Genomic DNA, 56,882 nt, shown 5'->3' with positions numbered 1-56,882 from the left:
AGATGGCGGTGCTGGGCCAGTAAGGTCCGGGCCACGCAACGAACAACGACGAGGTCGAGAGAGATGACGACAGCAGCTTCCGTGGACGGCACCGTTCAGGATTACCTGGACACCGGCCTGCGCTCCCTCTGGTACCCGGTGGTGGCCAGCTGGGAGGTGGGCAGCAACCCCCTGGGCATCACCCGGCTGGGCGAGAACCTGGCCCTGTGGCGCGACCATGACGGCGTGGTACACGCCATCGAGGACCGCTGCCCCCACCGTGGCGCGCGCCTCTCCAAGGGCTGGAACCTGGGCAACCGCCTGGCCTGCTGGTACCACGGTGTCGAGGTCGACGGCCAGGGCACGGTGTGCGACGTGCCGGCGATCGGCAACAGCCCGCTGGTGGGTACCGCCTGCGTGCGCCACTACCCGGTGCAGGAGGCCCACGGCGCCATCTTCGTCTTCTTCGGCACCACCGCCGACGAGGAGCCGCCGGCCCTGGAGCTGCCCGAGCAGCTCACCGACGAGGCCAGCTACGGCCACTTCCTGTGCACCGCCAGCTGGAAGTGCAACTACCAGTATGCGGTGGACAACGTCATGGACCCCATGCACGGCACCTACCTGCATGCCGACTCCCACTCCATGGCCGAGGGCGACCGCCAGGCCGAGATGGTGCTGGAGCCCACCGAGACCGGTTTCATCTTCAAGAAGACCGGCCAGGCCGGGGTCAACTTCGACTGGGTGGAGTACGGGAACAGCGGCGCCCTCTGGCTGCGCCTGTCGATCCCTTACCAGCAGCGCTTCGGCCCCGGCGGCCCTTTCTGGATCGTCGGCATGGCGGTGCCCGAGGACAAGGACCACTGCCGGGTGTTCTTCTGGCGGGTGCGCAAGGTGGACGGCTGGCAGCGCCAGGTGTGGCGCTTCTTCTACCGCACCAAGCTCGAGGGGCTGCACTGGGACGTGCTGGAACAGGACCGGATCATCCTCGAAAACCTGGCCCCGGACGCCCGTCACCATGAGAACCTCTACCAGCACGACGTGGGCCTGTCGCGGCTGCGCCGGGTGATGCTGAAGATGGCCAAGGCGCAGCTCGCCAAACGCCAGGAGGCGGCCTGAGATGGCCGCTCATGGCCTGGCCGGCAAGCGGCTGATGATCACCGGGGCGGCCCGCGGCCTGGGCCGCAGCATCGCCGAGGCCGCCGCCGCCGAGGGGGCGCGGCTGGTGATCAGCGACATCCTCGAGGCGGAGCTGGAACAGACCGCCGAGGCGCTGCGCGATGCCGGTGCCGAGGTGGAGGCGCTGGTCATCGACCAGGCCGATGCCGCCTCCATCGAGGCGGGCCTGGCCCGGGTCGCCGAGGGCGGCCCCCTGGATGGCCTGGTCAACAATGCCGCCATCGCCACCAATGTCGGCGGCAAGCCCCTCGAGGAGTACGACCCCGCGCTCTGGGACCGGGTGATGGCGGTCAATGTGCGCGGAGTCTGGCAGATGACCCGTGCCGCCCTGCCGCTACTCGCCCGCGCCGAGCGTGGCAAGGTGGTCAACGTGGCCTCCGACACCGCCCTGTGGGGCGCCCCCCGGCTGATGGCCTATGTGGCCAGCAAGGGCGCGGTGATCGCCATGACCCGCGCCATGGCCCGGGAGCTCGGCGAGCGGGGCATCTGCATCAATGCCATCGCCCCGGGGCTGACCCACTGCGAGGCCACCGAGTACGTGCCCGAGGAGCGCTACGCCCACTATGCGGCGGGGCGCGCCCTCAAGGAGGAGCAGCATCCCGAGGACATCGACGGTACCGTGCTCTACCTGCTCTCGGACTGGTCGAACTTCGTCACCGGCCAGCTGATCCCGATCAACGGCGGCTTCGTCTTCAACTAGGGGGAAGGACCATGTCGAGCGAGGAGATTTCCCGGATCGTGGTGATCGGCGGCGGCCAGGCCGGGGGCTACGCCTGCAAGGCGTTGCGCAGCGAAGGCTATACCGGCCGTCTCACCGTGGTGGCCGACGAGCCCCACGACTTCTACGAACGACCGCCGCTCTCCAAGGGGGTGGTCACCGAGGGCGACCCGCTGCCGCGGCTCTTCCCCGAGGCCAGCCTCGCCGCCCTGGAGATCGACTGGCAACGCCCCAAGCGGGCCACGGCCATCGATCGCCAGGCCCGGGAGGTGGTGCTGGACGATGGCGAGCGGTTGCCCTACGACCGCCTGCTGATCGCCACCGGCAGCCGGCCGCGGCTGCCGGTGGCCGAATGGGCGGCGATCGACAACGTCATGACCCTGCGCTCCTGGGAGGATGCCCAGCGACTCAAGGCGCGACTCGGCGAGAGTCGCCGGCTGGGGGTGATCGGTGGCGGCTGGATCGGCCTTGAGGTGGCCTCCAGCGCCCGCAAGCTGGGCCTCGAGGTGGCGGTCTTCGAGCGTCAGCCGCGGCTCTGCGAGCGCAGCGTGGGCGCCGAGGTCTCCGCGGCCCTGGCCGAACTGCACGTCACCCATGGCGTGGCCTTGCATCTGGGCTGCCAGCAGCTGGCACTCGCCGAGCAGGCCGATGGCCGGGTGGTGATCGAGGCCGACGGCAGCGCCACCGAGCCCTTCGACCTGGTGGTGGTGGGCACCGGGGTCGAGTTCAACCTGGAGCTGGCCCGGGCGGTGGGGCTGGACATCGAGCAGGGCATCGTGGTGGACAGTGGCGGGCGCACCTCCGACCCGCACATCTTCGCCGCCGGCGACGTGGCCCAGCACCCCCAGCTGGGGCTCTGCCTGCAGTCCTGGGCCTATGCCCAGAACCAGGCGCGGGTGGTGGCCGAGGCGATGCTGGGACAGGACGCCCACTACGACGAGCCGGCCTGGCTGTGGTCCGATCAGCACGGGGTGAACATCCAGATCCTCGGCGTGCCGCATCCCGGGATGCGCTGCGTGGTGCGTCAGGAACCCCAGGGGCCGGTGTTCTGTTACCTGGACGACGCCAGCCGCCTGGTACAGATGGTGGCCTTCGACCAGCCCCGCGCCATCAAGCTGGGCAAGCGCTGGATCGCCGCCGCCCGGGTGCTCGACGCCGGACAGCTGGCCGATCCCGACGTCAACCTGATGTCGCTGCGCTAGCTTGAAGGGCGACGCCCAAGGGGCGTCGCCACGCCGTTTCGGAGACGACGATGCTCTTCCCGCCCCGCTATGCGCCGCTGGTCGTGTCGGTGCTGATGACCACCTACATGGCCGGCCTGATGACGCTGGCCATCATCCTGGTGAATACCGGCCCGGGAGAGGGCTTCCTGACGCGCTGGGGGCAGGCGTTCCTTGTCTCCTGGCCGATCGCCTTCGTTCTGATCACGGTGGGCCGTCCGCTGATCCTTCGCTTGGCCGCCAAGCTGATTCGCCACCCCTGAATCGCCCCCCGCGCCATCGCCATGACACGGATACCGTTCGACGACCGGCGGGCCAAGCCAGTGGGTGGCCGCACCCTCGGCATATGGCTTGCCTGTCACGGCTGCCTCTAGCCGACTGCTTCACCGGCGTGAGCCTTTTTCTGCCGGTCTACCGCGTGACGCGTTTGACAAACATCGAGCGCCGGCCTACAGTCGGACTATCAAATAATAAACTCTGTTTCATATGTTAAAAAGCCATCCGGTTTCGGAGCCGTATCAGGACCCGATGTGCACTCGACACTCTTCCCGGTAGACCGTAGGACAGGTGGGATATGACAAAACTAAGAGTTGGTATCTGTGGTGGTGGCGTGGGCGGGCTGTGCGCGGCCATCGCCCTTCGTGAGGCCGGCCATGAGGCGATCGTCTTCGAGCAGGCCCGGCAGTTCCTGCGCATCGGGGCGGACGTGAACCTGACCCCCAATGCGGTGCGTGCCCTGGACCGCCTCGGCGTCGGCGCGGAGCTGCGCGAAACCGCGGCACGCCCGACCCATCGTCTCAGCCGTACCTGGGACACCGGCGAGATCACCTCGAGGCTGCCCATGAGTGATGCCGCCGAGGAGAAGTACGGCGCGCCCCAGCTGACCATCCACCGCGGCGACCTGCTCAAGGCCCTGGAGGCACGGTTGCCCGACGAGGCGATCCGCCTGGGCAGCAGGGTGGTGGACATCGACGTGGGTGACCACCCGACCATCCGCTTCGAGGACGGCTCCAGCGAGACCGTCGACGTGGTGGTCGGTGGCGACGGCATCCACTCCGCGGTGCGCCGTTCGCTGTTCGGTGACGATCACCCCGAGTTCACCGGCCTGGTCTCGTATCGGGCGGTGGTGCCGCGGGCCGCGGTGCCGGAGGTGGAGAACCTGGATGCCTTCACCAAGTGGTGGGGCGCCACCGCCGACAGCCAGGTGGTGGTCTTCCCGCTGACCCGCGGCGAGGAGGTGTTCGTCTTCGCCACCACCCCCCAGGAGGGCTGGCGAGAGGAGTCCTGGACCCTGCCCGGCGACGTCGACGAACTGCGCGAGGTCTACCGCGATTTCCATGCCGACGTGCGCGCCCTGCTGGCGGCCTGCGAGAGCGTGACCAAGTCGGCCCTCTATGTGCGCGAACCCATGCCGCGGTGGTCCAAGGGGCATGTCACCATCCTCGGCGACGCGGCCCACCCCATGGTGCCCTTCATGGCCCAGGGGGCCTGCATGGCCATCGAGGATGCGGTGGTGCTGTCGCGCTGCCTGGCCGAGGCCGGCCGGGAGGACGTGCCGGCAGCGTTGGCCCGCTACGAGACTGCCCGCAGGGAGCGTACCGCCAGGGTGCAGCGCGGTTCCCGTGCCAATGACTGGCTGAAGGGCGAAGGCAATGCCGACTGGGTCTACGGCTACGATGCCTGGGGCATCCCCCTGGCTTGACAGGCCCCTCGCTTCATCACACCACCACCCCATAACCACAAGAGCGAAGCTGCCATGAACCCCACCATCCTGACGAAACTCGCCATAGGGCTGTCGCTGGCCGGCCTGTCGTTCACCGCCAGCGCCGACGAGGTGCGCCTCAATGCGGTGAGCTTCACCCCCAAGAGCGCCGCGGTCTCCGCCGGCTTCGAGAAATTCATCGAGGCCGTCAACGAGGAGTTCGAAGGGGAATTGTCCTTGAACTGGCGTGGCGGGCCCGAGGTGATGCCGCCGTTCCGCCTGGCCGATGCGGTGCGCAACAACGCCATCGACATGGCACTGATCAGCCCCAGTTACTACTCTGGCCTGGTGCCCTCGTCGACCACCTCCAACCTGTCGTTCAAGACCTACGAGGAGATCCTCGAGACCGGCTACTACGATCGCATCACCGAGATCCATGCCGAGCGGGGCCTCAATTACCTGGGCGAGATCCCGGCGACCGACGTCAAGTTCTACCTCTTCTTCAAGGACCGCATCGACAGTCTCGATGACCTGAAGGGCAAGCGGATCCGCGTCTTTCCCACCGGCCTCCCGTTCATCGAGGCCTTGGGGGCCAACGGCCTGGTGCTGCCCATCGGCGAGATCTACACCGCCATGGAGCGCGGCGCCATCGACGGCTTCATGCAGGGTAACCTGGGCTGGGCCGAGCAGTATGAGGACGTGGTCAACTACTACCTCACCCCGCCCTTCTACCGCGCCGGCTTCAGCATCCTGGTCAGCCAGCGCGCCATGGACCGCCTGTCGCCGGAACTGCGTGAGGAGCTGCAGGAGTTCGTGCGCCATACCCTGGGGCCGCAGCTCGACCAGAGCTGGGGCGAGGTGATCGCCGCCGGCAATGCCGAGGTGGAAGCCGCCGGCTTCGAGGAGATCGCGCTCAATGGCGAGGATGCCGATCGCTATCTGCAGACGGCCATCGATGCCGCCTGGGACTACATGGCCGATCAACTGGACGACCCTGAGCTGACCGCCGAACTGCGGGCCATGCTGGTCGACTGATTGCCCCTCGAGCACCAGCCCTATCCAGGGCCTGGTGCTCGGTCACTCTCCCTACTTTTCAGGTGGCTCGATATGCAACTGTCACTCTCCCGCGGCAGGTCGCTGCTGACAATCGTCATGCGGGGCGTGAGCCGTTTGAACCTGCTGCTGGCGGGAATCAGCGCAGCCACGCTGGTGGCCGCCACCGCAGCCGTCTTCTGCGAGATCCTCTCCCGGCTGTTCTTCGGCAAGTCGCTGATCTGGGTCGTCGAGGTCAGCGGCTACGCGCTGCTCTACATGACCTTCCTCGGCGCGCCCTACCTGCTGGAGAAGAACCGCCATGTGGCCATCGATATCGCCATCGAGCACCTGCCGCCACGCCTGCAGACGCCGCTGGCCGTGGTGATGGCGCTGTTCGGAGCGGCGGTCTGTCTCTATGCGGCCTGGTATGGCCTGGTGGTGACCCTGGACCAGTACCAGTTCGGCATCCGCGAGACCACCGTGCTGGCGCCACGCAGCTATCTGCTGACGGCGGTATTTCCCTTGGGCATGTTCCTGCTCGCCATCCAGTTCGTGGCGCAGGCCGGGGCCTGTCTGAAGCGCTGACCCGGTGTCGGTCCACTCAACTCAGGCTCCCTGTGGAGGTATGTTATGGATTGGTGGCTAACGCTATCGCTCATTCTCGGCGCCCTGCTGGTCTTGATGATGCTGGGGCTGCCGGTGGCCTTTTCGTTCCTGGCGGTCAACCTGGTCGGTGCCTATGTCTTCCTCGGTGGCACCTCCGGCATCGAGCAACTGGTGATCAATACCACCGATGCCCTGACCAGCTTCACCCTGGTACCCATCGCGATGTTCATGATCATGGGCGAGGTGATGTTTCGCTCCGGGATCGCCAATGACCTGATGGACACCCTGGACAAGTGGTTCGGCAAGCTGCGTGGACGGCTGGCCTTCATGGCGGTGGGGGGCGGCGTGCTGTTCTCGACCCTGACCGGCAACAGCATGGGCGCCATCGCCTTGCTGGGTTCCAGCCTGACCCCCGAGATGGAGCGCCGCGGTTACAAGAAGCCGATGTCGCTCGGGCCCATCATCGGCTCGGCGGGGCTGGCGATCATGATCCCGCCCAGCGCCCTGGCGGTGGTGCTCGGGGTGGTGGCCGAGCTCTCCATCGGCCGGCTGCTGATCGCCATCATCCTGCCCGGCCTGCTGATGGCGGTGCTCTATGCCCTCTATATCTGGGGCCGCTGCACCCTGCAGCCGGACCTGGCGCCCTCCTTCGAGGTGGCGCCCACGCCGCTCAAGGTGAAGGTCGAGGCGGGGATCCGCAATATCCTGCCGATCGGCTTCATCGTCTTCGCCGTGGTGGGGGTGATCTTCCTCGGCCTGGCGACCCCCACCGAGGCGGCGGCCTCCGGGGCGGTGGCGACCATCCTGCTGGCGCTGATCAAGCGCCGCCTGACGGTGGATAACTTCAAGTTGTCGATGTTCGAGAGCGCCAACATCTCGGTGATGGTGCTGCTGATCGTCGCCGGCGCGGTGGCCTTCAGCCAACTGCTGGCCTTCACCGGCACCACCTTCGGCATGATGGACGCGGTGCTCGCTCTCCCGGTCAACGACCACATGATCGTGCTGGCCATGGTGTTCACCGTGGTGCTGCTGGGCATGTTCATGGGGCCGCTGCCGATCATGCTGATCACCCTGCCGATCTTCGTGCCGGTGGTGGATCAACTGGGCTTCGATACCATCTGGTTCGCGGTGCTGTTCCTGCTCGCCATCGAGACCGGCTCCACCTCGCCGCCGCTGGGTGCGGCGCTGTTCGTGATGAAGGCGGTCGCCCCCCAGGGCACCAGCATGGCCAGCATCTACAAGGCCGCCATTCCCTTCCTGATCTGTGATTTCCTGGCCATCGCCATCATCTTTGCCTTCCCGCAGATCGTCACCGTGCCGGTCGGCTGGATGTTTGGCTGAGCGCCGGCCTGAGGAGACCCAGATCATGCGACGTCCCAATTTCGTGCTCTTCATCACCGACCAGCAGCGCGCCGACCACCTCGGCTGCTACGGCAATCCGACAGTGAAGACGCCGCATCTCGATGGCCTGGCCGAACGCGGGGTGCGCTTCGAGCGCTTCCATGTGGCCACGCCGATCTGCCAGCCCAACCGGGCGGCCCTGGTCACCGGCCAGATGCCCTCGGTCAACGGGGTACGCCAGAACGGCATCCCCCTGGGGCTCGACAGCCTCACCTTCGCCGAGGTGCTGCGCGAGAGCGGCTACCGCAGCGGCTATATCGGCAAGGCGCACTTCCAGAATGTCACCGATATCCCGGCGCCGCCCCGCGCCTTTGGCGGGGAGGGCGAGGTGCCGCCGGCGGACGCGAGCCTGTCCCGCCGCAGCCAGCGCGACGGCCCCGACTATGGCTGGGAGGTGCGCCGCCGCTGGGCCGAGCAGCCAGGACTCGAGTTGCCCGGCACCTACTACGGCTTCGAGCATGCCCGGCTGTGCATCGGCCACGGTGACCTGGTGGATGGCCACTACACCGCCTGGCTGCGCGAGCGCCATCCTGACCCCGAGTCGCTGCGCGGCCCGGCCAACGCCCTGCCCCAGGCGGGGATCACGGCGCCCCAGTGTTGGCGTACCGCGGTGCCCGAGGCGCTCTATCCCACCGGTTACGTCAAGCAACAGGCCTGCGACTTCCTGGCCGACCAGGACGCCGACACCCCCTTCGTGCTGGTGGTCTCCTTTCCCGACCCGCACCACCCCTTCACCCCGCCGGGACGCTACTGGTCGCTCTACGACCCCGACGACGTGGAGCTACCGGCCTCCTTCCACCATCCGGTGGAGGCGATCGCGGGCATTCCCCCGGAGGCCCTGGAAGCCTACCGCTGGGGAGCCGAGGACCCCGGGAGTCACTGGCCCTTCGCGGTCGGCGAGCGCCACGCCCGGGAGATCATCGCCCTGAACTACGGCAGCATCGCCATGGTGGACGACGCCGTGGGCGAGGTGCTGGCCTGCCTGAAGGCGCAAGGCCTGGCGGACGACACCGTGGTGGCCTTCACCTCGGATCACGGCGACTACATGGGCGATCACGGCAGCGTGCTCAAGATGGGGCTGCACTTCCAGAGCGTGCTGCGGGTGCCGCTGATCTGGTATGACCCGCGTCGGCCAGGCGAGGGTGAGGTCTCCGGGCGGCTGGGCAGCGCCATCGACCTGGCGCCGACCCTGCTGCAGCGCGCCGGCTTCAAGGTGCCGGTGGGTATGCAGGGCCAGGACCTGTTCGACGACGCGCCGGCGGCGGACGTGCTGGTGGAGGACCCGGGCATCCGGGTGTTCCGCGACAGCGATGCCCGTTGCAGCGTCATCAGCCTGGTCACCGAGCGCTGGCGGCTGAGTCTGTTCGAGGGCCTCGCCTGGGGCGAGCTCTACGACCTCGCCGACGATCCCCATGAACTCGACAACCGCTGGGACGACCCGGCCAGCCGCGAGGTGCGCCTCGAGCTTCAGCATCGTCTCAATCAGCGGCTGGTGGCGCTGCGCGACAAGAGCCTGGTGGCCACGGCCAGGGCCTGAGCGGGCGAGTCGCCCGAGCGTCGATCCCGGTTCGGCGGGGTGCCTTGTTTTTTCCATATATAACATCGAGTTAAATCACTCGCCCGAGAAGGAATCTGCCCTTGACAAGGGGGGAGTCAAGGCCTATCTTGGGTGTATCAAATAATAAATCAGTTTTCATATTTGATACGGCCGAGAGCGGCACAGCAAGAGCGGCACAGCAAGAGCGGCACAGGAAACGACGAGATCGCCTCTCCGCCATGGCCAGGCAGATCCGGGTTAGGCCCCGAGGGGCATGCGGCCCCCCCGCGGCGATGAGCGAGAACATGCCGAGGGCGCAGGGCACGGGTATGCTGGTCGCCAGGAATGGCCATCCATGGAGAGAACGCCTCATGAGTGACAAAGACGCGCGCAAGTATCTGATCCCCGGCCTGGAGCGGGGCCTGACGATCCTGATGGAGCTGAGCCGCAACCATCGCGAGATGAGTTTCGCCGAGATCGCCAAGCGGGTGGACATCCCCAAGGCCACCGCCTATCGGGCCATCCAGACCCTGGAGTACATGGGTTTCCTGCGTCGTCACCCGACCACCGGCCTCTACTCCCTGGGGGTCAACGTGCTGCGGCTGGGCTTCGAGTACGTCGCCTCCCTGGACGTGGTGCAGGTGGGGCAGCCGGTGATCGAGTCGCTGCGCGATGCCACCGGCTGCTCGAGCCACATCGCCATCCGCGACGGCCAGGACGTGATCTATGTGGCGCGGGTCAGTGCCGCCAACGCCACCATTCGCCGGGTCAGCGTGGGTACCCGCCTGCCGGTACACCGCACCTCCCTGGGCCGGATGCTGCTCACCGGGTTGAGCCGCGCGGAGTTCGAGGCGCTCTACCCCGACGACGAACTGCCCGACGGCCAGCCGGGCGCGCCGGCCAGTCGCGAGGCACTGTGGGACCTGGTGCAGGAGGATCGCCGGCGCGGCTATGTGATCGGCGAGTCGTTCTTCCAGTTCGGCATCTCCTCGATCGTCTACCCGCTCTACAACAACGACGGGGAGATCGAGGCGGTGGTCAGCATCATGGTGCCGATGCATGAGATCCCCGCCGAGGAGCGCGAGCGGCTGCGCGGCCAGGTAGAAGAAGCCGCGGCCACCATTTCGGGCCTGCTGGGCTATCACGGCGGTGCCGCGAGGCGAGGGAGGCAGGGGGACGCTTGAGTCCGCCCCTGGATGGGCATCAGACGCCCGGCGCCGAGGCGCGGGTTCGATCAATGACAGTCGCGTCGAGCGACGCAGGAGTGTATGAGCATGAGCATCGTTGGCATCGAAGCGCTGGAGTTCGGCGTGGAGGACCTCGAGGTCGGCAAGCGATTCGTGACCGACTTCGGGCTCTCCCCGGTGGAGGAGACGACCTTTGAAACCCTCAATGGTGCGCGCCTGAGCCTGGCGCCGCTGGATGACCCCGCCTTGCCACCGGCCTTCGAATCCGGCCCGACCCTGCGGCGCATGACCTGGGGGGTGGCCGACCAGGCCGCGCTGGATGCCCTCAAGGTGCGCCTGGGCGACCAGCCGGGCTACGTCGACCGGGGCGAGGCCATCGAATGCCGTGACCCCAACGGCATGACGGTGGCCATCCGCGTCAGCCGCCTGCGCGAGGTGGAGCTCGCGGTGACGCCGATCAACCAGTACGGCGACATGCGCCGCGTCGACCAGCCGAGCCCCGTCTACGAGCGCGCTACCCCGGTCGGCATCGGCCACGCGGTGTTCTTCGTCGACGACCTGGAGGCCACCGAGGCCTTCTACCGCGACAGGTTGGGCTTCGCGGTGTCCGATCGCTATACCGACCGTGCCGTCTTCCTGCGCATGCAGGCCCGCGGGGGCCATCACAACCTCTTCCTGCTCAAGCTGCCCCAGCGCGGTGCCGGCCTCAACCACGTGGCCTTCACCGTGCGTGATATCCACGAGGTGATCGGCGGCGGCCTGGCCATGAACCGCAAGCAATGGAGCACCTTCCTCGGCCCGGGACGCCATCCGATCTCCTCGGCCTACTTCTGGTACGTCAACAGCCCGCTGGGCGGTGCCTTCGAGTACTACACCAACGAGGACTACCTCACCGAGGCCTGGGTGCCCCGTGAGATGCAGCACTCCCTGGAGTCCTTTACCGAGTGGGCGGTGGAGGGGGGTATCGACGCCGAGACCCGCCGCCAGAAGAAGGCCGAAGCCTGATCCCGGGTCCGATGATGCCGATATATAACGACGCCTGACGAGCCCAAGAAGTTAATCAAAGGAAGTTGAATCACCCGAGATAAACGCGACCACTCCGATATAACGAGTCCGCACCGAAAGCGGAGTCATCACCGGTCAAAGACCTCAGGACTGGGATGCCGAAAATCGGCATCCAGGGGATCGCCTTGTCTCGATTCACGTAAATCAGGTGTTTTGACACCACTTGGCACCGAATGAGAAGTGACCCAAGAAGAGGAAACGACGATGTCAGAGATGCTGGAAACCTGGAAAAAACCCGCAGACGCCACTTTCGAGTCGTGGATGCAGACGCGTATTGCCCGCTTCAAGGGGCGCAAGTACGACTGGAACGCGCTGAAGTTCCAGGCCGACTACGATCCCAAGTATCGCCGTGCCCAGATGCGCTATATCGGCACCGGTGCCACCGGGGTCAAGGACGATGCCAACACCATCCCGGCCGAGAACTTCACCTTCTCCACCATGGTGTTGCCGGCCAAGTGCGAAGGTCCGCTGCATGTCCATGACGACGTGGAAGAGGTGTTCTTCGTGCTCAAGGGCACCATCACCCTGTTCCTCAAGGATGGGGACGACACCATGGAAACCGTGCTCGAGGAGCGCGACGTCATCTCCATCCCGCCGCGCATCTACCGGGGCCTGTTCAACCACGGCGAGGAAGAGGCGTTGATGTGCGTGATGCTGGGGACCCACAGGCCGCAGATCCCCACCTATCCGGACGACCACCCCCTGTCCAAGGTCAAGCGCAACTGAGCGAAGCGAGGAGGTCAGCCGTGGACGCCAAACGCCTGAGGCTCGAGACGGGAGAGCAGTGCTACCGGGAACGGGGCCCTCACGATCAGAGTGGCGGCCCGACCCTGGTGCTGCTGCACGGCATCAGCTCCAGCGCCGGCTCCTGGGCGCGGCTCGCCGAGCGGCTGCCCGGCTACCGCCTGTTGGCCTGGGATGCCCCGGGCTATGGCGACAGCCACCCCCTGGCGAACGAGGCGCCCACGGCCGCCGACTATGCCGAGCGCCTGGAGGCCTGGCTGGCGGCGCTGGGCGTCGAGCGCTGCGTGCTGGTGGGGCACTCCCTGGGCGCCATGATGGCCGCCGGCTATCTGGCCGCTCACCCGGGCCGGTTGGCCGGGGTGGTGCTGGCCGACCCGGCCCAGGGCTATGGCGAGGCCGAGCCCGCCAGGCGCGACGAGGTCTATCGCAGCCGCTGGACCCAGCTCGAGGCCCAGGGCCACGCCGCCTACGCCCGGGCCCGGGCGCCGCGGTTGCTGCGCGAGGGCGCCGATCCCGCGGACATCGCCCGGGTCGAGGCGGAGATGCATAAGCTCCACGTGGAAGGCTTCGCCCAGGCCGGCTGGATGCTGGCCAACGACAGCCTGGGGCGCTACCTGGCGGCGACGCCTGCGGTGCCGGCCCTGGTGATCTGCGGCGACGAGGACCGCATCACCCCGCCCGAGGACGCCCGGGCCCTGGCCCGCCGCCTGGCGCTGCCCTACCGCGACATCCCGCGGGCAGGTCACGCCAGCTACATCGACGCTCCCGCGGCCTTCGCCCGGGCCATCGACGACTTCGCCCGCCCGCTGCTCGGCGCGGTCGACTCGTCAGCGACACCCTAGGAGATCCCCATGAGCTTTCTGATCGAACAACGCGTCGCCGTGGTCACCGGCGGCTCCTCGGGGATCGGCCTCGAGACCGTGCGCCTGCTGCTGGCCGAGGGGGCCCGGGTGGCCTTCTGCGGTCGCAACGCCGAGCGCCTCGAGGCGGCACGGGCGGCGCTCGCCGACGAGTTTCCCGGCGCCGAGTTGCTGGCGATGTCCTGCGATGTGCTGGACGAGGCCTCCTGTGCGGCCTTCGCCGCGGCGGTGGAGGAGCGCTTCGGCGGCGCCGACATGCTGATCGCCAATGCCGGCCAGGGCTATGTGGCCCACTACGACGACACCCCCAAGGAGGCCTGGCTCGCCGAGGCCAACCTCAAGCTGTTCGGGGTGATCAACCCGCTGAACGCCTTCCGGGGCCAGTTGGCCGCCTCCGAGATCGGCTCGCTGACCTGCGTCAACTCCCTGCTGGCGCTGCAGCCGGAGCCCCACATGATCGCCACCTCGGCGGCCCGGGCGGCGCTGCTCAACCTGACGCATTCGCTGGCCCACGAGCTGGTCGACGAAGGCATCCGGGTCAACTCCATCCTGCTCGGCATGGTGGAGTCGGGGCAGTGGCGGCGCCGCTTCGAGGCCCGCGACGACAAGTCGCTGGGCTGGGAGCAGTGGATCGCCGGCATCGCCGCCAAGCGCGGCATTCCCATGAAGCGCCTGGGGCGTCCCGAGGAGCCGGCCCGCGCGCTGGTATTCCTGGCCTCGCCGTTGGCCTCCTTCACCACCGGTGCCGCCCTGGACGTCTCCGGCGGCTTCAACCACCACCTCTGAGCCCCGAGGAAAGCCCTTTCATGACAACCAAACGCTTGATGATCATCGGCTACGGGGCCATGGCCCGCGAAGTGCACCGGCTGCTGCCGACGGGCCTGACACTTTCCTGGGTGGTGGTGCCCGAGGCTCAGGTGGCCGCCACCCGCGAGCGGCTGGGCGCGGGGGTCGAGGTACTGACCTCGGTCGCCCAGTGCGAGGGGCGTCCCGACCTGGTGGTGGAGTGCGCCGGCCAGCCGGGGCTCGTCGAGCACGGCGAGGCGGTGCTCGGCCGCGGCCTGACCCTGGCCATCGTCGCCACCGGCGCCCTGGCCGACGAGGGACTCTACGGCCGCCTGCGCCAGGCCGCCGAGATGGGTGGCGGGCGCATGCTGGTGCTCTCCGGCGCCGTGGCCGGCATGGACGGCCTGGCGGCGGCACGGGAAGGGGGCCTGGAGAGCGTCACCTATGAGGCCTGCAAGGCGCCGCGCAGCTGGAAGGGTAGCCACGCCGAGCAGCTGGTGGACCTGGATGCCCTGACCGAGGCGACGGTCTTCTACGAGGGCACCGCCGGCGAGGCCGCACGCCTCTTCCCGGCCAACGCCAACGTGGCGGCCACCGTCGCCCTGGCCGGCATCGGCATGCAGGCCACCACCGTGCGCCTCACCGCCGACCCGGCGGCGAGGCGCAACACCCATCGCATCCACGTCCAGGGGCGCTTCGGCGAGTTCCGCATCGAACTCAACGGCCGCCCCCTGGAGCACAACCCCAAGACCTCGATGCTCGCCGCCCTGTCGGTGGTCCGCGCCTGTCGCCAGGCGCTCGACCCGGTGACGGTGTGAGCGAAAGGAGCGCGACCATGACGCAACCGATCTTCATCGCCGGCGAATGGCGCCAGGGCCGCGGCGACCCCCTGGCCTCCACCTTCCCCGCCGACGGCTCCGTGACCGCGCGGCTCAACGCCGCCAGCCTCGCGGATGTCGAGGAGGCCATCGAGGCCGCCGACGCCGCCTGGCGCCGCCCCGAGTGGCGCGGCCTGGTGCCCCACCAGCGGGCCAGCATCCTCTACCGGGTCAGCCAGCTGATCGAGTCGCGTCTCGAGGAGCTGGCGGCCCTGCAGACCCGCGACAACGGCAAGCCGCTGGCCGAGACCCGGGCCCTGGTGGCCAGCGCCGCCGGCACCGCCCGCTACTTCGCCGCCGCCTGCGAGACCCTGGAGGGCGAGCTGCCCACCCAGCGCAGCAGCGACCTGATGACCCTGAGCACCTACGAGCCGCTGGGGGTGATCGCCGCCATCACCCCCTGGAACTCGCCCATCGCCAGCGAGATGCAGAAGATCGCCCCGGCGCTGGCCGCCGGCAACGCGGTGGTGGTCAAGCCCGCCGAGGCCACCCCGCTGCTGGCCCTGAAGCTGGCCGAGCTGTTCGAGGAGGCGGGGCTGCCCAAGGGACTGCTCAGTGTGCTGCCGGGCCGCGGCCGGGTGATCGGCGAGGCCATCGTGCGCCACCCCAGGGTGCGCAAGATCTCCTTCACCGGCGGCACCGGCACCGGGCGCCACCTGGCGCATATCGCCGCCGACAAGCTGATCGGCACCTCCCTGGAGCTGGGCGGCAAGTCGCCCACCATCGTCTGCGAGGATGCCGATCTCGAGGAGGCCACCCGGGGCATCGCCTACGGCATCTTCAGCTCCGCCGGCCAGGCCTGCATCGCCGGTTCGCGGCTGTTCGTGCCGCGCCGCCGCTACGACGAGGTGATGACGCGCCTGCTCGCAATCACCCGCGGCCTGCGCGTCGGTCACCCCGAGACCCCGGGCACCCACCTGGGCCCGCTGATCAGCCAGGCCCATCGCGACGGCGTGGCCGCCTACGTGGACCAGGCCCGCGCCGAGGGTGGCCGGGTGCTATGCGGCGGCAGTGCGCCCCAGGATGCCGAGCTGGCCCAGGGCAGCTACTACCTGCCCACCATCATCGAGGGGCTGCCCCACGACAGCGCGGTCTGCCAGGAGGAGATCTTCGGCCCGGTGCTGGTGGCGCTGCCCTACGACGACGAGGACGAGCTGGTGGGGCTGGCCAACGACAACGTCTTCGGCCTGGCCGCGGGCATCTGGACCGCCGACTACCGCCGCGCCCTGCGCCTGGCCGCCCGCCTCGAGGCCGGTACGGTGTGGATCAACACCTACAAGAAGTTCGCCATCTCCACCCCCTTCGGCGGCTTCAAGGAGAGCGGCCTGGGGCGCGAGAAGGGGCGCCAGGGCATCCAGGCCTACATGCAGCAGAAGAGCCTCTACCTGGGGCTGGGCAGCGAGCCCATGGGCTGGTCGAACTGAGCCGATTCGCACGCCGATCACACAACGACAGGAATTCACCATGAGTACCATCACCGTAGGCGAAGCGATCGCCCGTACCCTCGAAGCCTATGCGGTCTCCGCCGTCTACGGCGTCATCTCCATCCACAACCTGCCGATCGCCGACGCCATCGGCCGCCGCGACCGGATCCGCTTCGTGCCGGCCCGCGGCGAGGCCGGCTCGGTGACCATGGCCGACGCCCATACTCGGGTGGGCAGCCTGGGCGTGGCCCTGACCAGCACCGGCGCCGGCGCCGGCAACGCCATCGGCGCCCTGCTCGAGGCGCTCAACGCCGGCACCCCGCTGCTGCATATCACCGGCCAGGTGGAGAAGGATTACCTGGACCGCGACGCCGGCTTCATCCATGAGACCAAAGACCAGCTGACCTTCCTCAAGGCCAGCTCCAAGGCCGCCTATCGGGTCTGCACCCCGGAGCAGGCGGTACCCCTGCTGCATCGCGCCATCCGCGAGGCCATGACCCTGCCGCGGGGTCCGGTGAGCCTGGAGATCCCCATCGATATCCAGGCCAGCCAGGTCGAGTGGGTGGAGACGGCCCCGGTGGTGCCGGCCGCCCCGGCGCCGGTGAGCGACGCCGAGATCGATGCCCTGGCCGAGCGCCTGGCGGCGGCCAGGCGGCCGCTGCTGTGGATCGGCGGCGGCACCCTGGAGGCCGGCGAGGCGGTCGGTCGCCTGGCGGACGCCGGCATCCCGGTGGTCTCCAGCACCCACGCCCGGGGCGTGCTGCCCGACAGCCACCCGCGCAGCCTGCGTGCCTTCCATAACGCCGCCTCGGTGGAGGCGCTGCTCGCCGAGAGCGACCTGATGGTGGTGGCCGGCTCGCGGCTGCGCAGCAACGAGACCAGGACCTACTCCCTTGCGCTGCCGCGGCCCCTGGTGCAGATCGATATCGATCCCGCCGCCGCCCACCGCAACTACCGGGCCGATGCCTTCCTGTGCGGCGACTGCGGCGACGTGCTGGGCCGGCTGGCCGATCGCCTCGAGGGGCGCAAGCCGGACGCCGCCTATGACGCCGCCGTGGCCGAGGCGGTGGGCCAGGCCGAGCAGGCGCTGCGCAGCCAGGTGGGCGAGTACGCCAAGCTCAGCGACGCGGTACGTGCCGCCCTGCCCGAGGACGGCATCTTCGTGCGCGACATCACCGTCTCCGGCAGCACCTGGGGCAGCCGCCTGCTGCCCATCGAGCGCCCGCTGACCAACATCCACTCCCTAGCCGGCGCCATCGGCCTGGGCCTGGCCCACGGCATCGGCTGTGCCGTGGCCCGGCCCGAGCGCAAGGTGGTCACCCTGGTCGGCGACGGCGGCCTGGCGCTGGGTCTCGGCGAGCTGGCGACGCTGGCCCAGGAGAACCTCGACATGACCCTGGTGGTGATGAACGACGGCGGCTACGGGGTGATGCGCGGCATCCAGGAGAAGTACTTCGAGGGGCGCCAGTACTACAACGAGCTGCACACCCCCGACTTCCAGCGGCTGGCCGAGGCCATGGGCCTCAGGTGCTGGAGGGTCAGCCACGGCGATGACTTCGCCGCGGTGCTGGCCGAGGCGGTGGGCCATCCCGGCCCGACCCTGGTGGAGGTCGACATGCCCAGCGTCGGCGAACTGAAGTTCTCCGGCCCGCCACAGAAGACGCTCTACTGACCGATGCCCGACCTGACGATCCGACCTCCGGTCCGCCGGGGGTAGGGGAAGCCTTGGTCTGAAGACGACACACGGGAGGTGGCAACGACGACAACAACGCAGTGGAACCGACAACAACAGTCCTGACATTCGAGTTCAAGAGGAACGTCTCAAATGAAGTACAACAAGGTTATTGCGCTGGCCATCATGCTGCCGGCGGGGGTGAGTGTTGCCGCAACCTCACAGGCCTACGATGTGGTGCCCGCCGGAGAGCCGGTGGTGACCGGGGAGCCGAGCCGTGTCGGAGCGCCCTGGAATCATCGCAGCACCTTCAATATTCCCGGTACCAACACCGACGTGGCCTTCGGTGGCTATATCAAGCTGGATGCCTTCTACGACTTCGATTACGACCAGGGCGACAGCACCGACCCGCTGGCGCTGCTCAATCCTGCCAACCGGACCGATGGGCGTACCAACTTCACCGCCTATGAGTCGCGGCTCAACTTCCGCACCCAGACGCGTACCGACTACGGCACGGTGAGCACCTACCTGGAGGGTCACTTCCTGCCGGATGGCAAGTTCAACCTGCGTCACGCCTACGGGGAATTCGGTGGCTTCCTGGCGGGCCAGAGCTGGACCAACTTCATGCACTTCCTCGGCACGCCGCGGAGCCTCAAGCTGGGCGGCCCCATCGGCTATGCTACCGGCCGCCCCTCCCAGGTCCGCTATACCCACCGCAGCGGCCCCAACACCTTCGCGGTCTCCCTGGAGGAGCCCTCCTTTGCCCTGTCGCCCATCGGCAGCGCCGGGGTCGATACCGAGAATCGGCTGCCGACCCTGACCGCCCGCTACCAGTTCAGCCAGACCTTCGGTATCTCCGCCCTGGTCAGCGAGTTTTCCACCAACGAGGCCACCAGCGGCGTCGACGAGCGCACCACCGGCTACGGCGTCGCCGCCCAGCTGGCCCTGCCGCTGGGCAGCGCCACCACCTTCAAGGCCAATGCCACCGTCGGCAGCGGCCTGGGCAGCTACCTCAGCTATGTGCCGGACGCCGTGGCGGGAATGCGCACCCCGGACGCCTATGTCGACGCCGATGGCTCGCTCGAGAGCGTCGACTCCCAGGCCTACGGGATCTCCCTGGAACACCGCTGGAGCGCGGACTGGTCCAGCGCCATCGGGGCCTCGCGCTTCAGCCAGGACCTGCCGGACGAGATCGCCGGCTTCCAGGCCGGGCTGGACCGGGTGCAGTACTCCTATGCCAACCTGATCTGGGACATCAACGACCGCCTCGCCACCGGTATCGAGTACCAGCACTCGGACATCGAACGGGTCAACGGCGAGTCGGACGACGCCCACCGTATCCAGGCCAGCGTGCAGTTCCAGTTCTAGGGCGCCGCCAACCGGGGTGCGGGCACCGCTCGCCCAGGCCTCGTGCCCCGGGGTCTTCCTTGACGCTTGCTCTTCGTGCCGATGGCTTCGCCGTTGGCACGTTTTCGTTACGGGAGGGAGCGGGCGACGGCGAAGACGCCCCGTGCCATCGTGACACCCCGGCCCCCAGGCTGGCCCCATACCCGCCTTCGAGGCTAGTCGGCGGCGGACATGGCCCGGGGAGCAGACTTCACCAGCCCCAGATAGGCGACGAGGGCCAACCCACCGCCGAGGCCGATGGCGATGGCCATGGTGTGCGAGGTGCCGTCGTGGAACTGGCCGACCAGGCCACCGACCACCGCGGCGATGGTCATCTGCAGGAAGCCGAACAGCGAGGAGGCGGCCCCGGCACACTGCGGGTTGGGGGCCAGGGCCCCGGCCATGCTTTGGGGCATGACGATGCCGAAGCCGACCATGAACAGCATATGGGGGGCGATCACCGCCCAGGGCGAGAAGACGCCGAGCAGGGCCAGGGCCGCCATGGTGCCGCCGCCCAGGGCACACATCTGGGTGCCCAGATGGATCAGGCGGTCATGGCCCAGGCGGCGGCTGTAGCGCCCGCTGAGCAGGGTGCCGGCGAAGAAGCCGCCGACGATCAGCGCGAAGAGCATGCCGTAGAGGGTCGGCGCCACGCCCATGAACTCGATCAGCACGAAGGAGGAGCCGGAGAGGAAGGCGAACATCCCGGCGAAGGCCGCGGCGTTGGTCAGGGTATAGCCGACGAAGGCGCGCTGGCCGAGCAGCAGGCGGTAGTTGGCCAGGATGGCGCGCGGCGCGATGGACTGGCGGCGCTCCACGGGCAGCGGCTCCGGCATCAGCCACGCCAGCACCGCCAGCATCACCACGGCATAGAGCGCCAGCAGCAGGAAGATCGATTCCCAGCCGAAGAACAGCAGCAGGCCGGCGCCCACCACCGGGGCCAGGGCGGGCGCCAGGGCCATGGTGCTGGCCATGTAGGAGAGCACCCGGCCGGCCTCCAGGGGGCCGTAGATGTCGCGCACCGCGGCGCGCCCCAGCACCGGGCCGGCGGCGCCACCCAGGGCCTGCAGGAAGCGCCCCGCCAGCAGCCACTCGATGCTGGGGGCGAAGGCGCACAGCAGGCTGGCCACCAGGAAGAGCGCGAAGCCGGCGATCATCACCGGCCGGCGGCCGAAGCGGTCGGAGATCGGACCGCAGAACAGCTGGGCCAGGGCGAAGCCGGCCATGTAGAGGCTCAGGGTCAGCTGTACCTGGTCGGGGCCGGTGCCCAGCGCCTCGGCCATGGCCGGCATGGCGGGCAGGTACATGTCGGTGGCCAGCGGGCCCAGCGCGGTCAGCGCCGCGAGTACCGCCACGACGGCGGTGGAGGTCAATCTCAGCACCCGGGTCTCCCTGGGCGCGCCGAGGCCTCGGCGCGCCCTGCAGTGTGGGAACGAGAAGCGGGCGCGGCATCCGTCGGGATGCCGCACCCACATCGTTAGCTCGCTTATTGTAACTCAGCTCGCGTCTGGCTGCTCGCTCGGTGCCGCCCGCTGGAAGGCCGGCAGGGCCCGGCAGTTGGCGACGATGCGTCGAATCCGCGGGTAGGGCGTGAGGTCGCACTCGAAGCGCTCGGCGTTGAACACCTGGGGCACCAGGCAGACGTCGGCGAGCGTCGGGGTGTCGCCGTGGCAGCAGTCGCCGCTGCCCGCCTCCCGGGAGAGCATCGCCTCCAGGGCGTCGAAGCCGGTGGTCACCCAGTGGCGATACCAGGCCAGCTTGGCCTCGTCGTCCACCTTCAGCTCATGGACCAGGTACTTGAGCACTCTCAGGTTGTTGAGCGGGTGGATCTCGCTGGCCACCAACTGGGCCAGGGCGCGCACCCGGGCCCGCTCTGCCGGCTCGAGCGGCAGCAGCGAGGGGCTGGGGTGGAGTTCCTCGAGGTACTCGCAGATCGCCAGCGACTGGGTCAGGGTGGTGCCGTCGTCGGTGACCAGCGCCGGCACCAGCCCCTGGGGGTTATGGGCGCGGAAGGTCTCGCTGCGCTGCTCGCCCTTCACCAGGTTGACCGGGACCTGGTCGTACTCCAGGTCCTTGAGGTTCAGGGCGATGCGCACCCGGTAGGCGGCCGACGAACGGAAATAGCCGTAGAGTGTTGTCATATGCCTGCTTCCTTTCAGGGGAACACTGATTTGCTGCTGCGCTCGATATCCTGGCCGCCGGCGGTGCCGAAGCGTCGGACCGTCGCAATCCTCATTGAGCAAACTGTCAACTCCGGTTGCTGTGCTCCGGCGGCGACCAGCCTCTCATCGCTCGCGACACAAATCAGCGCCCCCCAGGGTGTAGTGCTCAGTGTGGCTGATATTTCACCACCTGCTGATCGATGGCGCCGAAGATGCTGTTCCCCGCGCGGTCGAACATCTCGATGCGTACCCGGTCGCCGAAGCGCATGAACGGGGTCTTCGCCTGGCCGTGCAGGATCTGCTCGACCATGCGCACCTCGGCCAGGCAGCTGTAGCCCACGCCGCCGTCACTGATCGGCTTGCCGGGGCCGCCGTCGGCGTCGGGATTGGAGACGGTGCCGGAACCGACCACGGCGCCGGCACCCAGGTGGCGGGTCCGGGCGGCGTGGGCCACCAGCTCGGGGAAGCCGAAGATCATGTCAGGGCCGGCCTCGGGCTCACCGAACTTCTCGCCGTTCAGGTGCACGGTGAGCGGCAGGTGGACGCGGCCGTCCCGCCAGGCGTCGCCCAGCTCGTCGGGGGTCACGCAGACCGGCGAGAAGCTCGAGGCGGGCTTGGCCTGGAAGAAGCCGAAGCCCTTGGCCAGCTCGCCGGGGATCAGCCCGCGCAGGCTGACGTCGTTGACCAGCATCACCAGCTTGATGTGGCCGGCGGCCTGCTCGGGGGTCACCGCCATGGGCACGTCGTCTGTGATCACCGCGATCTCGCCCTCGAAGTCGATGCCGTGCTCCTCGCTGACCGCCTCGATGTCCTCGGTCGGCGCCAGGAAGCGGTCGCCGCCGCCCTGGTACATCAGCGGGTCGGTCCAGAAGGTCTCGGGCATCTCGGCGTTGCGCGCCTGGCGCACCAGCTTGACGTGGTTGAGGTAGGCGGAACCGTCGGCCCAGTGGTAGCTGCGCGGCAGCGGCGAGTGCAGGGCACCCTGGTCGAGGGCGAAGGCGCCCTCGGCCTGGCCCTCGTTGAGCTGGGCGTAGCGCGCCTCGAGTTTGGGACTGACCGCCTCCCAGGCCTCGATGGCCTGCTGCAGGGTGGCGGCGATGTCGGTGGCGGAGACGGCGCGGGTCAGGTCGCGGGAGACCACGAGCAGTTCGCCGTCGCGGCCATGCTCTGTCGTGTCCAGCTTGAGGGTGGCGAGTTTCATCTTGTCTCGATCCTTGTCGTCAGGGGCGAGGCCCGTTGCACCTCGCTCGTCATGTGGTGAGGGTAGTCCGGATCAGGCCTGGTTCGGGTCGAAGTGCGAACGCAGGGTCGACCAGACATCCACGTAGTCGCGCTGGCGGAAGTCGGCCTCGAGCGCGGCCTCGGTGGGGTGGTAGACGTAGCGGCTCTCGAACATGAAGGCCAGGGTGTCGCCCTGGTACTGGGGCGTGAGCTCGGCGTGGCTGGCCTTCTCGAAGGTCTCGGCATCCGGGCCGTGGGGCGACATGCAGTTGTGCAGGCTGGCGCCGCCGGGCAGGAAGCCCTCGGCCTTGGCGTCGTACTCGCCGTGGATCAGGCCCATGAACTCGCTCATCAGGTTGCGATGGAAGTAGGGCGGGCGGAAGGTGCCCTCGGCCACCATCCAGCGCGGCGGGAAGATCACGAAGTCGAGGTTGGCCATGCCCGGGGTGTCGGAGGCCGAGGTCAGCACGGTGAAGATCGACGGATCGGGGTGGTCGAAGCTCACCGTGTTGATGGTATTGAAGCGGGCCAGGTCGTACTTGTAGGGCGCGACATTGCCGTGCCAGGCCACCACGTCGAGGGGCGAGTGGTCGAGGCGGGTCGCCCAGAAGCGGCCGGAGAACTTGGCCACCAGCTCGACGTCCCCCTGAACGTCCTCGTAGGCGGCCACCGGGCTCAGGAAGTCGCGGGGGTTGGCCAGACCGTTGGCGCCGATCGGGCCCAGGCCCGGCAGTTCCAGGGGGCTGCCGTAGTTTTCGCAGACATAGCCGCGAGCGGCGTCCGTGCCCTCGGCCAGGCGCACCTGGAACTTGATGCCGCGGGGAACCACCGCGATCTCGCCGTTGGCGACTTCCAGATCACCGAACTCGGTGCGCAGGCGCAGGGTACCGAGCTGCGGCACGATCAGCAGCTCGCCGTCGGCATCGTAGAAGAAGCGCTCGGTCATGTCGCGGTTGCAGGCGTAGACGTGGACGCCGCAGCCGGTCTGGGCGCCGGCATCGCCGTTGACCGCGATGGTGAGCAGGCCGTCGACGAAGTCGGTGGGCCCATCGGGAATCGGCAGCGGGTCCCAGCGCATCTGGTTGGGATCGGCGGCCGGTCGGGCCAGCGGCGAGGTGGCGACGTTGCGCTCCGGCAGCGGTCGATAGGCGGACTGGAGCACCGAGGGGCGGATGCGATAGAGCCAGCTGCGCAGGTTCTGATGGCGCGGCGCGGTGAAGGCCGAGCCGGTGTACTGCTCGGCATAGAGGCCGTAGGCGCAGCGCTGGGGCGAGTTCTGGCCTTCGGGCAGGGCGCCGGGCAGGGCCTCGGTGGCGAAGTGGTTGCGGAAACCGCTCTGGTACTGAAGATCGCTGGTCATCTGGAGTTCCTCGCTATTGTTCGCTGGCCGTGTCGGCCACCTGACCGGCGATGGCCAGGGCCTCCTCGAGCACCTGCTGGTCGCCGACATGGTTGGCCAGCAGCAGGATCAGGCGGGCGTTGATGCGCTCGCTCCGTGCCTCGCTGCATTCGCGATGCAGCTCGGTCAGCGCGGCGTAGAAGGCGTCCGGGTCGGTGAAGTTGGGGGTCAGTTCAAGCCGAGGCATGGTGGCCTCCCGGGGTGTTGGAATTAGTGTCGAGACGAGAGTCGCGAAGGGTATCGAGATGGGCGCCCAGGGCATGGTCCACGGCGTCGCCGACGGCCTCGGCGGTGACCTCGGCCCAGCGGGCGGTGACGTGCTGGTCGGGGCGGATCAGGTAGCCGGCACCGGCACGCAGCCCGTAGCGCTCGCCGACCAGTCCCACGGCGTCCTCGATCACCACGCTGCGCGGCAGCTGGGTCAGGGCGTGGGGGGTGGGGCCGACGATCAGCAGGTCCAGGTCGGCCCGGCGATCCAGCAGCCCCGCGAGGTCGGTGCTCAGCGCCTCGGCCTCGGCGGTATCGACTCGGCCGTCGAGGAGCAGCACGAAGCGGTCGCCGAGCCGGTTGAGCAGCCAGGCGTCCTCTCCGGCCAGACGGATCGGTGCATCCCTGGCCGGACTACCGGGGCGTAGCTCGCGGGGCAGGCCCTCGGCGCCTGGGCCGTTGAGCGGTGAGCCGTCGTAGCGGCAGGGCAGCGACAGCCGGCCGCTGTTGACCAGGCGGCGGGCGAAGGGATAGTGCTCGGCGAGTTCCAGGGTGGTGTCGCGGAACAGCCGGCTGATGCGACTCTTCGGGGTGATGAAGTCGGTCGCCCGGGTCGAGTTGAGGATGTTCTCTTTCGCCCCCTGCTGACGCTCGGTGTTGTAGGTCGCGAGCAGCGCCTCCGGGGCCTGTCCCTTGAGCACCCGGGCCAGCTTCCACACCAGGTTGTCGGTGCTCTGGATGGCGCCGTTGGCACCGCGGGCGCCGAAGGGCGAAACCTGATGGGCGGCGTCGCCCATGAACACCACCCGGTTGTGGATGAAATCGTCCATCATGCGGCAGCGGAAGGTGTAGACGCTGGCCCACTCCAGCTCGAACTCCACCTCTTCGCCGAGCATCGCCTGCACCCGGGGGCGAATGTTCTCCTCCTTCTTCTCCTCCTCGGGGTCGGCGTCCCAGCCCAGCTGGAAGTCGATGCGCCAGACGTTGTCCGGCTGCTTGTGCAGCAGCACCGACTGGCCCGGGTGGAAGGGCGGGTCGAACCAGAACCAGCGCTCGGTGGGGAAGTCGGCCTTCATGATGACGTCGGCGATCAGGAAATGGTCCTGAAAGACCTGGCCCTTGCTCTCGAGGTGCAGCATGTCGCGGATCTTGCTGTTGGCGCCGTCGGCCACCAGCAGGTAGTCGCAGCTGAGACGGTAGTCGCCGTCCTCGGTGGTCACCGCGACCAGGGTGCGGTCCGGTTGGCTGTCCACCGAGGTGACCCTGTGCTTCCAGCGCAGGTCGATCCGCTCGGCAAGCTCGCCGGCGCGGTCGACCAGGTATTCCTCGAAGTAGTACTGCTGCAGATTGATGAAGGCCGGCACGCGATGGCCATCCTCGGGCAGCAGGTCGAACTCGTAGATCTCGCGTTCCTGGAAGAAGACGCGGCCGCGCTGCCAGGTCACGCCCTTGTCGAGCATGGGCTGGGCGCACCCGAGGCGGTCGAGGATCTCCAGGGTGCGCTTGGCGAAACAGATCGCCCGCGAGCCGACGCTCACGGTGTTGTTGTCGTCCAGCACGACGCTGTCGATGCCCTGCTGCGCCAGGTCGATGGCGGCGGCGAGGCCGGTGGGGCCGGCGCCGACGATCACCACCGGGCAGTGGCGAACGTCCGTGCGGTCCAGCTCGGGCGGGCGTCGATACGGGTAGACGGGATTCTTGTAGGTGGTTGGCATGGTTCCTCCGACCGCGGCGGTTCCGGGGCAGGTTTCCTCGAACCTGCCTCGGCGCCGCTCGCCAGGCATGGCATGGAAATAGCGGCTTACTGGTTCTCGACGACGTCCTGCAGCGAGTGCCACATCTCGTTGTCACGCTCGGCGGTCCAGATGCGCGGGTCGGGGTGCTCGCCACCGGCCTCGTCATAGCAGCGGGTGATGTCGAACGGCAGGCAGTGATCGAAGATCACCCAGTGGCCATATTTCGGCTTGAGCCTGGCGTAGGTCTCGGCATAGCACTCGGAAAGGGGCTTGCCGGCGGCCTTGCCGGCCTTGACGCTCTCGTACATGTCGGCGAGGAAGTCGCGGGTGCCCTGGATGGCCTCCTGGCACTGTTCCGGGGTCTGCAGGGCGTCGCCGCGGCCCGGCACCAGCTTCTGCGGGGCCATCGCCTGCAGGCGGTCCAGGGTGGCGGGCCAGTCCTCGTGGTAGGCATCCCCGGTGTAGGGGGTGGCGCCGTACTCGACCAGGTCGCCGGAGAACATCACCTGCTCCTCGGGCAGCCAGACGATGGTGTCGCCCTTGGTGTGGCCACGGCCCAGGTGGATGATGCGCACCTCGCGCTTGCCCATGAACACCGTCAGTTCCCGCTGGAAGACGATGTTCGGCCAGGTCAGGCCGGGCACGGAGTCGACGCCCTTGAACAGGCGCGGGAAGCGGCCGACCTCGGACTCGTAGTCCTGCTGGCCGCGCTCCACGATCAGGTCATAGGTGGCCTGGCTGGCGTAGATGTTCTCGGCGTCATAGGCGGAGGCCCCCAGCACGCGCACGGCGTGGTAGTGGGTCATCACCACGTGCTTGATCGGCAGGTCGGTGACCTCGCGGATCCGGCGGATGACGTCCTGGGCCATGATCGGAGTGGCCTGGGTGTCGATGACCATCACGCTGTCGTCGCCGATGACGATGCCGGTGTTGGGATCGCCCTCTGCGGTATAGGCATAGAGGCCTTCGGCCAGCCTGGTGAAGCTGACCTGCTTCTCTTCGGTATCGGCGTGCGAGGCGAATTTCTTGCTCATGGTTCCTCCGGTGTCGTCGGGTCGTCGGGCTTGGCCCGGTCGTCATTGTCTCTGCCATGGGATCGGCCAGTGGCAAGATAATAGTTGCTATTGAAACTGGTTGTCCAGTCATCACCGCGCCTGCTGGCGATATCACGGCGCCTGGATCTCGATAAGTCATTGTGATAGCTGGAGCCGAAGCCGTGATTAGACTTAAGTTCAAGCTGTCATGACGTCTTTGTAGTTGCAAGAGAGACTAATTGGCAGGCAAGGTATCCGCAAATGACGCCGGCTCCGCGGCCTTCGCCCGCCGCAGGCCGAGTCGCCCGGCTGGCAATCGCCATCATCGGCGACATCACGATGATTTCATTACAAGAAGGGGCGGCGCCCTGGCCGCCATCCCGTGACGACGGAGGAGCACCATGAACAAGATAACCGGATTGCTGCTGGGCACCCTGGCCGCCGCGACCCTGAGCTCGCAGGCCCTGGCCCAGACCACCATCAACGTCAGCAGCTGGGGTGGGCCCAACCACGGCATCAATACCATCGTCTGGCCGACCTGGAAGAGCTGGATCGAGGAGGCCACCGAAGGCCGCGTGACGCTCCAGGTCACCGAGGACCTGGGGCCGCCCGCGGCCCAGATGGCACTGGTCGCCGACGGCGTCGCCGATGCCAGCTGGATCTTCCACGGCCACATGGCGGGGCGTTTCGCACTGACGCAGTTGCCGGAGTTTCCCACCTTCGAGGACTTCTCCTCCGAGGCCGCTTCCGCCGCCTACTGGCGCACTCACCAGGAGTACCTGGCCCAGGCCAACGAGCACAGGGGGTTGGAGGTCATGGCCGTGGGCGTGCATGGCCCCGGCCAGATCTTCACCGCCGAGCACGTCGAGAACCTCGACGGCCTCACCGGCAAGCGCTTGCGCGTCGGCGGTGGCGTGATGACCGACCTGACCAATGCCCTGCAGGTGACCGGCGTGGCGTTGCCGCCCACCGGCGTCTACGAGGCGGCCTCCCAGGGCGTCATCGACGGCGCCATGCTGACCCTCGAAGGGCTGCGCAGCTTCCGCGTGGCCGAGGTGCTGCCCAATACCCTGCAGGTCGACGGCGGCTTCTACCGGGGCAGCTTCGCCATCGTCATGAACCCGATGGTCTGGGACCAGGTCTCCGCCGAGGATCGCGAGGCCATCGAGGCGGTCTCGGGGGAGTCCCTCTCGCGGCTGTTCGGCTACATGATGGATGTCTCCGACGAGCGCGGCGTCGCCTTTGCCGAGGAACTGGGCAACACCTTCACCCAGGCCTCCGAGGCGGATATCGCCATGCTCGGGGAGATCAGCGACGAGCTGATCGACCAGTGGGCCGACAAGGTCAGCCGTGGCGACCTGGATGCCAAGGAGGCGCTGAGTTTCTTCCGTGAGCAGCTGTCCGTGGCGGCCGAAGGCGACGGCATCGAATCGCGCGTGGTGCAGGAATAACCCCCGTCAGGAGCCGACCATGACTAGCATGTCGACCCCCTGGTCGCGCGTTGGCCGAGTCATGCAGCTGGGGCTGGAGGGGGTGGCGGGCGCCACCCTCTTCGCCATGATGCTGTTGACCACCGCCGACGTGAGCGGCCGCTACTTCTTCAATTCGCCGATCCTCGGTGCCGTGGAGCTGACCCAGCTGATGCTGGCGGCGGTGATCTTCCTGTCGCTGCCGGTGGTGTGCTGGCGCGAGGAGCACATCAGCGTCGACCTGCTCGACGCCATCTTCCCGGCGCGCTGGATCTGGCTGCGCCAGGTGATCGTCAACCTGATCGTCACCGCGGCGCTGTGGGTGATGGCCGGGCGGGTCTGGGCGCTGGGCGTGCGGGCCTTCGACTGGGGCGACGTCACCGAATTCCTGCGCATTCCCGTGGGCTACCTGATCTCCCTGATGGCGATCATGCTGGCGGTCTCCGCGCTGCTGACCCTGGGGCGTGCCGTGCTCTACTTCCTCGAGGGCCTCAAGGTGGTCGAACGCGGTGGGTCGCTGAGCCCGGGAGGCGATCAATGATCGAGTCCTTCTATGGCTTCGCCGCCCTGCTGCTGCTGGCCTTCCTGCGGGTGCCGCTGGCGTTCGCCATGGGCATCGTCGGCTTCGTCGGCTTCTACTACCTGACCGGCAACTGGAGTGCCGCCGAGGCGATGGCCGCGCGGCGGGTGGTGGATACCGGCATGGACTACGGCCTGTCGGTGATCCCGCTGTTCATCCTGATGGGCAACTTCGTCTCCCATGCCGGGCTGTCGGATGCGCTGTTCCGGGCCTCCAACGGCTTCCTCGGCCATCGCAAGGGCGGCCAGGCGATGGCCACCATCGTCGCCTGCGGCGGCTTCAGCGCGATCTGCGGTTCGAGCCTGGCCACGGCGGCGACCATGGGCAGGGTCGCCATGCCGCAGATGCGCAAGTACGGCTACAAGGACTCGCTGGCCGCGGCGTCGATCGCCGCCGGCGGCACCCTGGGCATCCTGATCCCGCCCAGCGTGATGCTGGTGATCTACGGGATCCTCACCGAGACCAGCATCCGCGAGCTGTTCGCCGCGGGCTTCATTCCCGGGATGTTGGGCATCGTCATGTATCTCGCGGCGGTGAAGTGGGTGCTGTGGCGCGACCCCGCGGCCGGCCCGGCCGGCGAGCGGGTGCCCTGGCCCGAGCGCATGGCGGCGCTGAAGAGCGTGGGCAGCACCCTGGCGCTGTTCGTGCTGGTGATCGGCGGCATCTACCTGGGGGTGTTCACGCCCACCGAGGCGGCGGGCATCGGCGCCATGGGGGCCTTCGTGATCGCCCTGATGCGCCGCGCGCTGACCCCGCGGGTGCTGATGAACGTGCTGATGGACACGGTGCGCACCACCGCGATGCTGTTCGCGGTGGTGTTGACGGCGCTGATCTTCGCCAACTTCATCAACCGCGCCGGGCTGCCGGGCGACCTGCTGCAGATCGTCAACGGGCTCGACGTGGCGCCGTTCGTGGTGATCCTGGTGATCCTGGCGATCTACGTGCTGCTCGGTTGCGTGTTCGAGAGCATGTCGATGCTGCTGCTGACGGTGCCGGTGTTCTTCCCGGTGGTGGCGGGGCTGGGCTACGACCTGGTGTGGTTCGGCATCCTGGTGGTGATCGTGATCGAGATCAGCCTGATCACGCCGCCGGTGGGGATGAACGTCTTCGTGCTGCGGGCGGTGCTGCCGGACGTGTCGACGGGGACGATCTTCCGCGGGGTGACGCCGTTCTGGGTGGCGGGCACGGCGCGCGCGTTGCTGGTGCTGGTGTTCCCGGGTATCGTGCTGTTCCTGCCGCAACTGCTCTACTGACCTCGCCGGGCGACAGGGCCGGCGTATCGTGATCGACAGGGAGATCGCTTGATGGACCGCAAGCAAGTGCCGCCGGCTCCGGAAGACGAGCGGCAGGGCGTCAACCGGGCGGGGCTGCCCACCAAGCCCGAGCTGGACCTCAACCAGTTCCTTCCCTATCGGCTCAACAGCCTGGCCGATCGCATCAGCGACGAACTGGCGAGAATGTACGAGGAACGCTACGCGCTCAACGTGGCCCAGTGGCGGGTGCTGGCCTGGCTCAGCCACCGCGACCTGCTCAATGCCAAGCAGATCTGCGAGGCGACGCGCATGGACAAGGCGCGGGTCTCGCGGGCGGTGCAGGCGCTGGTGGATCGCGGCCTGATCAGCCGCAGTCCCTCGAGCCGGGACCAGCGGCTGCACGACCTGCGCCTCACCGAGGCGGGCCAGGCACTGCTCGGCGAGCTGATTCCCGAGGCCCAGGCCTGGGAGGCCGAACTGGTGGCGACCCTGACCGCCGGCGAATACCGTGACCTGCTTCACGCCATGCGCAAGCTGGAGCGCCAGCTCGAGCGCATCGGCTAGCGTTGCGGTGCGCACCACAGCGATGCTGTTCGTGGTGGTGCCGACCGCGCTGATCTTCGCCAACTTGTTGTAGTAGGACGGCAGGGATAATCCGCACCGATCTCGCAAGGGGCTTAATCAGTGCCGAAGTGGTCAGCCACGACGACTTTATCGCCGACAAGAGCGAGCAAGGTGCGAAAGACGTCGGCAGGTTTGCGGCTGGAAGGCAAGGGCTACATATCGTCAGGGACGAGGGCGTAATTCACCTCCGTTGCAACGTTTAAAACGCAACGTAGCGCCTGACGGCGCTACCGTCCGGAGGCGCCCGACGATTGCAATATCAGCAATGGGTCATCAATCATCGGCACTTGTGCCTGTGGGCGGGCACTCGTGCCCTTCTCTCTGGCAAAGTTGTCACTCCCGAACTAGGCTTATACATTAGCCTAAACAACCATCGCCTCAGCAAGGGACTTCGAGCCCCTGTGGGGTGTAGAGGACGTTTCCCAACCAACGATACACCGGAAAAGGCACAGCACCTTTATCAATAAATGGCCGTATCGGCCGGTGCGGGAGGCTTGGCATGAATCCGAAACAAGCCCTCGAGTTCTCAAAGGACCAGCATTGCGAAATCGTGGACCTGAAGTTCTCCGATATCCTGGGGATGTGGCAGCATTTCTCCATTCCTGTCAGTGAATTGGATGAAAACGCTTTTGATGCCGGGATCGGCTTTGACGGCTCATCAATCCGCGGATGGCAGGCGATCCACGCCTCCGACATGCTGGTGGTTCCGGACCCGAATACCGCAGTACTTGACCCCTTCACCGAAGTTGCCACGCTCTCCCTAATTTGCGATATCGTGGATCCCGTCACCCGCGAGGCATATAGTCGTGACCCCCGAAACATCGCGCGCAAGGCGGCGGACTACCTGAACAACACCGGCATCGGAGATGTCGCCTATTTTGGCCCGGAAGCCGAGTTCTTCATCCTCGACGATGTCCGGTATGAACAGAACCAACAATGTGGTTACTACTTCATAGATTCGATAGAAGGCCAGTGGAATACCGGGCGGGAAGAGTGGCCAAATCTGGGGTACAAGCCGCGGTACAAGGAAGGATATTTCCCTGTGCCACCCACGGATTCGCTGCAGGACATCCGCTCCGAAATGGTATTGACCCTGGAAAAGCTTGGCTATCGTGTCGAGGCTCATCACCACGAGGTGGCAACGGCGGGACAGGGTGAAATCGACATGCGTTATCTGGCCATCCAGGAAATGGGGGACGGCCTGATGTGGTACAAGTATGTGATAAAGAACGTGGCCCGCCGCCACGGAAAGACCGTCACTTTCATGCCCAAACCGGTATTCCAGGATAACGGGACCGGCATGCACGTACACCAGAGCCTCTGGAAAGAGGGTAAACCGCTGTTCGCCGGCGACGGCTATGCGGGCCTCAGCCCTCTGGCCGTGCACTACATCGCCGGCATTCTCAAACATGCCCCGGCCCTGGCCGCGTTCACCAATCCCACCACCAACAGCTACCGGCGTTTGGTGCCGGGATTCGAGGCGCCGATTAACCTGGCCTATTCCAGTCGCAACCGTTCGGCAGCGGTACGCATCCCCATGTACCAAACCAATCCCGAGTCGAAACGGATCGAGGTGCGGTTTCCAGATCCTTCATGCAATGGCTACCTGGCATTCTCGGCAATGCTGATGGCCGGGCTGGACGGGATCCAGAGCCGGCTGGAGGTCGGCGATCCCCTCGACAAGGATATCTACTCGATGAGCCGGGAGGAGTTGGCGGAAGTTCCCTCGACGCCGTCCTCCCTGGAAGAAGCCCTGGAAGCGCTGCGAAACGACCACGAGTTCCTCCTCAAGGGCGATGTCTTTACCGAGGACGTGGTCGAGACCTGGATCGACTACAAGATGGAAAACGAGGTTTCCGCCGTTCGCCTTCGTCCCCACCCTTACGAGTTTACCTTGTATTTCGACGCCTGATGGATGCCGCCGGCCCTGATGTCAATTCATGGTGGCTCGATCACACACCGCCTTGCAGGCAGGCAGGGCAAAGGTGATTTATTATCATGGTAAGCATGGGAACCAATGACCGGCGACTGGTTACAAATGGCTTGGTCACCACAAAATGCAGGGTATACGCTTATGCCAACTTATCAATACCGTTGCAAGAAATGCGGAGAGGAATTCGAAGTAATCGAACACATGACGGATCACACCAGTACGCAGCACAAATGCCCGAAATGCCAGGGCAAACAGGTTGCCCAGGTGATGACGCCGTTTTTCGCCAAGACCTCCAGGAAGAGTTGATAACCCGAGATACGACGCCACGGGTTCAGCTTTCGACGCGAAGTCGTCGTCAAGCACGCTGCCGCAGGCCACTGCCGCGGCGATGGTCATGGGCTTGCCGCTGCGCAGCTCCTCGAGCAGCCGGGCCGTGAGGGCTGCAGGCTTAGGCGTCCGGGAGTCGGCCGCCCAGGCGTGCGGTGATCTCGGCGGCGGTCTCGCGCACCAGCTCGCCGAGCTCCACCAGCCGCGACTCGGGAATGCGGGCCACCGGCCCAGAGACCGAGATGGCCGCCAGCGGTATGCCGTGCTCGTCGTGCAGGCAGGCCGCCACGCAGTGCAGGCCGATGGCGTGCTCCTCGCGATCGCAGGCATAGCCATGGCGGCGGATCCGGGCGAGTTCGTCGCGCAGCGACTCGGGGGTGTGTCGGGTGTTCTCGGTGACCCGGGCCAGGCCGCGTTCGGTGAGGACGCGCTCGAACTCGTCGTCGGGCAGCCAGGCCATCAGCGCCTTGCCTACCCCGGAGGCGTGCAGCGGCGCCCGGGAGCCGAGGCGGGTGATCATGCGCATCATCTGTGGCGATTCGCTCTGGGCGAGGAACACCGCGGTGCTGCCGTCGCGGATGCCGAGGTTGGCGGTCTCGCCGGTCTGGGCGGTGAGACGCCGCAGGAAGGGGCGGCTGGTGGCCACGAAGTCGCGGGCCTCGAGGAAGCTGTTGCCGATGCGGAAGGTCTTGACGTCGATCTTCCAGAGCCCGAGCTCGTTGTCCTGGGTCACGAAGCCCTGACTCTGCAGCGCCTGGAGCAGGCGATGGGTGGTCGAGGGCGCCAGGTCGGCCTGCTCGGCGATCTCCGAGAGCGCCAGCCCGCCGGGGCTGGCCGCCAGGCGCTCGAGCATGTTGAGCCCCCGGACCAGTGACTGGCTGTGGCCACTGGTACTCTTGCCCGATCCGGCGGGTCGCCCCGCCGTTCTGCGCTTGCCTTCGCTCACCTGATGCTCTCCCTCTCGTCCCGCGACAAAAGCCACAGCATACCCCGTCGAGGCAGGCCTGTCTCGTTTGCGGAAATGGCTTCCATTCGGTGCTTGCGGCGCTCGTTGTTCACCGCCACGTGCTATCGATGCCGCCAGCGAGGAGCGCGTTTGTCGATGAAGGCGTCGATGCCCTCGCTGGCATCCTCGGCCATCATGTTGCAGGCCATCGTCTCCCCGGCATAGGCGTAGGCCTCCTCCAGCGGCATGGTCAACTGACGGTGGAACATCGCCTTGCCGGTACGCAGCGCCACGCGGCTCTTGGCGCAGAGGCTGGCGGTGAGCTCGCCGAGTACCGCGTCGAGGCGGTCGTCCTCGGCGACCCGGTTGACCAGCCCCCAGTCCCGGGCCTGGTCGGCGTCGATGAACTCGCCGGTGAACAGCATCTCCATGGCTCGCTTGCGGCCCACGTTGCGGCTGAGCGCCACCGCCGGGGTGGAGCAGAACAGCCCGACGTTGATGCCGGAGACCGCGAAGCGGGCGGAGTGTGCCGCGACCGCCAGGTCGCAACTGGCCACCAGCTGGCAACCGGCGGCGGTGGCCAGGCCCTGCACCCGGGCGATCACCGGCACCGGCAGGGCGACGATGGCCTGCATCAGCTCGCCGCAGCGGGCGAACAGCGCCTGGTAATAGGCCTTGTCGGGGGTGGCGCGCATCTGCTTGAGGTCGTGGCCGGCGCAGAAGGCCTTGCCCTCGGCGGCGAGCACCACGCAGCGCACGTCCTCGTCGCCGGCCAGCCGGTCGAGTTCGGCGCCGAGCGCGGCGATCACCTCCTCGGACAGGGCGTTGAAGTGGCGCGGTCGGTTGAGGGTCAGGGTGGTCACGCCGTCGGTGTCATGGCGCAGTACCGGGGCGTCATCCGGCATGGGGGGATCTCCAGTGAGGGACGGGACAGCCTGCAGCCTAGCGTTCGACAGGCCGTTGTCGACACGCCTGCGACCAAAGTTGGTCCCCGCCGGCTATTCCGGGCTACGCAGGGCGGCCGCCTCGGCCTTGAGCCTGGCCAGGCGGTCGCCGAACAGGTAGGCGCCGAGGGCCACCAGGATCAGCGCGGCACCGGCGAGCATCGTGGCCGAGGGCTGCTCCCGGTTCAGGGTCATGCCGAGCGTCAGGGCCAGCATCGGGGTGATCAGGGTCACCAGCGCCACGGTGGCGGCGGGCAGCCGCGAGAGGATCAGGAAGTAGCAGAGGAAGCCCAGCAGCGACCCGAACAGCGCCAGATAGAGCACCGACCAGAGCCCGCGGGGGCTGAGCGGGATGGTCAAGGATTCGCCGCTGGTCAGCCACAGGGCGAGAAAGCACGGCAGGCTGAAGGCCAGGGCGCCCAGGGTCTGCTCCAGCGGACCGAGCCCGGCGGCCACCCGCTGCACGGCGATACCGCTGCCGCTGAACAGGGTCACCGCGGCCAGCATCATGGCGAGTGCGGCGAGCTGGTCGCGTCCCAGCGCCAGGCTATCGGCGAACACCACCGCCAGGCCCAGCACGCCGAGGCCGCAGCCGATCCAGTGCCAGCGGCGCAGCTTGGTGGCTCCGGGCAGCGCCTGGAGGATCAGCCCCGAGATCAGCGGCGCCATGCCGAACATCACCGACATCATGCCCGAGGGCAGGCTCATGGAGGCGTGATAGCTCAGCGCCATGGCGCCGAACACCCCGGGCACCGCGGCGGCGTAGCTGGCCAGCGCCCGGCGGTCGCGGCGCAACCGGCCCTGCAGGGCGAGCAGGATCGCCAGGCCGATGAGGAAGGCGATCAGCATGCGCAGCATCACGCTGCCCACCGGGGCGCCGGCCTCGGCGCTCCACTTGATGGCCAGCGGGGTGGAGGCCCACACCAGCACCACGATCAGATAGGCCGGTCCGGTCGGCATGGCGGAAATCCCGGTGGCGTGCCCCTGGGGCAGTGAATTGTTCGAACACTAACCTTTAGCACAAGAAAAGCCGCCGCGTCGATGCGACGCGGCGGCTCGCTGTCACTGCCTGGACGCGGAGGCCCTACTCGGCGTAGCTGGTCTCGGAGTAGAGCACCCGCACCCGCAGGGTGTGCTCCACATGGCGCAGGGCGTCAAGCGCCTGGTGCCCGTAGGCCTTGTCCACGTCGATGACCACGTAACCGACCTTCTCGTTGGTCTGCAGGTACTGGCCGGAGATGTTGATGTCGTTCTCGGAGAGCACCCGGTTGATCTCGGAGAGCACGCCCGGCACGTTGTCGTGGATGTGCAGCAGGCGATGGTTGCCCGGGTGGGCCGGCAGGGCGACCTCCGGGAAGTTGACCGAGGTGACGGTGGTGCCATTGTCGGAGTAGGTGATCAGCTTCTCGGAGACCTCGATGCCGATGTTCTCCTGGGCCTCCAGGGTCGAGCCACCGACGTGCGGGGTGAGGATGACGTTGTCCAGGCCGCGCAGCGGGCTGACGAACTCCTCGTTGTTGCCCTTGGGCTCCACCGGGAAGACGTCGATGGCGGCGCCATTGAGCTTGCCGGCGGAGAGCGCCTCGGCCAGCGCCTCGATCACCACTACACTGCCGCGGGAGGCGTTGATCAGGATGCCGCCCTGCTTCATCAGGGCGATCTGCTCCTGGCCGATCATCCACTTGGTGGAGGGCAGCTCCGGCACGTGCAGGCTGACCACGTCGGCCCGGGCCAGCAGCTCCTCGAGGCTCGCCACCTGACGGGCGTTGCCCATGCCCAGCTTGGCCACCACGTCGTAGTAGATGACGTCGAGGCCCAGCGATTCGGCCAGCACCGAGAGCTGCGAGCCGATGCTGCCGTAGCCGATGATCCCCAGGGTCTTGCCGCGTGCCTCGTGGGAATTCTTCGCCGACTTCAGCCAGCCGCCACGGTGGGCGCGGGCGCTCTTCTCGGGAATGCCGCGCAGCAGCATGATCGCCTCGGCGAGCACCAGCTCGGCCACCGAACGGGTGTTGGAGTAGGGGGCGTTGAACACCGGGATGCCGCGCACCAGCGCCGCGGTCAGGTCGACCTGGTTGGTGCCGATGCAGAAGCAGCCCACGGCGACCAGCTTCTCGGCGGCGGCGAAGACGCGCTCGGTGAGCTGGGTGCGCGAGCGGATGCCGAGGAAGTGGGCATCGCGGATCTTCTCGATCAGCGTCTCCTCGTCGAGCGAGGTCGGCAGGTGCTCGATGTTGGTGTAACCGGCGTTCAGGAAATTGTCCACCGCGCTCTGGTGGACGCCCTCGAGCAGCAGGATCTTGATCTTGCTCTTGTCCAGGGACGTTTTGGCCATGGTCGAATCAACCCCTTCTTCGGTGCGAGCCGCATGCGGTGTCGTGACATTGGAGAGCCTGGTGGCCAGCCGGTCAGGAACGGCCGCGGGCTAGGGCAGGCTCGAATCAGGGCGCCCATGGTAGCACAGCGGGCATGAGCGAAGATGAAAATGCTGCGCTGCTCCAATGAGCCGCCTGCATGTTGCCCGACCTGGTCCCGGGGCAGACGCCCCCCCGGGGAGAGCGTGTATACTGTCGCCTTTCTGGATTCGTGACTGGCAAGGGGTCCCATGGCAGAGCGTGACGAGCGGTCGCCCGACCTGGCGGAAGGCGAGGCGGCCTCGATGGACTTCGCCGCCACCGTCGAGCGGCTCGAGCAGCTGGTGGAACGGCTGGAGTCCGGCGAGCTGTCGCTGGAAGGGTCGCTGGCGGCCTTCGAACAGGGCGTGGGCCTGGCCCGCGATGCCCAGCGCCGCCTGGACGAGGCGGAGCTCAAGGTGCGCACCCTGATCGAGGGGCCCGAAGGGAACGTCGAGCTCGAACCCTTCGCCGCCCCGCCCACGGAGGACGACGGTGAGCGCTGATGCCCTGGTGGACCGTCTGGCCACCGACCGGGCCCGGGTCGACGCTCGCCTCGAGGCGCTTTTCGTGGCGCGCTCGGGGCCGGTGCCCCGGCTCGAGGCGGCGATGCGGCACGGCGTGCTGGTGGGCGGCAAGCGCCTGCGGCCGGTGCTGGTCTACGCCGCCGGGCGCGCCCTGGGGGGGCGTGACGAGGATCTCGACGCCCCGGCCATGGCCCTGGAGCTGATCCATGCCTACTCGCTGGTCCACGACGATCTGCCGGCCATGGACGACGACGACCTGCGCCGCGGCCAGCCCACGGTGCACAAGGCCTTCGACGAAGCCACGGCGATCCTGGCCGGCGATGCCCTGCAGACCCTGGCGTTCGAGGTGCTGGCCCGGGCCGCTCACCCGCGGTTGCCGGCGCTGATGCTGACCCTGGCCGTGGCCGCCGGTCGCGACGGCATGGCTGCCGGCCAGGCACTGGATCTCGCCGCCGTCGGTGGCCACCCGGACGTCGAGGCCCTGGCCACCATGCATGGCCACAAGACCGGCGCGCTGATCCGTGCCGCGGTGCGCCTGGGCGGGCTGGTCGCCGTCGACGAGGAGGATCCGCGACTCGCGGCCCTGGAGGCCTATGCCGAAGCCATCGGCCTGGCCTTCCAGATCCACGACGACGTGCTCGACGTGACCGGCGACACCGCGACCCTGGGCAAGGTCTCCGGTGCCGACGCCGCCCGCGACAAGCCTACCTATCCCGCCTTGCTGGGGCTCGATGGGGCGAGATCGCGGGCCCATGAGCTGGTCGAGGACGCGGTCGCGGCCCTGGCCCCGCTGGGCGGGGCGGGTGCCCCCCTGGTTGACCTCGCGCGCTACATGATCGAGCGTGACCACTGACGACGACAGATGACCCCCATGAAGCTGTTCGATGACATTCCCGTCGAGCGTCCGGCCACGCCGCTGCTCGACACCCTGGAAACGCCGGCCTCCCTGCGCGCCATGTCCATGACACAGCTGCTGCAGGTGGCCGACGAGCTGCGCGCCTACCTGCTCTACAGCGTGGGGGTGAGTGGCGGGCACTTCGGTGCGGGCCTCGGCGTGGTGGAGCTCACCGTGGCCCTGCATCAGGCGCTGGAGACGCCCCACGACCGCCTGGTATGGGACGTGGGGCACCAGGCCTACCCGCACAAGATCCTCACCGGGCGGCGGGAGGCCATGCAGCGGATTCGCCAGTACGGCGGCCTGGCGGCCTTCCCGAGGCGGGCCGAGTCCGCGTACGACACCTTCGGCGTGGGGCACTCCAGCACCTCGATCTCGGCGGCGCTGGGCATGGCCCTGGCCGCCCGCACCCGCGGCGAGCAGCGCCGGGTCTGTGCGGTGATCGGCGACGGCGCACTGACCGCCGGCATGGCCTTCGAGGCCCTGGCCCATGCCGGTCACGTCGATGCCAACCTGCTGGTGGTGCTCAACGACAACGAGATGTCGATCTCCGAGAACGTCGGCGGCATCGCCAGCTACCTGGCGCGGATCCTGGCCAGCAAGCCCTACACCACCATGCGCGAAGGCGGCAAGAAGGTGCTCTCCCACCTGCCCGGTGCCCTCGAGCTGGCGCGGCGCACGGAAGAACACATGAAGGGCATGGTCAGCCCGGCGACGCTCTTCGAGGAGATGGGCTTCAACTACATCGGCCCCATCGACGGTCACGACCTGCCGCTGCTGGTGCAGACCCTGCGCAACATGCGTGACATGGAGGGCCCGCAGTTCCTGCATGTGAAGACCCGCAAGGGCAAGGGCTTCCTGCCCGCCGAGGCCGATCCGATCGGCTACCACGCCATCACGAAGCTGGAAAAGAACGAGCTCGAGAAGCACGGCGGCACCCCGCCGCCGCTCAAACCAGCCGCGCCGGTCAAGAAGAAACTCAAGTACTGCAACGTGTTCGGCGACTGGCTGTGCGACATGGCGGCCGCCGACGAGCGGCTGATCGGCATCACCCCGGCGATGCGCGAGGGATCCGACCTGATCCGCTTCTCCCAGGAGCATCCCGGGCGCTACTACGACGTGGCGATCGCCGAGCAGCATGCGGTGACGCTGGCCGCCGGCCTGGCCTGCGAGGGCATGAAGCCGGTGGTGGCGATCTACTCGACCTTCCTGCAGCGTGGCTACGACCAGTTGATCCACGACGTGGCGGTGCAGGAGCTCGACGTCACCTTCGCCATCGACCGCGCCGGCCTGGTGGGGGAGGACGGCCCCACCCACCATGGCAGTCTCGACCTCTCCTACCTGCGCTGCGTGCCGGGCCTGGTGGTGCTGGCGCCGGCCGACGAGGCCGAGTGCCGCGCCATGCTCAGCGCCGCCTACCACCATCCCGGCCCCGCCGCGGTGCGCTACCCCCGCGGCAGCGGCCCCGGGGTGGAGATCCCCGGGCACCTGGAGCCGCTGGCGATCGGCAAGGCCGAGTTGCGCCGCCGGGGCAGCCGGGTCGCCCTGCTGGCCTTCGGCAGCCTCAATGGCCCGGCGGCGGCGGTCGCCGAAACCTTGGATGCTACCCACCTCAACATGCGCTCCATCAAGCCGCTGGACCGTGACGCCGTGCTCGCCGCGGCCGACGACCACGACCTGCTGGTGACCCTGGAGGAGAACGTGGTGGCCGGTGGCGCCGGGAGCGCGGTCAACGAGCTGCTGGTCGCCGAGGGCGTGCAGGTGGAAGTGCTCAACCTGGGGCTGCCCGACGCCTTCGTCGAGCACGGCAAGCCGGTCGAGCTGCTCGCCGAGTGCGGGTTGGATGCCGACGGCATCGAGGCGTCGATCCGCGCCCGCCTGCCCTGACGCTCCCCTGCTCCGGCCCGGGGTGGGCGATGATCCGTCCCGGTCCTGTTTCTTCCCCCTTGTCAGTCGTCTGCCGGTCCGCTTCCGGCCGTCGTGCTGCCCGTGTGCTTTTCTCCGCTGACTGCCGTGTCGGGTGGCCTCCGATGGCTCCCCGGGCGGAATCCGGCGGCGTCATGGCTGAGTTTGAGTGGCGGCAATTTCTTATATTCGTGTAGACGATTTCCTACAAAGCCTGTAATCAAGCGGTTTTCCCCATGTTCCAGAACGGAACAATTGAAGGCCGTAGGCGATCTTTTGCAGCATTTTGCAGGCCATTCCCGACAAGAACGATGGTCGCGGGGGGGAGCCCGCAAGCCCCGCGACCTGCCGTTGCCCCCGTTTGGCATCCACTCCCTGTGTGATTACCCTCACGCCTCATTAACAGCAATCTTGACGATGCTTGGGCATGGGCCGGTCACCGGCGTGTGCCGTGATGCGCATCCGCCGGTTCGTCCGTCTCGGGCAGCAACACGGCGGTGGCGTCTCCCCCGTTCGTGGCTGTCCGGCAATCGGAGCCGTCCGGCGTGGCATCGTTCGAATGAAAAGCGGGTACGTCAGGGAGCTCCGCCATGGCAAAGGAAGGGACCGTTGCGCCGAAAGAGCGCATCAACATCAAGTATGTGCCGGCCACCGGCGATCAGCAGGCGGAAACCGAGCTGCCGCTCAAGCTGCTGGTGGTGGGGGACTTCAAGGGCGGGGCCGAAGAGACCCCGATCGAGGAGCGCGACAAGGTCTCGGTGGACAAGAACAACTTCCAGTCGGTGATGCGCGAGGCGGGCCTCGGCCTGCAGGCGTCGGTGCCCAATCGCCTCGCCGAGGGCGACGAGCCCACCGACCTGGCGGTGAACCTCGCCTTCAAGTCACTGGACGACTTCGCCCCCGACAGCGTGGCGCGCCAGGTGCCGGAATTGCGCAAGCTGGTCGAGCTTCGCGAGGCCCTGGTCGCCCTCAAGGGGCCGCTGGGCAATGTGCCGGCCTTCCGTGATCGGCTACAGAAACTGCTGGAGAGCGATGAGGCGCGCCAGCAGCTGCTCTCGGAGCTCGAGTTGCTCGATACGAACGACAAGGGTGATGCCTGATACCGCATCGAGCGGGTGACGGCAGGCGACGCTAGCCAGGCATAAGGACGCGAGGCAATTTCATGAGCGATACGGCACAAACGCAGGGTCAGGCCGCCGAGGCCCGGGCCGAAGACTCCCTTCTCGATCAGGTGATGGCGCAGACCCGCATGGCGCCGGCCGATGAAGGCTACGACATCGCCAGGCAGGGCGTGGCGGCGTTCATCGCCGAGCTGCTGCAAAGCGACAGCGATGCGCCCCAGGTCAACAAGTCGGTGGTCGACCGCATGATCGTCGAACTGGACCGCAAGATCGGCAGTCAGGTGGACGAGATCCTCCACGAGCAGGGCTTCCAGCAGCTCGAGTCGGCCTGGCGCGGCCTCAAGCTGCTGGTCGATCGCACCGACTTTCGCGAGAACATCAAGCTCGACCTGCTGCATGCCACCAAGGGCGAGCTGCTCGAGGACTTCGAGTTCGCGCCCGAGCTCAGCCAGAGCGGGCTCTACCAGCACGTCTATGCGGCGGAGTACGGCCAGTTCGGCGGTGAGCCGGTGGCCGGCATCATCGGTCACTACGACTTCTCGCCGTCGACCCCGGACATCAAGCTGCTGCAGTACACCTCGGCCGTGGGGGCCATGGCCCATGCCCCCTTCCTCTCCTCGGTGGCGCCGAGCTTCTTCGGCATCGACAGCTTCGAGGAGCTGCCCAACATCAAGGACTTCAAGGCCATCTTCGAGGGCCCGAAGTACGCCCGCTGGCGCAGCCTGCGCGAGTCCGAGGATGCCCGCTACCTGGGGCTCACCGCACCGCGCTTCCTGCTGCGCATGCCCTACGACCCGGTCGAGAACCCGGTCAAGAGCTTCAACTATCGTGAGACGGTGAGCGAGGACCACGAGCACTACCTGTGGGGCAACACCGCCTACCTGCTCGCCGAGCGGCTCACCGACAGCTTCGCCAAGTACCGCTGGTGCCCCAACATCATCGGCCCCCAGAGCGGAGGCGCCGTCGAGAACCTGCCGGTGCACACCTACGAGGCGCTGGGCCAGTTGCAGGCCAAGATTCCCACCGAGGTGCTGGTCACCGATCGCCGCGAGTTCGAGATGGCCGAGGAGGGCTTCATCTCGCTGACCATGCGCAAGGGCAGCGACAACGCCGCCTTCTTCTCCGCCAACTCGGTGCAGAAGCCCAAGGTCTTCCCCAACACCGCCGAGGGCAAGGCCGCCGAGACCAACTTCAAGCTCGGCACCCAGCTGCCCTACATGTTCATCATCAATCGCCTGGCGCACTACATCAAGGTGCTGCAGCGCGAGCAGATCGGCTCCTGGAAGGAGCGTCAGGATCTCGAGCGCGAGCTCAACGCCTGGATCCGCCAGTACGTCGCCGACCAGGAGAACCCGCCGGCCGAGGTGCGCAGCCGTCGTCCGCTGCGGGCCGCCTCGATCCAGGTCTCGGACGTCGAGGGTGACCCGGGCTGGTATCAGGTCTCCATGGCGGTGCGCCCGCACTTCAAGTACATGGGCGCCAATTTCGAGCTGTCGCTGGTGGGACGCCTCGACAAGGAGTAAGGGAGTGCCGCTGCCATGACCCTTCACCGTGGTGGCGTGCTCGGCAACCGGTTGTTCGAGCGCCTGGCCGGACAGCCGGCCGAGCCAGGGGGCGAAGCGAGCCTTGCCGACACCGTCGCGTCCATCAAGCGTCATCTCGTCGACCTGCTCAACAGCCACCCGGGGCACAGCGAGTGCGCGCCGGAGCTGGGGCTGCTGGACTTCAACGATGCCACCGTCGGTGTGCTCGATCTGGAACTCAATATCCAGCGCGCCATTCGCCAGTGCATCGAGCGTTTCGAGCCTCGCGTGCAACGGGTGGAGGTCGAGTCGTTGCCCCATGGCGGCGACCCCCTGCAACTGCGCTTCCAGGTTCACGCGACCCTGGATCTTGGCCGGGACAACGCTCAGACCACCATCGATCTGCTGCTCAACGACAAACGCTACCAGTGCCTGAACTGAGCACCTAAGCACCCAGGGAACGAGGCGCGCATGCTCAATCGCTACTACCGGGACGAGCTCGACTTTCTGAAGCGGCAGGGGCGGGAGTTCGCCGACGCCAACCCCGGCCTCAGCCGCTTCCTCTCCGAACGCAGCACCGATCCGGATGTCGAGCGCCTGCTGGAGGGCTTCGCCTTCCTGACCGGTCGCATGCGCGAGAAGGTCGAGGACGAGTTCCCCGAGCTGACCCACTCGCTGATCGGCATGCTGTGGCCCAACTACCTGCGCCCGGTACCGAGCATGACGGTGGTGCAGTTCACGCCGAAATGGCACGCCCTGAGCGCCTGCCAGCGTGTCGCGGAGGGCACCTCGCTGGGGTGCCTGCCGGTGGACGGCACGGCCTGCCGCTTCCGTACCTGCCACGAGGTGGCGCTCTACCCCCTCGAGCACGCCGGCGTCGAGGCGCGCCACTCCCGCGAGGCCTCGGTCGTCGAGCTGAATCTCGACGTGCACAGCGACCAGCCGCTCGATGAGCTGGGCATCGACGACCTGCGCCTGCACCTGGGCGGCAACGGCTACACGGCCCGCAGCCTCTACCTGTGGATGAGCCATTACCTGTCGCGCCTCGAGCTCGAGGTCGACGGCGAGCGCCTGTCGCTGCCGGGCAGCCTGCTGCGGCCGGTGGGCTTCGAGCGCGAGCACGCCCTGCTGCCCTATCCGCGCAACGCCTACCAGGGCTACCGCATCCTGCAGGAGTACCTCTGTTTCCCCGAGGCCTTCCACTTCATCGACCTGGCCTCGCTGGGCCGCCACCTGCCCGCGCGTCAGGCGCGACGGTTGACGCTGCGTTTCGTCTTCTCGCGCACCCTGCCGGCCGATGCCCGGGTGCGCGACGAGCACCTGGCGCTCTACTGCACGCCGGCCATCAACCTGTTCTCCCACGACGCCGATCCCATCGACCTGAGCGGCGAGCGCAGCGAGTACCGCATTCGCCCCAGCAGTCGCGTCCCGTCGCACTACGAGGTGTTCAGCGTCGATGCGGTCAACGGCTGGCTGGAAAGCGAGTCCGGCAAGGTGCGCGGCGAGCCGCGCACCTATGTGCCGTTCGAGAGCTTCCAGCACCAGATCGAGCGCGATCGCGACCGCCAGGCGCTCTACTACCGGGTGCGGGTGCGCGACAGCCTGCGCGGCGACGGCTTCGATCACGACATCGCCTTCGTGCGCGGCGACGAACGGGCGTGCCTCGGCATGCGCGAGACCATCTCGCTGCGGCTGACCTGCAGCAACCGCGAGCTGCCCGAGCGGCTGACCGTGGGCGATGTCTGCGTGTCCACCGAGAGCAGCCCCGTGCACGCCGACTTTCGCAACATCACCCGGCCGACACCGGCCCTGCGGCCGACCCTCGACGGCAGCCTGCTGTGGACGCTGATCTCCAACCTGTCGCTCAACTACCTGTCGCTGCTCGAGCGGGACGCGCTCTGCTCGGTGCTGCGCGCCTACGACTTCCGGGCGCTGGTCGACCGCCAGGCGGAGCGCGTCTCCCAGATGCGCCTGGCGGGCATCGCCGCCATCGAGACGCAATCCATCGACCGACTCAAGCGCGGCCTGCCGATACGGGGGCTGCGCTCGGTCATGACCCTCGATCAGGAGGCCTTCGGCGACGAGGGCAGCCTCTACCTGTTCGGCAGCGTGCTGGCACGGTTCTTCTCGCTCTACGCCAGCATCAACTCGTTCCACGAACTGCACGTCATCAATCGACACAACCGTGAGCGCTACACATGGACCTTGCAGTCGGGCCAGCAGCCGCTGATGTAGCGCCGGCGGCCCTGCTCGAGGGGGCCCGACGCTACGACTTCTACCAGCTCGTCGAGCTGCTGCATCGCCACCACGACGATGATCTCGAAGGTGGTGGTGGCGGTAGCGTGCCCGAACGGGTGCGTTACAAGGCGTCGGCGTCGCTGGGCTTCCCCGGCAGCGACGTGGTGGCCCTGGCGCCCGGTGCCGCCGGTGGCTACGAGCTGGAAGTCAGCTTCCTCGGGCTGCAGGGGGCCCAGTCGCCGCTGCCCGGCTACTACCTCGAGAGCCTTGCCCACGACGCCGCGCACCACGAGGGCGCCGCCGGCGACTTCCTCGATTTCTTCAATCATCGCCTGCTGACCCTGGTCCATCGCGCCTGGCGCAAGTATCGCCACTATGTGCGCTACCAGGATGGCGCCAGCGACGGCTTCTCCGCCGCCATCTTCGCCCTGGTGGGGCTGGCCGACAGCGAGCTGCGCGGCGAGACGCCGATCAACTGGAGCAAGATGCTCGCCTACGCCGGCCTGCTGGCGGGGCGGTCGCGCTCGCCGGAGGTGGTGTGCAGCATCGTTGGCCACTGCTTCGACCTCGACGACGTCCACCTCGAGGAGTGGGTCCACCGCTGGGTCGACATTCCCGAGGACCAGCGCAGCCGCTCCGGCAGGTCGGCGATGACGCTGGGCGAGGACATGATCGCCGGTGAACGCGTCGCCGACATCGGCGGCAAGTTCGCGCTCTGCCTGAGGGGCCTGAGCCTCGAGCGCTTCCGCGACTTCCTGCCCGACGGGGGCGAACACGCGCCGCTCAGGACCCTGGTGGACTTCGTGCTGCGCGAGCCGCTGGCCTACGACCTGGAGCTCGAGCTGCTGCCCAGTGCCGTGCGACCGATGCGCCTGGGCGAAGCCGGCAGCTGCCAGCTCGGCTGGACCACCTTCGTCGACCCCGAGTCCGGTGATGCCTCCAGGCGCCGCCGGGTACGCATCCAGATGACAGGCTGAACGCCCATGCAAGCCGCTTACCCTCATGCCACCGAGCGCCATGCCACTGCCCACACGGCCATCACCCTGGTGGTCATCAACAGCGAGCGCCTGGAAGGCCGCTCCACCAGCAGCCACGTCTTCCACGAGGCCGGGGGCTCCCTGGGCAGCGGGGCGGGCGACGACTGGTTGCTGCAGGACCATGCCGGGCGCATCCGCCCCGGTCACGCCCAGATCCAGCGCCAGGACGGCCGCTTCTGCCTGATCGACCGCAGCGGCCATACCTTCATCAACCACGCCACCCTGCCGCTCGGCCGTGACCGGCGGGTCGCCCTGCGCGACGGCGACGAGCTGCGCCTCGGCGAGTATCACCTGCGGGTGCACCTCGGCGATCGCCAGGCCAGTCAGCCCGGGGCCCAGCCGCTGACGGCGCTGATCAACGAGGAGCAGGAGGCGCTGGCGGGGCAGGGCATGCCGCTGGTCCAGGCCTCGTCGGCGGCGGGCCTGGCGCCGCCGCGGCATGACGACCCCCTGGAGGCGCTCGGCGAAGCGACGCCCGGTGCCAGCCATCGCGACCCGCTCACCGCCCTGGAGCACCCCGACGAGGAGGCGATCGACTTCACCGATCCCCTGCTCGACGAGCTGGAAGGCGCGACCACGGTGGCAGCGGACTATCACCCACGGGGCCGGCACGAGACGGTGCGCACCGAGCCGACGATTCGACGACACGAGGACACCACGGAGATGAACAGGGAAATGGATGAACGGCTGCTGAACGACCTGGAACGCTCGGTCGGCGAGCAACTCGAGGACCGCTGGCAGGAGGCGACGCCGGTCGCCACCGGGCATGTCGGCGCGGATCCCCTGCTGCGTGCCCTGGGCGCCGACCTGCGCTTCCGCGACAGCGAAGAGCAGCAGGCCTTCCTCGAGGAGGCCGGCAATACCCTGCGCGCCGCCATCGATGGCCTGCAGGCGCTGCACCAGGCCCAGGACGACAGCCGCTATCCGCTGCGCGATCGGCGCTTGCAGCCCATCGAGGACAACCCCCTGCGCCTGGGGCAGCCCTACGGCGAGACCGTGGAGACGCTGTTCTCCGCCCGGCGCAGTCCGGTGCATCTCTCGGCACCGGCGGCCGTGGCCGAGTGCCTGGCCCACCAGGGGCAGCACCAGGCGGCGGTCGAGGAGGCCATCGGCCAGGCGTTGCAGTCGATTCTCGACGCCTTCGCGCCCGACGCCCTGCTCAAGCGCTTCCATGCCTACCGCGGTGCCGGTAACCGCCTCGAGGACGAGGGGGGCTGGGCCTGGGAGATGTATCGCCACTACTACCAGGAGCTGAACTCCGGCCGACAGCAGGGCTTCGCCAAGCTGTTCTGGGAGGTCTTCGAGCAGGCCTACGACCAGTCGGTGCGCCGCCAGCAGCGGGAGGGCGCATGAGCACGACTCGACAACTGGCCTGGCTGTGGGTGGTCGTGGCGGCGCTGCTGCTCGGCGGCTGTGCCTCGACCCGTGAAGCGGCCGGCAAGACCTGGCAGGTCATGAAGGATCCCGCGATCCCGGTGGGCTATCCCGAGACGCGGCCGACCCGGGTCGACCTCGCCATGGTCGCCGAGCCCGGGGTCAACCCCAACGTCGACGGCGACGGCACGCCGCTGCGCTTCCAGATCCTGCAGCTCAAGGACGACTCCATGCTGATGGCCGCCGACCATGACCAACTGCGCGACGACCTCGAGGAGGCCCTGGGCACCAACTACCTGACCCATGACGACTTCACCCTGCTGCCCGGGCAGTGGAAGTTCTACGAGCCCTTCGAGGTCGACGAACAGACGCGCTACATCGGCATCATCGCCTTCTACAGCGCCCCCGATCAGGCCCAGTGGAAGAAGGTGGTCAAGATCGATGCCCAGGGCGGTGACTACCACCTGCTGGTGCAACTGCGTGAGCTCGAGGCCGAGCTGAGGAAGGAAGACTGATGGCCAGCCGCAACCGAGTGGTATGGAGCGAAGGGCTGTTCATCAAGCCGCAGCACTTCCAGCAGCAGCAGCGCAGCCTGGAGGGGCTGCTCGATGCCCGCCTGCGTGGCGTCAGCCACTACCTCCACGGCTTTTTGATGCTGGAGCTCAACGCCGAGTTCCTGAGCTTCGGGCGGATCGCCATCAGTCGTGCCAGCGGGGTGATGCCGGACGGCACCGCCTTCCAACTGCCCGACGACGACATCGAACCGCAGCCGCTGGAGATCGACGACCCGGGCATCACCAACCAGATCGTCTACCTGGGCCTGCCGCTGGCCACCGACGCGGTGGGCGAGGTGCGCTGGCCCGGCGACGACCTGCCGGCGCGCTATCGGCTCTCCCAGCGCGGCGTGCGCGACCTGCACTCCCGCGACGGCGACAGCACCGAGCTCGACGTGGCGCAGGTCGCCCCCCGCCTGCTGCTCGAGCGCGACGACCGCAGCGCCTACGCCTGCCTGGCGGTGGCGCGCATCGTCGAGCGGCGCCCCGACGGCAGCCTGGTGCTCGACGAGCAGTTCCTGCCGACCCTGCTCAACGTCCAGGCGGCGCCCTCCCTGCAACGCTTCGTCGGCGAGATGGCCGGCCTGATGCGCGAGCGGGCGCGCAACATCGCCCAACGCCTCTCGACGCCTCACCAGACCGGGGTAGCCGACGTCTCCGACTTCATGCTGCTGCAGCTGCTCAACCGGGCCCAGCCACGCTTCCAGCACCTGGCACGCCTCGGGCAGCTGCACCCGGAGCGGCTCTTCGACACCATGCTCGAGACCGCCAGCGAGCTGGTCACCTTCACCGACGAGTCGCGGTTGCCGCCGGAGTACCCGGCCTACGACCACGACCACCCCGAGCGCGCCTTCCGCATGCTGATGCAGGGCCTGCGCCAGGCGCTGTCGACGGTGCTCGAGCCACGGGCCCTGGCGATCCAGCTGCAGGCGCGCCGCTATGGCCTGCTGGTCGCGCCGCTGTCGGATGCGGGGCTGCTCGAGGACGCCGACTTCATCCTCGCGGTACGCGCCGACATGCCCAACGAGCGGCTGCGCAAGCTGTTCCTGCAGCAGACCAAGGTGGCCAGCGTCGAGCGCATCCGCGACCTCATCAGCCTGCAACTGCCGGGGGTGCCGCTGGAGCCGCTGCCGGTGGCGCCACGCGAGCTGCCCTATCACGCCGGTTACAGCTACTTCCGGCTCGACCGTCAGAGCCAGGCCTGGAGCATGCTCGACGGCGCCAGCGGTTTCGCCTTCCACGTGGCGGGCGAATTTCCCGGCCTGGAAATGCAGTTCTGGGCGATCAGGAGCTAAGCCATGCAAGATCTTGCCACGCAATTCGACCCCGATGCCGGTGCCATCGACCGCTACTCCCCCACCCGCCACGAGGATCGCATCAACGAGCGGGGGCTGGAGCGGCTGATCCATAGCCATGCCGAGCACCTGGACGCCGACGAGGACTACTGGTTCCGCCTGCGCGGCCACAACCTCAACCCGCTGGTGGATGCCGCCAGCTCGCTGCTGGGCATGGTGGTGCGGGTGCGCCAGCTCGACACCATGGGCGACATCGAGCGGCTCTATCGCCAGGTGGTCGACGAGGTCTCGGCGATCGAGATCGAGCTCACCGAGCAGGGCTACGACCGACCGACCCTGCTGGCGTACCGCTATGTGCTCTGCTCGTTCATCGACGAAGCCGTGATGGGTACCGCCTGGGGGCAGCAGAGCAAGTGGGCGGAGCACTCGCTGCTGACCCGCTTCCACAACGAGACCTGGGGGGGCGAGAAGGTCTTCTCGATCCTCTCCCGGTTGCAGCAGGAGCCGCAGCGCTATCGCGACATGCTGGCCTTCATCTACCTCTGCCTGTGCCTGGGCTTCGAGGGCCGCTACCGGGTCATGACCCATGGCCGCGAGGAGTACGAGCACGTGGTGCGCGCCCTGGGTGACCAGCTCGCGGCGCTCGGCGATACCCCCGACGACATGCTGACCCGGCCGCTCGACAACGTGGTGCCGGGGCGCCGGCGCCACGGCCGGGGCCTGCCGGTGTGGGGGGTATTCGCGCTGTTCGGCGCGGCCATGGTGGGGGCCTATCTGGGGTTCTCGTGGTCGCTGGACCAGCAGGCGGCCCAGGTCGGCGCCCTACTCGATCAGATTTACCGTTAGGAGACACCATGCTCAGGGTAGAGCTTCCGGCACTCATCGGCCGACTCAACGCCATCTCCCGCCAGGGGCTCGAACAGGCCGCGCTCCTGTGCGCCGAGCAGCAGGCCCCGGAGGTCACCGTCGGCCACCTGCTCCAGGCGCTGATCGACCAGCCGCTGTGCGACCTGCGCTGCCTGCTCGACGGGCAGGGCATCGAGGCCCTCGACCTGCGCGCCCGGCTCGCCGAGGAGTCGCGGCCGCCGCGCGACCTCGAGGTGGCCACGCCGAGCTTCTCGCCGCTGCTGGTCGAGCTGCTGCAGGACGCCTGGCTGCTGGCGACCACCGAGTTCGCCCACGAGGCCCTGCGCAGCGGGATGATCTTCACCGCCCTGCTGCACAACAGCGGCCGTTACCTGGGGCCGAAGAGCGCCGCGCTGCTGGCCGAGATCAACCGCGAGAGCCTGCGCCGCGACTTCGAGCGGCTGACCCGGGACTCCGCCGAGGCGCCCCGGGATCAGGAGCCAAGCGCGGGTCGCCGCCAGCCCGGCGCGAGCCAGGGCGACAGCGCCCTGGCCCGCTTCGCCACCTCGCTGACCGATCAGGCGCGGCGCGGCGAGCTCGACCCGGTGCTGTGCCGTGACCCGGAGATCGACCAGATGCTCGACATCCTCGGCCGCCGGCGCAAGAACAACCCCATCGTCATCGGCGACGCCGGGGTCGGCAAGAGCGCGGTGGTCGAGGGGCTCGCCGCGCGCATCGTGGCCGGCGAGGTGCCGGCGGCGCTGGCCGACGTCGAGCTGCTGGCGCTCGACCTCGGCGCCCTGCAGGCCGGTGCCGCGGTCAAGGGCGAGTTCGAGAAGCGCCTCAAGGCGGTGATCGACGAGGTCAAGAACGCCCCGCGGCCGACCCTGCTGTTCATCGACGAGGCCCACACCCTGATCGGCGCCGGCAACACGGAAGGCGGCGGCGACGCCGCCAACCTGCTCAAGCCGGCCCTGGCGCGGGGCGAGCTGCGTACCATCGCCGCCACCACCTGGCGCGAGTACAAGAAGTACTTCGAGAAGGACCCGGCGCTGTCGCGGCGTTTCCAGCCGGTGGCGCTGTCCGAGCCCAGCGTCGAGCAGGCGCTGGTGATCCTGCGCGGCCTGCGCGACGTCTACGAGCGCGCCCACGGGGTGCTGGTCGGCGACAGCGGGCTGCGTGCCGCCGCCGAACTCTCGGCCCGCTACCTGGCCGGCCGCAAGCTGCCCGACAAGGGTATCGACGTCCTCGATACCGCCTGCGCGCGGCTCTCCCAGGCGCTGGACACCCCGCCGCGCCGGCTCAGCCACCTCAAGAGCGAGCACCTGGCCGCCCGGCGCGAGCGCGACCAGCTCGACCGCGAGACGCAGCTCGGGCGCCGCCCGGACGCGGCCCACCTGGCCGAGCTGGAGGAGCGGCTGGCCCGCCTCGACGACGAGCTGGCCACGCTGGAGCATGCCTGGCAGGCCCAGCGCGACTGTGTCGATGCGATCCTGGCCTTGCACCGCCAACTGCTCGACGACGAGGCCGACGAGGCCGACCACGACAGCCTGCGGGCGGCGCTGGTCGAGCAGGAGGCGAGGCTCAGCGACCTGCAGCAGGAGTTCGCGCTGGTCAACGCCAGCGTCGAGGAGGCGCAGATCGCCCAGGTCATCGGCGACTGGACCGGGGTGCCGGTGGAGCGCATGACCAGCGACGAGCTGACCCGTCTCACCGAGCTGCCCGAGACCCTGGGCCGGCTGGTGCAGGGCCAGGAGCTGGCCATCGCCCGCGTCCATCGCCACCTGCTCACCGCCCGCGCCGACCTGCGTCGCCCGGGCCGGCCGCTGGGCGCCTTCCTGCTGGTCGGCCCCAGCGGGGTGGGCAAGACCGAGACCGTGGTGCAGATCGCCGAAGGCCTCTACGGCGGCCGCCAGTTCCTGACCACCATCAACATGTCCGAGTACCAGGAGAAGCACACCGTCTCGCGGCTGATCGGCTCGCCGCCGGGCTACGTGGGCTTCGGCGAGGGCGGCCTGCTGACCGAGGCGATCCGCCAGCGCCCCTACTCGGTGGTACTGCTCGACGAGGTCGAGAAGGCCCACCCGGACGTGCTCAACCTCTTCTACCAGGCCTTCGACAAGGGCGAGCTGGCCGACGGCGAAGGGCGGCTGATCGACTGCCGGAACGTGGTGTTCTTCCTCACCTCGAACCTCGGCTTTGAAGCCATCGTGGCTCATGCCGACGACCCTGCGGCCCTGGACGAGGCGCTCTACCCGGTGCTGGCGGACTTCTTCAAGCCGGCGCTGCTGGCGCGCATGGAGGTGGTCCCCTATGTCCCGCTGGGCGCCGACACCCTGCGCGACATCGTGCTCGCCAAGCTCGACACCCTGGGCCAGCGCATTCGCGAGCGTCATCGCCAGGCCGAGGTGGTCCTCGACCCGGCGCTGGCCGACGCGATCTGCCTGCGGGCCACCCGCAGCGAGAACGGCGCGCGGATGCTCGAATCGGTGATCGACGGCGAACTGTTGCCGCCGGTCTCCCGGGCCCTGCTCGATCGCATGGCGCGCCGCGAGCCGGTGACGCGCGTGGCGCTGGGCGTCGAGGCCGACAGCGGCGCCTTTACCGCGGAGGTGGAGTAAGGGCATGGGCGTGAGGGCGATCGACCGGCGGCGTAACGAGGGCGGCCAGCCGACGGGGCCGGGCCTCGTCGGCATGGCCAGGGCCCTGGCGCTGGTCGAGAGCGCCACGCCCGCCGAACTGCGCGAGCGCGGCTGCGGGCTGCTGCGCGACGGCCAGGGGCTCGCCTGGGTGGCCTGCCTCTACCTCGAGGAGAGCGGGCGCTGGCTGGGCAGCGACGGCGACGGCGCCCGGCTGGCCTGTGACGACTTCCGCCACCCCTATGCCCACGCCATCCGCCAGGGCAAGCCGTTGCGGCTGGGCCTGGCGGAGGCCCGCACGCGGCTCGACCACCCGGACTTCCAGGCCCAGGTGGCCGCGCTGCCCGGCACCCTGCAGCTCGAGGTCCGCCCGCTGCGGGCCCTGGACGGCGAGCGGGAGTGGCTCGGTGCCCTGGCCATGGCCGGCGATGACACCGTGCTGGCGGGCCTCGCGGAGGATGCCGAGTTCGCCGCCTTCGAATCGCTGCTGTGCCGGCTGTGGGCCCGGCTGTCGCGCCACCAGGGGGAGCGCCACCGCGAGGCGCGGCTGCGCCAGTCCCTGGCCCAGCTCAACGATGGCGCACGACGCCAGGCCCTGGCCGAGCGGCTGGCGGAAGACCTGCTGGGCACGTCGGCCGCCATGCAGACGCTGCGCCGCCAGGTCGTGCGCGCCGCCGAGACCAACCTCGCGGTGCTGCTGCAGGGCGAGACCGGCACCGGCAAGGATCGCGTGGCGCGAGCCCTTCATCGGCTGTCGGCCCGTCACGCCGGGCCCTTTATGGCGATCAACTGCGCCGCCATTCCCGAAGCGCTGCTCGAGTCGGAGCTGTTCGGCCATGCCAGGGGCGCCTTCTCCGGGGCCGACCAGGCCCGCGAGGGCCTGATCAGCCAGGCCGACGGCGGCACCCTGTTCCTCGACGAGATCGGCGACATGCCGCTGCCGCTGCAGGCCAAGCTGCTGCGAGTACTGGAAAGCGGCCGCTACCGCCCGCTGGGCGCCAGCGAGGAGCGCCAGGCCGACCTGCGCCTGGTGGCGGCGACGCACCAGCCGCTGCGCGAGCGGATTCGCGACCAGCGCTTCCGTGCCGACCTCTACTACCGGCTGGGGCAGTTCCCGCTGACCCTGCCGCCGCTGCGCGAACGGCGCGAGGACATCGCCCGGCTGGCCGAGGCCTTCGCCGCCGATTTCAGTGCCCGTGAAGGGCGCGACGAGCTCGGCATCACCCCGGCCGCCCTGCGGCAGCTGCGCGAACGCGACTACCCCGGCAACGTGCGCGAACTGAAGAACCTGATCGACTACGCCTGTGCCATGACCCGGCCGGGGGACGATATCGAGCCCCTGGCCCTGCCCGGACAGCCGGAGCCCGAGGACACGGCCCCGGGCAGCGGTGCCGACGGAGATGACAACGCGGCCGCGGCCGCGAGCAAGGTGCACGATCTGCGCCGTGCCCTGCGTGACTACGAGGCCGACCTGATCCGCCAGCGCCTGCTGCTGTTCGGCGGCAATCGCGCCCTGGCCGCCGAGAGTCTCGGCCTGCCCAAGCGGACCCTGGCACACAAGTGCCGACAGCTGGAACTGGATGCCAAATGAGAGTGAGCTTCACGATTCGCCCGGCGCTGTGGCTGGGGCTGGCCATGGTGCTGTTCAACAGCGTTGGCGCGCTGGCCGCCGAGGAGCTGCTGGAGAGCGCCCACGAGTGCGCCGTGCTGGATTCGCGGCTGGAGCGGCTGGGGTGCTACGACGCCCTCTTCCAGGCCGCCGAGGACGTATCGGCGGGCGGTGATCCCCGGTCGGCGCTGTGGCATGCGATCAACGCCCAGGAGGCGGCACGGGACGGTGACGACATGGGCCTGCTGGTGCGCGAGCGCAGCGACGGCGTGCTGATGAGCGTGCCGGCACTGGGCAGCGTGCCGCCGCGCCCGCAACTGGTCATCGCCTGCGAGAAGTCGATCACCCGTTTCCAGCTGCATCTGCCGACGGCCGTGAACGCGCCGCGTGCCCGGCTGCGCCTGGTGGCCGCCGGCCGCGAGCAGCAGCAGGAGTGGCGGGTGCGCGACGGCGGCTACGTGGTCAGCGGTGGCCGGGGCCTGCCGGCCATTGCCACCCTGCGTCAGCTGCTCGACGCCGACGAGCTGGTGCTGGGCAGCGACCTCGGCGTGCTGGATGGCCTGCGCTTCGAGCTCTCGGAGCTGCGTCGGCACATACAACCGCTGCGCGACGCCTGTCGCTGGTAAGGAGCCTGGCATGCGAATCACCAGTGAAGCGCACCTGGCGCCCCTGCTGGCGCCCCTGGAACCCGACGGGGTGGGCCGGCCTCTCGACGACAGCGGCGACTACGCCTGGCTCGACGAGGAGATGATGAAGATCGGCTCGCTGCAGCATGGCGAGGTCGACTGGGAAGGTGCCGAGGCGCGGGCGGCGAGACTGCTCGGCCAGGCCGGCAAGGACCTCAAGGTGCTCGGCCACCTGCTGCACTGCCTGCAGCGCGGGGGCGACGGCGTGCGTTTCGCCCTGTCGCTGCACCTGCTGGCGGGCAGTCTCGAGCAGTGGTGGGACCGGGCCTACCCCTTCCAGGGGCCGAAGGGCGCGCGATTGCGGCCCCGCCTGTTCCGCCAGTTCACCCAGCGGGCGGCGGCGCTCGCCGAGCCGCTCGACTTCAGCAATGCGGAAGACGAGCACCAGGCCTGCCAGGCCGCCCTCGATGCGCTGCTGGCCGGCGCGCGGGATCGACAGTTGCCGGACGACGCCCTGGTGGAGCTGCGCCGTCAGCTGCAGCAGGCACGGCCCCGTCAGGCGTCGTCGGCGCCGGCGGCCACCAGGCGCGGTGCCGCCGGCGAGGCGCTCGTCACCACGCGCGGCCGTGACGAGGCGCCGCCGGCGGCGAAGATGCCGGAGATGCGCCTGGAAGCCGGCAACGAGCGCGGTAACCGCCAGGCGCTGCTCAAGATGGCCGACTTCCTCGACGAGCAGTCACCGGGGGAGGCGCTGTGCTATCGGCTGCGCCGCCATGCGATCTGGGGCGCCATCCAGGCGCTGCCGGCCTCCCGCGACGGCGGGCGCACCGAGCTGGCGCCGGTGGCCGCCGACCGCGTGGCGGACTACCGCGATGCCCTGGCCCGCGGCGGCGACGCCGAGTTGTGGCGGCGCATCGAGAACAGCCTGGCGGTCAGCCCCTACTGGCTCGAGGGGCATCGGCTGAGCGCGACCCTGGCCGAGCGGCTCGGCCATCCGCGCTGCGCCGAGGCGATTCGCGACGAGGCGGCCCGCTTCGTCGCGCGGCTGCCCGGCCTGGAGGCGCTGAGCTTCAACGACGGCAGCCCCTT

Annotated in this window: 52 protein-coding genes and 1 pseudogene (1 of these 53 running past the window's edge); 42 read left to right on the top strand and 11 right to left on the bottom strand. The window is 68.4% G+C overall.

Translation table 11 applies throughout. The features are described from left to right. The 19 genes from C1H66_RS09780 to C1H66_RS09690 all read left to right on the top strand — a co-directional run. Positions 1-23 carry the 3' end of a recombinase-like helix-turn-helix domain-containing protein gene (locus C1H66_RS09780; protein WP_102627702.1) on the top strand. Its footprint begins 295 nt before the window's first position, so the window shows 23 of its 318 coding nt (coding positions 296-318); the start codon falls outside the window, past its left edge; its stop codon occupies positions 21-23. 40 nt (positions 24-63) lie between these two features. After that, positions 64-1,095: an aromatic ring-hydroxylating oxygenase subunit alpha gene (locus C1H66_RS09775; RefSeq protein ID WP_102627701.1), complete on the top strand. Its 1,032-nt coding sequence runs from the start codon at positions 64-66 to the stop codon at positions 1,093-1,095. Position 1,096: 1 nt separating this feature from the next. Continuing rightward, a complete protein-coding gene (locus C1H66_RS09770) occupies positions 1,097-1,855 on the top strand; it encodes an SDR family oxidoreductase (RefSeq protein WP_102627700.1) in 759 nt (252 codons plus the stop codon). Positions 1,856-1,866: 11 nt separating this feature from the next. Further along, complete coding sequence (locus C1H66_RS09765) at positions 1,867-3,075, top strand: NAD(P)/FAD-dependent oxidoreductase (RefSeq protein WP_102627699.1); 1,209 nt, start codon at positions 1,867-1,869, stop codon at positions 3,073-3,075. 50 nt (positions 3,076-3,125) lie between these two features. Continuing rightward, positions 3,126-3,356, top strand: coding sequence for a DUF2798 domain-containing protein (locus tag C1H66_RS09760; RefSeq protein ID WP_102627698.1), 231 nt, complete (start codon positions 3,126-3,128; stop codon positions 3,354-3,356). Positions 3,357-3,667: 311 nt separating this feature from the next. After that, positions 3,668-4,795 (top strand): FAD-dependent monooxygenase, encoded by a 1,128-nt coding sequence (locus tag C1H66_RS09755; RefSeq protein WP_102627697.1) that lies wholly within the window; start codon positions 3,668-3,670, stop codon positions 4,793-4,795. A 54-nt stretch (positions 4,796-4,849) separates the two neighbouring features. Further along, a complete protein-coding gene (gene dctP, locus C1H66_RS09750) occupies positions 4,850-5,830 on the top strand; it encodes a TRAP transporter substrate-binding protein DctP (RefSeq protein WP_102627696.1) in 981 nt (326 codons plus the stop codon). A 72-nt stretch (positions 5,831-5,902) separates the two neighbouring features. Then, positions 5,903-6,415, top strand: coding sequence for a TRAP transporter small permease (locus C1H66_RS09745; protein WP_102627695.1), 513 nt, complete (start codon positions 5,903-5,905; stop codon positions 6,413-6,415). 45 nt (positions 6,416-6,460) lie between these two features. Then, the gene (locus C1H66_RS09740; RefSeq protein WP_102627694.1) at positions 6,461-7,777 is read left to right on the top strand and encodes a TRAP transporter large permease; all 1,317 of its coding nucleotides are present in this window, start codon (positions 6,461-6,463) and stop codon (positions 7,775-7,777) included. Positions 7,778-7,802: 25 nt separating this feature from the next. Then, positions 7,803-9,374, top strand: a complete 1,572-nt coding sequence (locus C1H66_RS09735; RefSeq protein WP_102627693.1) for a sulfatase family protein — start codon at positions 7,803-7,805, stop codon at positions 9,372-9,374. A 371-nt stretch (positions 9,375-9,745) separates the two neighbouring features. Continuing rightward, positions 9,746-10,558: an IclR family transcriptional regulator gene (locus C1H66_RS09730; protein WP_102627692.1), complete on the top strand. Its 813-nt coding sequence runs from the start codon at positions 9,746-9,748 to the stop codon at positions 10,556-10,558. Positions 10,559-10,648: 90 nt separating this feature from the next. Beyond that, a complete protein-coding gene (locus C1H66_RS09725; RefSeq protein ID WP_102627691.1) occupies positions 10,649-11,566 on the top strand; it encodes a VOC family protein in 918 nt (305 codons plus the stop codon). A gap of 264 nt (positions 11,567-11,830) precedes the next feature. After that, positions 11,831-12,352, top strand: coding sequence for a cupin domain-containing protein (locus C1H66_RS09720; protein WP_181423414.1), 522 nt, complete (start codon positions 11,831-11,833; stop codon positions 12,350-12,352). A 20-nt stretch (positions 12,353-12,372) separates the two neighbouring features. Beyond that, positions 12,373-13,212: an alpha/beta fold hydrolase gene (locus C1H66_RS09715; protein WP_102627690.1), complete on the top strand. Its 840-nt coding sequence runs from the start codon at positions 12,373-12,375 to the stop codon at positions 13,210-13,212. A 9-nt stretch (positions 13,213-13,221) separates the two neighbouring features. Further along, entirely contained in the window at positions 13,222-14,016 is a 795-nt protein-coding gene (locus tag C1H66_RS09710) for an SDR family oxidoreductase (RefSeq protein ID WP_102627689.1), read from the top strand. A 20-nt stretch (positions 14,017-14,036) separates the two neighbouring features. Continuing rightward, positions 14,037-14,834: an aspartate dehydrogenase gene (locus tag C1H66_RS09705; RefSeq protein ID WP_102627688.1), complete on the top strand. Its 798-nt coding sequence runs from the start codon at positions 14,037-14,039 to the stop codon at positions 14,832-14,834. A gap of 17 nt (positions 14,835-14,851) precedes the next feature. After that, entirely contained in the window at positions 14,852-16,318 is a 1,467-nt protein-coding gene (locus C1H66_RS09700; protein WP_102627687.1) for an aldehyde dehydrogenase, read from the top strand. Between the two features lie 40 nt (positions 16,319-16,358). Continuing rightward, entirely contained in the window at positions 16,359-17,990 is a 1,632-nt protein-coding gene (locus C1H66_RS09695; protein ID WP_102627686.1) for a thiamine pyrophosphate-binding protein, read from the top strand. Between the two features lie 153 nt (positions 17,991-18,143). Then, complete coding sequence (locus tag C1H66_RS09690) at positions 18,144-19,358, top strand: DcaP family trimeric outer membrane transporter (protein ID WP_102627685.1); 1,215 nt, start codon at positions 18,144-18,146, stop codon at positions 19,356-19,358. Between the two features lie 194 nt (positions 19,359-19,552). Here the strand turns inward: C1H66_RS09690 and C1H66_RS09685 are convergent, their stop codons facing one another. From C1H66_RS09685 to C1H66_RS09655, 7 genes are all read right to left on the bottom strand, one after another. After that, positions 19,553-20,758 carry a multidrug effflux MFS transporter gene (locus C1H66_RS09685; RefSeq protein WP_102627684.1) on the bottom strand — a complete coding sequence of 402 codons (1,206 nt, stop codon included), beginning with the start codon at positions 20,756-20,758 and terminating at the stop codon, positions 19,553-19,555. A 114-nt stretch (positions 20,759-20,872) separates the two neighbouring features. Next, positions 20,873-21,517: a maleylacetoacetate isomerase gene (gene maiA, locus C1H66_RS09680; protein ID WP_102627683.1), complete on the bottom strand. Its 645-nt coding sequence runs from the start codon at positions 21,515-21,517 to the stop codon at positions 20,873-20,875. A 187-nt stretch (positions 21,518-21,704) separates the two neighbouring features. Continuing rightward, complete coding sequence (locus C1H66_RS09675) at positions 21,705-22,739, bottom strand: fumarylacetoacetate hydrolase family protein (RefSeq protein WP_102627682.1); 1,035 nt, start codon at positions 22,737-22,739, stop codon at positions 21,705-21,707. A gap of 72 nt (positions 22,740-22,811) precedes the next feature. Then, positions 22,812-24,119 carry a homogentisate 1,2-dioxygenase gene (gene hmgA, locus C1H66_RS09670; protein WP_102627681.1) on the bottom strand — a complete coding sequence of 436 codons (1,308 nt, stop codon included), beginning with the start codon at positions 24,117-24,119 and terminating at the stop codon, positions 22,812-22,814. 13 nt (positions 24,120-24,132) lie between these two features. Further along, the gene (locus C1H66_RS09665) at positions 24,133-24,345 is read right to left on the bottom strand and encodes a DUF2783 domain-containing protein (RefSeq protein WP_102627680.1); all 213 of its coding nucleotides are present in this window, start codon (positions 24,343-24,345) and stop codon (positions 24,133-24,135) included. Then, entirely contained in the window at positions 24,332-26,080 is a 1,749-nt protein-coding gene (locus C1H66_RS09660; RefSeq protein WP_102627679.1) for an FAD-dependent oxidoreductase, read from the bottom strand. The genes C1H66_RS09665 and C1H66_RS09660 overlap by 14 nt, the downstream gene beginning before the upstream one ends. A gap of 86 nt (positions 26,081-26,166) precedes the next feature. Further along, the gene (locus C1H66_RS09655) at positions 26,167-27,135 is read right to left on the bottom strand and encodes an MBL fold metallo-hydrolase (RefSeq protein ID WP_102627678.1); all 969 of its coding nucleotides are present in this window, start codon (positions 27,133-27,135) and stop codon (positions 26,167-26,169) included. A 401-nt stretch (positions 27,136-27,536) separates the two neighbouring features. On the opposite strand from C1H66_RS09655, the gene C1H66_RS09650 reads away from it, so the two are divergent. The 7 genes and pseudogenes from C1H66_RS09650 to C1H66_RS23525 all read left to right on the top strand — a co-directional run bounded on the left by C1H66_RS09650 (position 27,537) and on the right by C1H66_RS23525 (position 33,300). Continuing rightward, on the top strand, positions 27,537-28,586 hold the full coding sequence (locus tag C1H66_RS09650) for a TRAP transporter substrate-binding protein (RefSeq protein ID WP_102627677.1): 1,050 nt from the start codon (positions 27,537-27,539) through the stop codon (positions 28,584-28,586). A 19-nt stretch (positions 28,587-28,605) separates the two neighbouring features. Further along, complete coding sequence (locus C1H66_RS09645; RefSeq protein WP_102627676.1) at positions 28,606-29,145, top strand: TRAP transporter small permease; 540 nt, start codon at positions 28,606-28,608, stop codon at positions 29,143-29,145. Then, positions 29,142-30,437, top strand: coding sequence for a TRAP transporter large permease (locus C1H66_RS09640; protein ID WP_102627675.1), 1,296 nt, complete (start codon positions 29,142-29,144; stop codon positions 30,435-30,437). Before C1H66_RS09645 ends, C1H66_RS09640 begins: the two co-directional genes overlap by 4 nt. Positions 30,438-30,488: 51 nt before the next feature. Then, positions 30,489-31,001: a MarR family winged helix-turn-helix transcriptional regulator gene (locus C1H66_RS09635; RefSeq protein WP_102627674.1), complete on the top strand. Its 513-nt coding sequence runs from the start codon at positions 30,489-30,491 to the stop codon at positions 30,999-31,001. A gap of 83 nt (positions 31,002-31,084) precedes the next feature. Then, a pseudogene (locus C1H66_RS23530) lies at positions 31,085-31,264 on the top strand (DUF933 domain-containing protein); the annotation flags it as partial. A 296-nt stretch (positions 31,265-31,560) separates the two neighbouring features. After that, positions 31,561-32,973: a type I glutamate--ammonia ligase gene (gene glnA / locus C1H66_RS09625; protein ID WP_102627672.1), complete on the top strand. Its 1,413-nt coding sequence runs from the start codon at positions 31,561-31,563 to the stop codon at positions 32,971-32,973. A 105-nt stretch (positions 32,974-33,078) separates the two neighbouring features. Further along, complete coding sequence (locus tag C1H66_RS23525) at positions 33,079-33,300, top strand: FmdB family zinc ribbon protein (protein WP_205738648.1); 222 nt, start codon at positions 33,079-33,081, stop codon at positions 33,298-33,300. Between the two features lie 142 nt (positions 33,301-33,442). On the opposite strand, the gene C1H66_RS09615 is transcribed toward C1H66_RS23525, so the two are convergent. The 4 genes from C1H66_RS09615 to serA all read right to left on the bottom strand — a co-directional run bounded on the left by C1H66_RS09615 (position 33,443) and on the right by serA (position 37,546). Beyond that, entirely contained in the window at positions 33,443-34,267 is an 825-nt protein-coding gene (locus C1H66_RS09615; protein WP_102627670.1) for an IclR family transcriptional regulator, read from the bottom strand. Between the two features lie 122 nt (positions 34,268-34,389). Further along, positions 34,390-35,172 (bottom strand): enoyl-CoA hydratase, encoded by a 783-nt coding sequence (locus C1H66_RS09610; RefSeq protein ID WP_102627669.1) that lies wholly within the window; start codon positions 35,170-35,172, stop codon positions 34,390-34,392. 93 nt (positions 35,173-35,265) lie between these two features. Then, positions 35,266-36,171, bottom strand: coding sequence for a DMT family transporter (locus C1H66_RS09605; protein WP_102627668.1), 906 nt, complete (start codon positions 36,169-36,171; stop codon positions 35,266-35,268). Between the two features lie 124 nt (positions 36,172-36,295). After that, positions 36,296-37,546 carry a phosphoglycerate dehydrogenase gene (gene serA, locus C1H66_RS09600; RefSeq protein WP_102627667.1) on the bottom strand — a complete coding sequence of 417 codons (1,251 nt, stop codon included), beginning with the start codon at positions 37,544-37,546 and terminating at the stop codon, positions 36,296-36,298. A gap of 270 nt (positions 37,547-37,816) precedes the next feature. Between serA and C1H66_RS09595 the strand changes: the two genes are divergently transcribed. The 16 genes from C1H66_RS09595 to tssA form a co-directional block, all read left to right on the top strand. Beyond that, positions 37,817-38,110: an exodeoxyribonuclease VII small subunit gene (locus C1H66_RS09595; protein WP_102627666.1), complete on the top strand. Its 294-nt coding sequence runs from the start codon at positions 37,817-37,819 to the stop codon at positions 38,108-38,110. Next, positions 38,100-38,984, top strand: a complete 885-nt coding sequence (locus C1H66_RS09590) for a polyprenyl synthetase family protein (protein WP_102627665.1) — start codon at positions 38,100-38,102, stop codon at positions 38,982-38,984. Before C1H66_RS09595 ends, C1H66_RS09590 begins: the two co-directional genes overlap by 11 nt. A gap of 18 nt (positions 38,985-39,002) precedes the next feature. Continuing rightward, the gene (gene dxs / locus C1H66_RS09585) at positions 39,003-40,913 is read left to right on the top strand and encodes a 1-deoxy-D-xylulose-5-phosphate synthase (RefSeq protein ID WP_102627715.1); all 1,911 of its coding nucleotides are present in this window, start codon (positions 39,003-39,005) and stop codon (positions 40,911-40,913) included. A 608-nt stretch (positions 40,914-41,521) separates the two neighbouring features. Then, positions 41,522-42,031 (top strand): type VI secretion system contractile sheath small subunit, encoded by a 510-nt coding sequence (tssB, locus tag C1H66_RS09580; protein ID WP_102627664.1) that lies wholly within the window; start codon positions 41,522-41,524, stop codon positions 42,029-42,031. Positions 42,032-42,093: 62 nt separating this feature from the next. After that, positions 42,094-43,575 (top strand): type VI secretion system contractile sheath large subunit, encoded by a 1,482-nt coding sequence (tssC, locus tag C1H66_RS09575; protein ID WP_102627663.1) that lies wholly within the window; start codon positions 42,094-42,096, stop codon positions 43,573-43,575. Positions 43,576-43,590: 15 nt separating this feature from the next. After that, positions 43,591-44,016, top strand: a complete 426-nt coding sequence (gene tssE, locus C1H66_RS09570; RefSeq protein ID WP_102627662.1) for a type VI secretion system baseplate subunit TssE — start codon at positions 43,591-43,593, stop codon at positions 44,014-44,016. A gap of 30 nt (positions 44,017-44,046) precedes the next feature. Further along, complete coding sequence (tssF, locus tag C1H66_RS09565; RefSeq protein WP_102627661.1) at positions 44,047-45,810, top strand: type VI secretion system baseplate subunit TssF; 1,764 nt, start codon at positions 44,047-44,049, stop codon at positions 45,808-45,810. After that, complete coding sequence (tssG, locus tag C1H66_RS09560) at positions 45,774-46,790, top strand: type VI secretion system baseplate subunit TssG (RefSeq protein ID WP_102627660.1); 1,017 nt, start codon at positions 45,774-45,776, stop codon at positions 46,788-46,790. The genes tssF and tssG overlap by 37 nt, the downstream gene beginning before the upstream one ends. A 6-nt stretch (positions 46,791-46,796) precedes the next feature. Next, complete coding sequence (gene tagH, locus C1H66_RS09555; RefSeq protein WP_102627659.1) at positions 46,797-48,203, top strand: type VI secretion system-associated FHA domain protein TagH; 1,407 nt, start codon at positions 46,797-46,799, stop codon at positions 48,201-48,203. Next, positions 48,200-48,739: a type VI secretion system lipoprotein TssJ gene (tssJ, locus tag C1H66_RS09550; RefSeq protein ID WP_102627658.1), complete on the top strand. Its 540-nt coding sequence runs from the start codon at positions 48,200-48,202 to the stop codon at positions 48,737-48,739. Before tagH ends, tssJ begins: the two co-directional genes overlap by 4 nt. After that, on the top strand, positions 48,739-50,073 hold the full coding sequence (gene tssK / locus C1H66_RS09545; protein ID WP_102627657.1) for a type VI secretion system baseplate subunit TssK: 1,335 nt from the start codon (positions 48,739-48,741) through the stop codon (positions 50,071-50,073). Before tssJ ends, tssK begins: the two co-directional genes overlap by 1 nt. Before the next feature lie 3 nt (positions 50,074-50,076). Then, a complete protein-coding gene (gene icmH / locus C1H66_RS09540; protein ID WP_102627656.1) occupies positions 50,077-50,919 on the top strand; it encodes a type IVB secretion system protein IcmH/DotU in 843 nt (280 codons plus the stop codon). Positions 50,920-50,927: 8 nt separating this feature from the next. Continuing rightward, positions 50,928-53,540 carry a type VI secretion system ATPase TssH gene (gene tssH, locus C1H66_RS09535; protein ID WP_102627655.1) on the top strand — a complete coding sequence of 871 codons (2,613 nt, stop codon included), beginning with the start codon at positions 50,928-50,930 and terminating at the stop codon, positions 53,538-53,540. Positions 53,541-53,544: 4 nt separating this feature from the next. Then, positions 53,545-55,149 (top strand): sigma-54 interaction domain-containing protein, encoded by a 1,605-nt coding sequence (locus C1H66_RS09530; RefSeq protein WP_102627654.1) that lies wholly within the window; start codon positions 53,545-53,547, stop codon positions 55,147-55,149. Then, on the top strand, positions 55,146-55,793 hold the full coding sequence (gene vasI, locus C1H66_RS09525) for a type VI secretion system-associated protein VasI (RefSeq protein ID WP_102627653.1): 648 nt from the start codon (positions 55,146-55,148) through the stop codon (positions 55,791-55,793). The genes C1H66_RS09530 and vasI overlap by 4 nt, the downstream gene beginning before the upstream one ends. A 10-nt stretch (positions 55,794-55,803) precedes the next feature. Then, on the top strand, positions 55,804-56,882 hold a 1,079-nt coding region (gene tssA / locus C1H66_RS09520), incomplete at its 3' end, for a type VI secretion system protein TssA (protein ID WP_102627652.1).

It is taken from the genome of Halomonas heilongjiangensis, from assembly GCF_002879645.1.
GTDB classification, from domain to species: domain Bacteria; phylum Pseudomonadota; class Gammaproteobacteria; order Pseudomonadales; family Halomonadaceae; genus Halomonas; species Halomonas heilongjiangensis.
Note: the sequence above shows the minus strand (reverse complement) of the source record. Positions and strands in the feature narration are given on the sequence as shown.

Excerpts from the sequence above, each read along its gene's own strand:
- C1H66_RS09775 (WP_102627701.1), top strand. The coding sequence starts at position 64 with ATGACGACAGCAGCTTCCGTGGACGGCACCGTTCAGGATTACCTGGAC.
- C1H66_RS09770 (WP_102627700.1), top strand. The coding sequence starts at position 1,097 with ATGGCCGCTCATGGCCTGGCCGGCAAGCGGCTGATGATCACCGGGGCG.
- C1H66_RS09765 (WP_102627699.1), top strand. The coding sequence starts at position 1,867 with ATGTCGAGCGAGGAGATTTCCCGGATCGTGGTGATCGGCGGCGGCCAG.
- C1H66_RS09760 (WP_102627698.1), top strand. The coding sequence starts at position 3,126 with ATGCTCTTCCCGCCCCGCTATGCGCCGCTGGTCGTGTCGGTGCTGATG.
- C1H66_RS09755 (WP_102627697.1), top strand. The coding sequence starts at position 3,668 with ATGACAAAACTAAGAGTTGGTATCTGTGGTGGTGGCGTGGGCGGGCTG.
- dctP (WP_102627696.1), top strand. The coding sequence starts at position 4,850 with ATGAACCCCACCATCCTGACGAAACTCGCCATAGGGCTGTCGCTGGCC.
- C1H66_RS09745 (WP_102627695.1), top strand. The coding sequence starts at position 5,903 with ATGCAACTGTCACTCTCCCGCGGCAGGTCGCTGCTGACAATCGTCATG.
- C1H66_RS09740 (WP_102627694.1), top strand. The coding sequence starts at position 6,461 with ATGGATTGGTGGCTAACGCTATCGCTCATTCTCGGCGCCCTGCTGGTC.
- C1H66_RS09735 (WP_102627693.1), top strand. The coding sequence starts at position 7,803 with ATGCGACGTCCCAATTTCGTGCTCTTCATCACCGACCAGCAGCGCGCC.
- C1H66_RS09730 (WP_102627692.1), top strand. The coding sequence starts at position 9,746 with ATGAGTGACAAAGACGCGCGCAAGTATCTGATCCCCGGCCTGGAGCGG.
- C1H66_RS09725 (WP_102627691.1), top strand. The coding sequence starts at position 10,649 with ATGAGCATCGTTGGCATCGAAGCGCTGGAGTTCGGCGTGGAGGACCTC.
- C1H66_RS09720 (WP_181423414.1), top strand. The coding sequence starts at position 11,831 with ATGTCAGAGATGCTGGAAACCTGGAAAAAACCCGCAGACGCCACTTTC.
- C1H66_RS09710 (WP_102627689.1), top strand. The coding sequence starts at position 13,222 with ATGAGCTTTCTGATCGAACAACGCGTCGCCGTGGTCACCGGCGGCTCC.
- C1H66_RS09705 (WP_102627688.1), top strand. The coding sequence starts at position 14,037 with ATGACAACCAAACGCTTGATGATCATCGGCTACGGGGCCATGGCCCGC.
- C1H66_RS09700 (WP_102627687.1), top strand. The coding sequence starts at position 14,852 with ATGACGCAACCGATCTTCATCGCCGGCGAATGGCGCCAGGGCCGCGGC.
- C1H66_RS09695 (WP_102627686.1), top strand. The coding sequence starts at position 16,359 with ATGAGTACCATCACCGTAGGCGAAGCGATCGCCCGTACCCTCGAAGCC.
- C1H66_RS09690 (WP_102627685.1), top strand. The coding sequence starts at position 18,144 with ATGAAGTACAACAAGGTTATTGCGCTGGCCATCATGCTGCCGGCGGGG.
- maiA (WP_102627683.1), bottom strand. The coding sequence starts at position 21,517 with ATGACAACACTCTACGGCTATTTCCGTTCGTCGGCCGCCTACCGGGTG.
- C1H66_RS09675 (WP_102627682.1), bottom strand. The coding sequence starts at position 22,739 with ATGAAACTCGCCACCCTCAAGCTGGACACGACAGAGCATGGCCGCGAC.
- hmgA (WP_102627681.1), bottom strand. The coding sequence starts at position 24,119 with ATGACCAGCGATCTTCAGTACCAGAGCGGTTTCCGCAACCACTTCGCC.
- C1H66_RS09665 (WP_102627680.1), bottom strand. The coding sequence starts at position 24,345 with ATGCCTCGGCTTGAACTGACCCCCAACTTCACCGACCCGGACGCCTTC.
- C1H66_RS09660 (WP_102627679.1), bottom strand. The coding sequence starts at position 26,080 with ATGCCAACCACCTACAAGAATCCCGTCTACCCGTATCGACGCCCGCCC.
- C1H66_RS09655 (WP_102627678.1), bottom strand. The coding sequence starts at position 27,135 with ATGAGCAAGAAATTCGCCTCGCACGCCGATACCGAAGAGAAGCAGGTC.
- C1H66_RS09650 (WP_102627677.1), top strand. The coding sequence starts at position 27,537 with ATGAACAAGATAACCGGATTGCTGCTGGGCACCCTGGCCGCCGCGACC.
- C1H66_RS09645 (WP_102627676.1), top strand. The coding sequence starts at position 28,606 with ATGACTAGCATGTCGACCCCCTGGTCGCGCGTTGGCCGAGTCATGCAG.
- C1H66_RS09640 (WP_102627675.1), top strand. The coding sequence starts at position 29,142 with ATGATCGAGTCCTTCTATGGCTTCGCCGCCCTGCTGCTGCTGGCCTTC.
- C1H66_RS09635 (WP_102627674.1), top strand. The coding sequence starts at position 30,489 with ATGGACCGCAAGCAAGTGCCGCCGGCTCCGGAAGACGAGCGGCAGGGC.
- glnA (WP_102627672.1), top strand. The coding sequence starts at position 31,561 with ATGAATCCGAAACAAGCCCTCGAGTTCTCAAAGGACCAGCATTGCGAA.
- C1H66_RS23525 (WP_205738648.1), top strand. The coding sequence starts at position 33,079 with ATGACCGGCGACTGGTTACAAATGGCTTGGTCACCACAAAATGCAGGG.
- C1H66_RS09610 (WP_102627669.1), bottom strand. The coding sequence starts at position 35,172 with ATGCCGGATGACGCCCCGGTACTGCGCCATGACACCGACGGCGTGACC.
- C1H66_RS09605 (WP_102627668.1), bottom strand. The coding sequence starts at position 36,171 with ATGCCGACCGGACCGGCCTATCTGATCGTGGTGCTGGTGTGGGCCTCC.
- serA (WP_102627667.1), bottom strand. The coding sequence starts at position 37,546 with ATGGCCAAAACGTCCCTGGACAAGAGCAAGATCAAGATCCTGCTGCTC.
- C1H66_RS09595 (WP_102627666.1), top strand. The coding sequence starts at position 37,817 with ATGGCAGAGCGTGACGAGCGGTCGCCCGACCTGGCGGAAGGCGAGGCG.
- dxs (WP_102627715.1), top strand. The coding sequence starts at position 39,003 with ATGAAGCTGTTCGATGACATTCCCGTCGAGCGTCCGGCCACGCCGCTG.
- tssB (WP_102627664.1), top strand. The coding sequence starts at position 41,522 with ATGGCAAAGGAAGGGACCGTTGCGCCGAAAGAGCGCATCAACATCAAG.
- tssC (WP_102627663.1), top strand. The coding sequence starts at position 42,094 with ATGAGCGATACGGCACAAACGCAGGGTCAGGCCGCCGAGGCCCGGGCC.
- tssE (WP_102627662.1), top strand. The coding sequence starts at position 43,591 with ATGACCCTTCACCGTGGTGGCGTGCTCGGCAACCGGTTGTTCGAGCGC.
- tssF (WP_102627661.1), top strand. The coding sequence starts at position 44,047 with ATGCTCAATCGCTACTACCGGGACGAGCTCGACTTTCTGAAGCGGCAG.
- tssG (WP_102627660.1), top strand. The coding sequence starts at position 45,774 with ATGGACCTTGCAGTCGGGCCAGCAGCCGCTGATGTAGCGCCGGCGGCC.
- tagH (WP_102627659.1), top strand. The coding sequence starts at position 46,797 with ATGCAAGCCGCTTACCCTCATGCCACCGAGCGCCATGCCACTGCCCAC.
- tssJ (WP_102627658.1), top strand. The coding sequence starts at position 48,200 with ATGAGCACGACTCGACAACTGGCCTGGCTGTGGGTGGTCGTGGCGGCG.
- tssK (WP_102627657.1), top strand. The coding sequence starts at position 48,739 with ATGGCCAGCCGCAACCGAGTGGTATGGAGCGAAGGGCTGTTCATCAAG.
- icmH (WP_102627656.1), top strand. The coding sequence starts at position 50,077 with ATGCAAGATCTTGCCACGCAATTCGACCCCGATGCCGGTGCCATCGAC.
- tssH (WP_102627655.1), top strand. The coding sequence starts at position 50,928 with ATGCTCAGGGTAGAGCTTCCGGCACTCATCGGCCGACTCAACGCCATC.
- C1H66_RS09530 (WP_102627654.1), top strand. The coding sequence starts at position 53,545 with ATGGGCGTGAGGGCGATCGACCGGCGGCGTAACGAGGGCGGCCAGCCG.
- vasI (WP_102627653.1), top strand. The coding sequence starts at position 55,146 with ATGAGAGTGAGCTTCACGATTCGCCCGGCGCTGTGGCTGGGGCTGGCC.